Below are 55,270 nucleotides of genomic sequence, written 5' to 3'. Positions count from 1 at the left end.
CCCAACACCCCCCACCCTTGCCCTTTTCCCAAAGGGCCCATCATGCTCCACCTCCCCCTCGCCGCCATCGACCCCTACGCCCTTCCCCGCGACCGCACCCACCTCGACCCCACCCTCCTTTCCCACCTCCAGTCCGACATCGCCCAGAACGGCCTCCGCCTGCCCATCGAGGTCTGGCCCCTCTCCACCCCCCGCCCCCCTTTCACCCACGGCCTCATCTCCGGCTTCCGCCGCCTCACCGCCCTTTCAAACCTCGCCCACCTCCACCAAGACCCCAACCCCACCGCCCCCTGCCTCATCCTCGCCCCCCAGAGCCTCCCCCACGCCCTCGCCCTCATGATCGCCGAGAATGAGGTTCGCGCCCAAATCTCCCCGTGGGAGAAAGGCCGCATCCTCGCCAACACCCTTGCCGAAGCCCTTTTCCCCAACCTCGACGCCGCCATCGACGCCCTTCACCCCCTTGCCAATTCCCCCGCCCGCACCCGCCTCCGCCACCTCGCCCTTGTCGCCACCGAACTTGACGGCCTCCTTCACGACCCCCAAACCTATTCCCTCCGCCAGCTCACCCGCCTTTCCCACGCCCTCCGCCCCGATTTCCTCCCCCTGATCCTCACCGCCCTGACCGAGCATGACGACACCACCGCCGACACCCAATGGGCCCGCCTCCTGCCGATCCTCGATGAAGCCGAATCCGCCCTCCGCGACCCCACGCCGTTTCAGGCCCGCAAAGGCCGCCCCCGCCGCCTCCTCACCTGCCGCCCCAAACTGACGGTGAGACGAGAGAAAACCACGACCGGCTGGTGCCTCCACTTCACAGGGGCCGACGCCAAATCGATGCTGATGGACCGGGTGATGGACGAGATCGAGCGTTTGGTGGGGGTGTGAGGGGGGAAAAACGCGCATGCGTCTTACTGTTGCCGCAAACCTTAGATGGAATACTTCTTGCTCGCGCAACTAAGGAGAAGTGTTTTGCTGAGGCGATTGGCCACTTTATCATGTATTGTTGGCTCCTCTGCGGTTGCTGAGGTTGACACAACAAAGACTGCGATGGCGCAGTGTGCAGCAATCAAAGGTGATCTTGAACGATTGACTTGTTTTGATGGCCTTGCGTCGAACATCGGCGTTGATGGTCCGCAGCCAGTTGAAAAGTTGGTTGGTGATGTCGGAAAATGGCAAGTTGAACGCACCAAGAATCCGATTGACGATACAGAAACTGTAGTCTTGGCTTTGCCAGCATCGCAAGGGCAGAGCGGATTTGGTCAGCCGATAATGCTGCTTCTAAGATGTCAATCGAAGACATTTGAAATGTTTGTGGTTTGGAATGAATACCTCGCTTCTGATGGTGACTTTGGTGACAATTGGAAAAACATAGTTGTCCGGCATGGGGAAGGAACGGCGAGAACAGAACGCTGGTATACTAGCACCGATCAAAAAGCGACCTTTGCCCAGGATTCACTTAAGCATTTAAAGGAAATGATTAAAAATGAAAGCTTTGTAACTCAAACAACACCATATAACTCAAGCCCAATCACGGCAGTTTTTGAGACAAATGGAATCAGCGAAGCGATACTGCCCATTCTCGATGTGTGCCAGTTAAAGCTTTGACCTTAAAAATATATACCGTGAAAATTATATATAAAACGCTGGAAAAGAAAATGAAAGTAAAACTTGCCCTGATGTCGCTGCTTGCGATTGCTTCGATCGCAACATCCCTGCAAGCTTCCGATTGCGGTTCAAGCCTCTTGTCAGGCAGACTGGACCTGACACCACCAAACTCGGTTCCTAATACTGCTTTGCAGGATTTCATAAACGATGGTCCAAGTTGGGCGGAAAATGTTAAAGTGTCAGTGGAGGAAAAGGGTGCTGATCTTTGGATCGATATCACGGAATTTCCCGGAACTTCTAGCGCGGCTGTGGCACCCAGAATAGCGTTTCTGATCGGACGTGTTTCGTCAGGTAACCACAGCAATATTGTGTTTGCTGACGATTCGCGTGGGATTTTTGTGATTGATGAGGTGGTTCTCAAAAATATCGGATGTCGTTTCGTTATTGAGCAAGAGGGAGGAGAGAATCCCATCGTGCTGATGAGGGAGTTTTACAATGCACTTCTTAATTACGATGGGAGAGAACGGGTCGCACCGATTTATAATGGAAATTTACTCGGGGATACGAATATAGCTCTTAGTGTGAACAACGATGTCTTTGTGCCAGGTTGGGTTTTGAGTGCGGTGAAGTGATGGACGCATGATGTAATCGTGGACATCCGCGCAATGTCTTGATAATTTGGTTGACACTGTTTCAGTGCGAATCTTACCATGCATTATGGCACACTCATTCAATGTATATATAGATGAGTCGGGCGACGACGGCATGGCAAACTTTCGCCAAGTTGGCGTAGGTGGTGGGGCATCGCAATGGCTCGCCATTGGCGCTTGTATTGTTCGCGCAAATCGAGACTTGGATCTGGTTGCACTCAGGGATCGCATTAAGGCAGAGTGTCGCCCCAATAGTCAACGAAGAGATATCCACTTCAAGGATTTCAATCACAATCAGAAGCGGCGCGCCTGTCAGATCATTGCAGGGCAGCCACTCAGATTTTCGTGTGTTCTTGGACTCAAGAATACGCCAAACGCTGCGACGTTTGTTGAGAAAAACCAACTATACTTCTATTTGACGCGTTTCTTGATTGAGCGTGTCTCATGGTTTTGCCGCGAGATGAGGCCGACCGTGCAAGAGGGTAACGGTATGGCAAAGATAACATTCTCTCGGCGTGGTGGGCTAAGCTATGATGGTTTCAAGGGCTACCTCGAACTTCTCAGAGACAAAGTTGAAACTCAGATTCACTGGCCTGTAATCGACATTGATGCTGTCGCAGCTCAAGATCACTCCCGCTTGGCAGCATTGCAGATAGCCGACTGCGGCGTCAGCGCTATTGCCGCTGCACTGGAGCCGGATATCTACGGAAATGTTGAGCATTCCTACCTGCATGAGATAGCTGGAAACATCTATCATAAGGGTGGGAACTACCTAAGCTACGGCCTGAAAACCCTGCCACCTTTAGATCAGGCAGGGCTATCCCAATCGCAAGCTTTTGGATTTCAAAGGTTTAGGTAGGGTAGCCCCCCGGACCATGATTGCGCACTCGCCTGCGGCCTCTCGACCACTCTGGTTTAACCCGGCGCTTGACTACCCTACCTTTATATATGGTCTTTACGCTCCAACGGTCAATATTTCGTTGCTAAACTTCTTAGCGAATACACCCCCCCCGCAGGAATCCACCCAAAACACATTCAAAAAACCAAATAAATAAACCCTATCAACCCCTTAACCCCCATTTCACGCGTGAAAACCCCCGGCCTTGCGGCCGGGGGTGGGGTCTCAGGCGGCCAGCTTTGCGGTCATGGCCGTCTCTTTTTCCAAGGCCCTTTCCCGCGCCGGGCGAGCCATGCAGCGGGCCACCCAATCCTCGATCAGCGGCTCATCCGGGGTAAAATCCCGGAACCAGGCATAGGGGGAATGCAGCAGAATATCCGCCGCCGTGAATTCCTCCCCCATGATCCAAGGCCCCGTCTCCAGCCCCGCCCGCAACCGCGCGACCACCTCGTCATGCCCCCGCAGCCCGGCAAAAAGATAGGGATGTTCAATCCCGGCCGCCTTGCAAATCAGAACCGGTTCCATCACCCCCTGATACCAGTTCATCCAGGAAACGAACTTCCCCCATTCCGGCGTGCCCACCTGGGGGGCCAGCTTGCCCGGAAACAGCGTCGTCAGATGAATCATGATCGCCCCCCGCTCCGTGATCACCTGCCCTTCATGAACCAGACAAGGCACCTTCCCCTCCGGATGCGGGTTCGCGGGATCCACCTTCCCCGTCCCATCCACGCGGGGAATGGAAACCAGGCGGCGCTCCACCCGGTCCTGCACCCCCATCTCTTCGATCAGCGAAAGAATGGCGGTGGACCGGGAATTCGGGGAATGGAAAAACGTGAGCATGGGATGTTCCTTTCATCGGTTGGATGGGGCGGTTATGCTGCCCCTCTCCTGACAGAACACGGCAGCAAGCATGGCCCGCCCCGACCGACTGATGCGCCTCCTCGACACGATCCGCCGCCTGCCCCAGCCCGTCACCGCGGCAAGGCTGGCGGAGGAGATGGAGGTGTCGGAACGGACCCTCTACCGCGACATCGAAACCCTCCGCTCCGGCGGCGCCCTGATCGACGGCGCGGCGGGCGTGGGCTACACCCTGACCGAAGACCCCGCCCTGCCGCCACAGATGTTCAGCCGGATCGAGGTGGAGGCGCTGGTTCTGGGCCTGTCCGAGGTGCGCCTCGCTGGCGATCCCGAATTGGCCCGCGCGGCAGAACTCGCGCTTGCGAAAATCACCGCCACCCTCCCCGAACGGGTGCAACGGCAAGCCATCCACGCCGTGAACCACGTCTACCGCATGGAACGCCGCCCCCCCGCCCCCGCCCATATGGCCATCCTGCGCGAAGCCGCGTGGGAGGAACGGGCGGTCAATCTGACCTATCAGGATCTCGACGGCGAAAGGACCGAACGGCGGATCTGGCCGCTGGGCATCGTCTTTCTGGACCGCACCATGATGTGCCTTGCCTGGTGCTGCCTGCGTCAGGATTTCCGGCGGTTCCATTTGGGTGCAATGGAAAACGTCCGCCTGTCCGAAGAAAGCTTCCGCCCCCGCCGCGTGCCCCTATTGCGGGATTTCATCGACAAGATGCGGGCCAGAACTAATGATACTCCGTCGGTTTGACCAGCTCGGGGAAAAGGGTTGAAAGCAAGTCTTTCTGCCAGAAACGCACCGAGTTTTCGAATGGGTCAGCCGACAAGGTCTCCGCATAAACCATTTCGCGGATCATGGTTGTCCAGAGTTGATCCTGACAGCTTGATCCGGTGCGATGCGTCTGGCCAGAACCAATTGGGCACCATTGTCTGCGATCAAAGTCGGGCACCATCGCCACCCCGTGCTGCGGACAACTGATGTAGCGATGTTCAGCGGGGACCATGATATGGCCCTGCGGGTCTTTCAGCCCCCAGCGCAGATTGTAGGGGTGACCTGACCAGCGCTTGTCCGCCTCGGGGGCGTCGGACTTTTCGCTGAACAGGACGGCTGCCCCATCCTCACAGGTCAGGGGATCATCGTCATAGGCGCGTTCGTTTGATTTGATGTCATAACCAAAAACGCCATGGTTCGGCAGCAAAAAGTTAGCTGGCGTTTCCTCCGTTGGATTAAGGCTTCCATCCATTTGGATCGACATCCAATCGCCCTCCACGAAAACCAAAGGTTCCCGCTTTTTGGTCAGCCCAACATCTGCATATGTCTGGCCACCAAGCCAACGACCTCCTGCATCCAAAATGCCTTCGCCGCCGGAAGTGTTATGTCCCAACTCCCAGCCAAAATTCGAATCGTGCCCTATCCGCTCTTTTCCCTTAGCGACGAGCGCAAGGCTTTGCCCCTTACCAAAAGGGACGACATCCAAGAACTGTGGCGGCAAAATCCATGAACCGTCCGCCCGCATAAGGCCCCAATCGTACCGGTTCCAAGTTGGCCCTGGCTCGGCGATTTGGAACCAGAAACTGTCGGAACTGCCGGGGATGGGACGAAACGCGCGCATGGGGGGCGTGTCTATCCAGCCCGTTTTCAGATCAAACAGGCCGGCGCGCGAAAAGACGGGCACATCCTCATCTTCCGGCGGTCGCCAAAGGCGCGTGCGATAAAAGAAATAGCTGTCAGAACCGGGCTGAACTTGGGATTTGTCGTCCTGAATAGCCATGACCACGTTTGGCCCCACGGGAATGGCGCGGCGAAAGTCCGTTCTAATGATTTCGCGCCCCTGCCGGTCGATCAGCGCCACCTGCTTTCCGTCAAAAACCTCGGCCATGCCTTGCCGAAAGTCGGATGCCTGTTCGAAGGTAGGCGGGATGACCATTTTGCCAAACGGATCGACGTAGCCGTAAAGACCATCAACCTGCACGACGGCCAAACCCTCGCTGAAGGGTTGCGCGCGTTGGAATACCGTGTCGGTGATCGCCTGATTTGTGTTTGGGTCGATATAGCGACACATTTGCCAAGGGCCGAGCGCGCATTCTGGAACCGGCTGAGCCAAAGCAGGAGACGTGAGCAATAAAAGACAAAGCAATCGCAGCATTCGGCCCCTCCATCCGCCAGATACCACTCTGGACTGTCTTGGATCCCTACAAACACGCAAGGGATGCATCTGACAATCCGTCTTGACACTCGGATCGGAAACTTTCCTTGTCCACAAAACAGGAGCGCCCCCCATGATCCGCCACGCCGCCATCTTCCGCCTGAAACATGCCGCCGCCTCAGCCGAGGAGGCCCACTTTCTGCAAGCCCTTACTGAATTGGCCCAGATCCCCGGCGTGCAGGACTTTCAAATCGCGCGCGAGATCAGCCCCAAGAACGACTTTGCCTTTGCCGTGTCGATGTTTTTCGCGGACCAAGCCGCCTATGAGGCCTACAACATCCACCCGGCCCATGTCGGATTCGTCCAGACCCGGTGGATCCCAGAGGTCGCTGACTTCATGGAGCATGATACGGTGGCCCTGTAAACCAAAAGGCCCGCCTAAAGGCGGGCCTTAAGTCAGCGTTCGGCGCCTTTACTTCGGCGCTTTGGCAAAGCGCAGGTAGGGGAGTTTGATGTCCAGATCGCCAAAGCGTTCCTTGGCCTGATCGTTGTTCAGAGCCAAGGCAACGATCACATCCTGACCCGGCTGCCAGTTGGCGGGGGTGGCCAGTGGCACACCGTCGGTGGCTTGCACGGCATCCAGCGCCCGTAGAATTTCCGCAAAGTTGCGGCCGACCGACATGGGATAGGTCATCGTCAGGCGCACCTTCTTGTCTGGCCCGATGATATAGACCGTGCGGACGGTGGCCGTGTTGGCGGGGGTGCGGCCTTCGCTGGGCAGATAATAGTCGGCGGGCAGCATATCATAGGCTTTGGCGACGGTCAGCGAGGTGTCGTCGATGATCGGAAAATCGGCGGGGACACCGGCAAAGGCTTCGATATCGCGCTTCCATTTCTCATGGTCGGCGGCCCCATCGACCGACACGCCAATGACCTTGGTCTTGCGTTTCGTCCATTCGGCGGCCAGTTGCGCGACGGCGCCGAATTCGGTTGTGCAGACGGGGGTAAAGTCGCGCGGGTGGCTGAAGATGATGCCATAGCTGTCGCCCAGCCAGTCATGGAACTGGATTTCGCCGGCGGTCGAGGGGGCGGTGAAGTCGGGAGCGATGTCGTTAATGCGGATGGACATGAGATGGTCTTTCCTGTGGAAAACGATGTGCCCTATATAGGCATTTTGTGAAGCCTTTTCATCTCCTTCATAGTCGCAAGAGGGAAAATAGTCTGAATTTGTCGCCCACGACAATCAGCGCAGAAAATTTTTCCGTCCGGCATGAAAATGCAGAACGTTGGACTTGTCTTTGCGATTTCAGCTTCACTTTGGTCGGAAGAACTTCATCTCGATTTTGTGTAGCGCCGACAGCCACCACCGTGCGCTGACATCCTTGAAAACAAACGGACGGCGTACCTTGGGGTTTGTTGGCGTTAGCCAATCCTCAGCAATTGGCCATTGTGACAGCGGTCTCTCTTTCAAGAGCGTTGTTTTTGCTTCATCAAGATCCAAGTAGCGCTTCAAATCTGTACCAACAACTCGGGCGGCGATGCGCGCTGCCAAAGTCTTAGATCGATTGCGAAAGAACGGGACTTCTGGGCAAAAAAAGACGAACGGACTTTTCATGACGGGCATATCTTCAAATAATTCACGTGCCATCTCGCAGTTGGCCCGCTCAGATGGCGCAAAGGTCCAGTTCACGGTGCGCAACCGACCAACATTGCACAAGACGACGTCGAAATAGGCCAACCTTCTGGCAAAGTTTTTCTCTGAAATTCCTGCTGCGGTACGGTAAATATTTTCGTCAGGGTATGCATCAACCTCTCGGCGGAATCGGCGCATCCGAGCGGCCTTCATGAAGAGGACGCATAAAAAAGCACGGCGATCATTGGCGCGAAATATTCTGTCGATTTCGTAAAGATCGTCAGGCCCAACAGGTCGAACGACCTGTGTATCATCTTGCAGTAAAATAAGATAGTCATGCTCGGCCATATCAAGAGCGCGCTGCATGTTTGCGTAGAGCCCTCCATGTCGCTCTTCATCCTTCGTATCAGCACGGACGACCTCGGCATCTGTTCTTGATAGATATTCGAGCATGGCCGGATCATCGCTGTTGTCATCAAATATACGCAGTCGAGCGTCCGGCATATTTAGGCGAACTGAATCAACGCAATTTTTCAGGTATTCGACCCGATTATAAGAAAATATGGCGACTTCGATCATATTTTTTCCTTGGTCAAGGCGATATTTTCGAGGGTTTGCCTGTACGAACAAGCCAATCTAGGGCGGCCCGATCAAGCACCACATTCTCCTCAATGGCCGCCACCTTGCGCATAACGCGGCGCAGGTGATCAGCGTCGGGGGTGGTGAGGTTCGGGCCACGGGCGATTTTGGCGCGGAGTTCGGCGTCGGAACGGGTGTAGTAGTGGTTCAACTGGATGTGGTCGGCGGAGTAGAAAGCGCGATTCTCGCGCTTGGTGGTTTCGCCCCGGTCGTTCCACGATTGGGGGCTGCCGTCTGTCCAGATTTGATGCACTTTCATCGACGTGACGCGACAAGGATCGACGATCATCTTGAAATTCCGCAGGCCCTTTTGATCGCTCATCGGGTCGGGGTTGCGCTGGGTATAGTTCGCCAGAACGCCGCCCTCGGGCGGTGTCATATGGCCGGAACGTCCGAACATATGCCAAGGCAAGCTGATCTGGGGGATGTCACCCAGATGGGCGAGGGCTTGAGGCAGGGAAGCGGCCTGTTTCGGGACAAGAAATTCATCAACGTCGATAAAGGTCATCCAGCGAAAACCCGCGCCAAAGTTGGCAACAGCATGGGCATAGGCCAAAACCTGATTGTGAATCTCGCGGGGGCCATCGCGGAATTTCTGCGCCCATGGAAGGATGACGACATCGGGCGCTTCGGTGCGCAGGGCGGCGAGGGTGCCATCGGTGCAGCCGTTGTCATAGACGATGAACCGCGAAACCCCGGCCAGCCGATGAAAGCGGGCCCATTCGGCGATATGGGTTTCCTCGTTCCGCACGATCAGCACGACGGCAATCCCCGCCCTGTCGGCCTTGGGCCGGGGCGGGGTGATGTCGATGCGGGTGATCTGGCCAGCGCGGCGAAGAAACCTGAACATGGCCCCTGTTAGCAGAGGGGGCCATGTCCGCCAAGGCTAGGTTCCATACTGATCATGCAGCCGCCACCAGACATAGGGCGGCGTCTGGGGCACCCATTCGGGGGCCTCTTGCCAATCTTCTTGCCGGCCCATCGGCGTGATGTCGAGCGTGCCGAAACAGCCCACCACCGCCTCGGTCCCCCGATCATCGCAGCCATAGGAATAAAAGACCTTGCCGCCGTTCTGGATAAAGACGCTGTAGCCTGGCCCATAGTCGTGTCCGCTGAAATCGACGTTGAAGGTGCCCAGCGTCTCGACCCAGTCAAAGCCCCAGCCCATCCGCTGTTTGAAGGCGTTGATCTGGGCGAGCGGTGCGGCCGAGACCAAGACAAGCGTGGTGTCGCGGGCGTTCAGATGTTCCATCCTTGGCAGTTCATCGGCCAGCATCGAACAGCCGGGACAGGGCGAGGGGTCATCGGGGCGCAGCATATGATGATAGACGATCAACTGCCTGCGGCCCGCGAACAGGTCGATCAAACCTTTTTCGCCCTGATCCGTTACAAAGCGATAGTCTTGCGACACCGCCACCCAGGGCAGTTCCCGCCGTTTCGCCGCCAGACGATCCATCGCCCGCGTGATTTCCTTTTCCTCGGCCAAAAGCGCATCGCGCGCGGCCTGCCATTCGGCACGGCTGACCACGGGTTGCCCCGCCAGTTCCGGCATCTGTATATCTTTCATCGCCCTTCTCCCGGTTCGTTGATCGCCCACATCAGCCCAAAGGGGTCGCGCACCCGCCCATAGCGGTCGCCCCAGAATTCCTGCCGGAAAGGATGGGTCACCACGCAACCCGCCGCCACCGCCCGATCCCACCAGAAATCGCCCTTGTCGGTCACGATTTGCAGAGTCAGGCCTTTGTCTGTCGCAGGCTCTCCCTCGGCCCCGATGTTCGGCATCGTGTCCATCACCATCAGAACGCCGCCGTTGATGGCCAGTGAAGCGTTCATCAATGTACCGCTTTCATCCCGCGCCGGTTCGCCCAGCACCTCGGCCCCGAAAGCCTTGGCATAGAAATCAATCGCCTTTTGCGCACCGTCGATGGCCAGATAGGGGATTACCCCCTGCATCAACCGCGCCATGTCTTGTTCCGACATCACCTTCTCCCTGTTGTTGGTCATACATACCAAATGGTTTGTATTCTGGTCAACAGATTCGAACCTTGTGCTGTTGACTCTGCCCAAACCCCCGCTATAAGCCGCCCGTCCCGGTTTTGCCGGGGCAATTCATTGGTGTTGGTGGACCCCGCAAGGGGATGCCTGTCGGATCGCAAGATCAAAGGACAACGCCCTTCGTAACCGAATGAAGGAGATCAGCGGTGACCAAACGCACCTCTGCCAAGTATAAAATTGACCGCCGTATGGGCGAAAACATCTGGGGCCGTCCGAAATCGCCGCTGAACAAGCGCGAATACGGTCCGGGCCAGCACGGCCAGCGCCGCAAGAACAAACTGTCGGACTTTGGTACCCAGCTGCGCGCGAAGCAAAAGCTGAAGGGTTACTATGGTGACCTGACCGAAAAGCAATTCCGCAAGATCTATGGCGAAGCCGAGCGTCTGCGCGGCGACACCGGCGAGATGCTGGTGGGTCTGCTGGAGCGTCGTCTGGACGCTGTTGTCTACCGCGCGAAATTCGTGCCGACCGTGTTTGCCGCCCGTCAGTTCGTGAACCACGGCCACGTGACCGTGAACGGCCAGCGTGTGAACATCGCTTCTTACCGTGTGAAAGAAGGCGATGTCGTCGAGGTTCGTCAAAAGTCGAAGCAACTGGCACTGGTGCTGGAAGCTGTCGCTTTGACCGAGCGTGACGTGCCGGACTATGTCGAAGTCGACCACAGCAAAATGACCGCGAAATTCGTGCGCACCCCGTCGCTGGGCGATGTGCCCTATCCGGTCGTGATGGAACCGAACCTGGTCGTCGAATACTACGCGAAAAACTAACCGGGCGGTGGGTTTCACCCATCCTACGGAAACGCACAGAAGGCCGCGCAGATTGCGCGGCCTTTTTGCATTGCGCTGCGGGGTGGCGGGGGCGATGTTCAGCGCCGAAATCAGGAGGATGCGCGATGGAATATCGGCGTTTGGGCAATTCGGGCTTTATGGTGCCGGTGCTGACTTTGGGCACGGGGACGTTTGGCGGCAGCAATGACTTTTTCAAGGCTTGGGGGGCGACGGATGTGGCCGAAGCCTCGCGCCTGATCGACATCTGCCTTGAGGCGGGCCTGTCGATGTTCGACAGCGCCGATGTCTATTCGGGTGGGCAGGCCGAAGAAATTCTGGGGGCGGCGGTCAAGGGACGCCGCGACAAGGTGCTGATATCGACCAAGGCGACCTTTTCGATGGGCGAGGGGCCGAATGAACGGGGTTCCAGCCGCCATTGGCTGACCAAAGCGATTGACGGATCACTAAAACGGCTGGGGACAGACTACATCGACCTGTTCCAACTGCACGGCTTTGACGCGCTGACCCCGCAGGAAGAGGTGCTTTCGACGCTGGACGCGATGGTGACGGCGGGCAAAATCCGCTACATCGGTTGCTCCAACTTCTCGGGCTGGCATTTGATGAAATCGCTCGCCACCGCCGACCGCATTGGGACTGTCCGCCATGTCGCCCATCAGGCCTATTACTCGCTGATTGGCCGCGAATATGAATGGGAGCTGATGCCCCTTGGCGCGGATCAGGGCGTGGGCGCTGTGGTCTGGAGCCCCTTGGGCTGGGGCCGTCTGGGCGGAAAATATCGCCGTAGCAATCCGATTGGGCCGGATGCGCGGGCCACGCAGAACGGCAATTCCGCACCGCAGGTGAGCGATGAGCGGTTCTATGCGGTGATGGATGTGCTGGACGAACTGGCCGCGGAAACCGGCAAGACGGTGGCGCAGATTGCGCTGAACTGGGTGGTGAACCGGCCCACGGTTTCCACCGTGATCATCGGGGCGCGGAACGAACAACAGTTGCGCGACAATCTGGGGGCGGTGGGCTGGAAACTGACGGCGGATCAGGTGGCGCGGCTGGATGCGGTCAGCGATCCGGGGCTGGCCTATCCCTATTGGCACCAGTCGGGTTTCCGCGACCGCAATCCGGTGCTGGTCGGGAAATAGACCCTGAACCCTTGCAATCTGGCCCGCAATCGGTTGTTTGCGGGCCAGTGCTATTCATGGGGTCCGCTGATGAAACCGACAATCGAGAACCAGTTTGAACGCGGGTTGTTCGCAAGCCGCTGGCTGATGGCGCCGATGTATCTGGGGCTGGTCGTGTCCTTGGGGATGCTGACCATCATCTTCTGCCGCGAATTGTTCTATTATGCGCCGCAGGTGTTCGAGATGCGGGTGGAGGAAGGCATTCTGGTCGTCCTGTCGCTGATTGACCTGACGCTGGCCGCCAATCTGCTGCTGATCGTGCTGTTCTCTGGCTACGAGAATTTCGTCTCGAAATTCGACTTTGACACTGGCGATGACCGGCCGGAATGGATGGGCAAGGTCGATTTCGGCGGGCTGAAGATGAAACTCATCGCCTCGATCGTTGCCATTTCCGGCATCCATCTGCTGAAACGCTTCATGGAGATCGGCGATACGGCAGCGGATGCGAAATATGGTGACAAGGAACTGATGTGGTTCGTCATTATCCATCTGACCTTTGTCGTCTCGGGCGTGTTGATGGCGCTGATGGATTGGCTTCAGGCGAAGGCCTACAAGAAATAAGGGGGCAAGATGTCCTATATCCAACACGCGCGGGTCGATGGGCCCTTGGTGATGATCGGCTTTGGTTCGATTGGCCGGGGCACCCTGCCGCTGATCCTGCGGCATATCGGCTTTGAACCGGGGCAATTCACGGTGATTGAACCATCCGGCGGCTATGCCGGGCTGATGGCAGAGCATGGCGTTAAGCACCTGCAAAGGGCGCTGACGCCCGACAATCTGCGCGAAACGCTGGTGGGGCTGTTCCCCGATGGCAAGGGGCTGATCGTCAACCTGTCGGTCGATGTCGATTCCATCGAGGTGATGGAATTGGCGCAGGAACTGAACGTTCTATACTTGGATACGGTGGTCGAACCCTGGCCGGGCTTCTATTTCGGCTCGCCCCTGCCCAATGCCGAACGGACGAATTATCCGCTGCGCGAAAAGGTGCGGGAACTGGGGCGGAAGTATCAGGGCGGGCCGACCAGCATTTCCTGCTGTGGGGCCAATCCGGGGATGGTGTCCTGGCTTTTGAAAGAGGCGCTGCTGGAACTGGCCAAGGATACGGGCATCGCCGCTGCGCCAAAATCGCGCGAAGATTGGGCCGATCTTTCGATGCGGCTGGGCGTCAAGGGTGTGCACATTGCCGAACGCGATACGCAGGTTTCGGCACGCCCCAAACCCGCCGGGGTTTTCGTCAATTCCTGGTCGGTGGATGGCTTGTTGTCCGAGGGCTATCAGCCTGCCGAACTGGGTTGGGGCACGCATGAGAAAAAGCTGCCGCCCCTAGGGCATCGCTTTGACTTTGGCGCGGGTTATGCGATCTGGATCGACAAGCCCGGCGTTGATACCCGTGTGCGCAGCTGGTGCCCGGATGTCGGGCCGCAGTTCGGGCTGGTGGTGACGCACAATGAAAGCCTGTCGATCCCGGATTATTATACCGTCTGGCAAGGCGATCAGGCGGTCTATCGCCCGACCTGCCATTACGCCTATCACCCCTGCAATGATGCGGTTCTGTCGCTGTATGAGGCGAATGGGGCCGGCGTCTTGCAGGCGGAAAAGCATATCCTGACGGAAGCGGAAATCACGGGCGGTGGTGATGATCTGGGCGTCTTCCTCTACGGCCATGCCAAGGGGGCCATGTGGTACGGCAGCCGGTTGACCATCGAAGAAACGCGGGCCTTGGCGCCCTATCAGAATGCGACGGGGATGCAGGTCACCTCGGCGGTGCTGGCGGCGATGGTTTGGGCGATTGAAAACCCGACGGCGGGCTTTGTCGAGGCGGATGAGATGGACCACACCCGCTGCCTGTTCGTCCAGCGACCCTATCTGGGGCGGGTGGAAAAGCACTACACCGACTGGACGCCGCTGAAAAACCGCATCAACCGCTTTGCGGAAGACCGGGATGATGAGGATCCTTGGCAGTTCACCAATTTTCTGGTGGCCTGAGCCATACCAAAGCAAAAACCCCGGCGTCAGCGCCGGGGTTTTTATTTGAGGGCATAACGGATCAGATGCTGTTCAGATCGCCGATCAGCGCGTCGATGTCACCGCCGCGCTTGTCGAGCATCGCACCAATCTCGGTGCGCTCGGAGGCCAGCATGTTCACGCCTTCGATGATGATGTTGAAGAACAGGTCACGCCCCGACTTGTTCGACACATGCCAGCGCAGATCAAAGGGCGATTCACCTTGCAAGTGAGCCACCGAGATCACCTCAAAATAGGTCTTTACCGGGCGAGCATCGGTCACTTCGATCTTGCCACCGATAAATTCGCGGAAGCGGCGGCCATACTTGCGGCTGATATAGCCTTGGAAAGCCTTGGTGTAGGCTTTCATCTGGCCATCCGACGCCTGCCGCGCAGCCACGCCAAGGGCGGACCGGGCGATCACGGGCACATCGGCGTATTTGACAAAGATCTTTTCGAAATCGCCGAACATGGCCGCCTCGGCCTTGCCCGAGTTGATGACGTTGTTCACGTCGCCGATGGCCTTGTCAATCAGCGCGCGGGCGCTGTCGACGTCGAGCGCGCGGGCCGCACCGGGCACAAGGGCCATGGCGGCACCACCAACAAGGGTGGCACCAAAGATACGCCGGGTCAGAACGGCGCGCGCAAAGGGATCATTCTGCATAGGGATCATCCTCGTAGGGATCAAGGAAGGTTTCGTCATTGGCGGCGGCCGCGTCGGCCCCTGCCCCTTGGCCCAGTTCAAAGCGACGGTTTTGCAGATACAAAAGCCGCGCCTGGGCATAGCTGTCGGCGCTGTCATAGAGGACAGAATCAACGGTGTCTTTGAAACGGTTGCGATCACCCAATTTGGAGCCAACCTTTGCCGCGCTGGCGTAATAGCTTTCGGGCGACGGCAGAACGGCACTGACCGGGTTCAGGAAGACATCGACAATGGTGCCCGCCGTATCGCGTTCGGTCGAAGGGCCCAGCAGCGGCAGCTCTTGGTACGCGCCTTCGCCGACACCCCAGACGTGCAGGGTTTCGCCAAAGTCGGTCTTGCGGGCCGGAACACCAATGGCGCTGGCAAAATCGAACAGGCCCAAAATGCCAAAAGTGCTGTTCAGACCAAAGCGAAGCATATTCTGGCCGACCGCATCGGGACGACCTTGCAGGGCCCCGTTGACGATGTCGCTGGGGGTATCCAGATTGTTGGCAAAATTAGCGATGCCGCGTTCCACCGGATCGGGGAGTATCGTGCCATAGGCGGTCGAGGTGGGACGCACCAAGGCCTTGTCGACGGCAACGTTGAAGCCGTGAAACGACCTGTTCACGTTTTCGTAAGGATCGTTCACGCCTGAGGCGGGCGGGGCGGCACAAGCCGAAAGAGACAGCGCCAAAGCGGGGGCCAGAACCGGAACCGACCGGATCCCCTGTGCGCGAATAGAGAAAAACACGTTGCTCACCTGCCGTTTCGGCTATTTCCGAACATGACGCGACCCGAAATGGCCCGCGACAAAGCTTGACAAGAAATAGAAGTCCTTTAGGCCCAGCACAACCGGCAAAAGCCAGCCCTGCGCAAACCCTGCGCAAACAATGGCCAGTTTCCGCCGGGCACGGAATGGTTTATGACATGATGCAACCGGGGCAAGACCTGGAAAAAGCGCATTGGACGGGAGTGGGCTATGAAGCCTGAGAATATGGCCGGTCTGGCCGAGTTGCGCGCAGCACGAAAAGAATCCGGAGGGCTGATCCTTTCGGCATTCTTGTTCTCGATCTTTGTGAACATGCTGCAACTGACAGGTTCATTGTATATGTTGCAGGTCTATGACCGCGTTCTGGGCAGCCGATCTGAGGCGACGTTGGTGGCACTATCGGTGCTGGTGGTGTTCCTGTTCATCATGATGGGCATTCTGGACCACGTCCGGGGCCGTGTGATGGCGCGGATCGGAGCCAAGTTTCAGCACAATCTGGACCGGCGGGTGTTTGAAGCCTCGGTCAAGCGGATGGCCTATGCGCCGGGTGATCCTGCGGCACAAGCCGCTCAGCGCGATCTGGAATCGGTGCAGCGACTGTGGTCTTCGCCGGTTTTGCTGGCCGTGTTCGATATTCCTTGGACGCCCATTTTCATCGGGGCGATCTTTGTCTTCCATTCCTATCTGGGCTGGATGGCGATTGGCGGTGGGATCGTTCTGGTGATCCTGACGATGCTAAACCAATGGGGCACGAAAGGGCCGATGAATTCGGCCAATATGGCGACGCTTCAGGCCGAACGGATCGCCGAAAACCTGAAAGCGGAATCCGAGGTGGTGCAGGCTTTGGGCATGACCGAAGCCGGCTTTGACCGCTGGCAGAAAGCGCGGGGCAAGGCGCTGGAGGAAACGCTTCAGGCCGCCGATGTGGGTGGGGCCTATTCGACCCTGACCAAAACCTTCCGCGTCTTTCTGCAATCGGCGATCTTGGGCATGGGGGCCTGGCTTGCGCTGCGCGGGGAACTGAGCCCCGGTGCCATGATCGCGGGTTCGATCCTGATGGGCCGAGCTTTGGCCCCGATTGAAATCGCGGTGGGCCAATGGGCCGTGGTGCAGCGGGCGCAAGAGGGATGGAATCGTCTGTCCGCCCTGCTGTCGCGCGTGCCGTCCGAAGAAAAGCGCACTGCCCTGCCGCGCCCTAAGGCGCTGCTGGAGGCGCAGAACCTGACGGTGGTGCCGCCGGGTGAACATGCCGCGACGCTGCGCATGGTGAACTTCAAACTGGAACCGGGGCAGGCGCTTGGCGTGATCGGACCTTCGGGTTCGGGCAAATCGACGCTGGCACGGGCCCTGATCGGTGCTTGGAAGCCGGCGGGCGGCAAGGTGCGGCTGGATGGGGCGACCTTGGATCAATACGATCCCGACACCTTCGGCAGCTATGTCGGCTATCTGCCGCAGAGGGTAATGCTGTTTGAAGGCACGATTGCCGAAAACATAGCCCGTCTGCAAGCCAACCCCGATGGGGAAAAGGTGGTGGCGGCTGCCAAAAAGGCGGCGGCGCATGACATGATCGTGGCGCTGCCCGATGGTTATGACACCCGTGTGTCGGCCTTGGGTGGGCGTTTGTCGGGCGGGCAAATACAACGCATCGGTCTGGCACGGGCGATGTATGGTGATCCGATCATGCTGATTTTGGACGAGCCGAACTCTAACCTCGACAACGAGGGGTCGATGGCCCTGAACATCGCCATTCGTTCGATGAAAGATGAGGGCAAGGTTGTGCTGATCATGGCGCACCGTCCCGCAGCGATTCAGGAATGTGATCTGCTGATGGTGATCGAAGATGGAACACGGCGAGCCTTTGGCCCACGTGATCAGGTTCTGCGGGATATGGTGAAGAACCACACCGAAATTGTGAAAAGCGCAGGGCCAGGGGGCGTGTCGTGAGCAACGGAAGCAAGGGTCGGTCGGCCCGTCGGCATATCATTCTGGGCTATCTGGCGCTTTTTGTGCTGGTGGGCGGCTTTGGCGGCTGGGCGGTGTTCAGCAATATCGCGGGGGCTGTCGTCACCTCGGGCAAGTTGGAGGTGGAGCGCAACCGTCAGGTGGTGCAGCATCCTGATGGCGGGGTGGTGGCCGAGATTGCGGTGAAGGAAGGCGATACGGTCAAGGCGGGCGATGTGCTGCTGCGGCTGGATGGCACGATGCTGCGGTCGGAACTGGCGATTGTCGAAGGGCAATTGTTCGAACTGATGGCCCGCCGGGCGCGTTTGACGGCGGAACGGGACGATGCCGAAGCGCCAGTGTTCAATGAAGAGTTGTTGAAGATGGTGGCCGAACGTCCGGATGTGGCCGAGCAGGTGGACGGGCAACAGCGGCTGTTCGTGGCGCGACGCGACACTTTGGCGCAGCAGACAAAGCAGTTGGCGGAACAGAAAAAGCAGATTGAAAGCCAGATCAAGGGCATCGACGCGCAGATCACGGCGACAAAAGATCAGGTCGTGTTGATCGAACAGGAACTGGTGGATAAACAGGGTCTGCTGGAAAAAGGGCTGGCGCAAGCCAGTCAGGTTCTGGCCTTGCAGCGGGAAAAGGCGCGGCTGGATGGGCTAATCGGCGAATTGACCGCCAATCTGGGCCAAAGCGCCGAACGGATCACCGAAATCGAGATTCAAAGTCTGGGTCTGGCCGCGGCGCAGCGCGAAGAAGCCAGCACGCAGCTGCGCGACATCGGGTCGCAGGAGTTGGAATTGGCCGAACGCCGCCGGGCGCTGACCGAACAGATTGGGCGACTGGACGTGACCGCCCCGGTTTCGGGCATTGTGCTGGGAATGCAGGTAAATACGGTGAAATCGGTGGCGCGGCCGGCGGATCCGTTGCTGTATATTATCCCGCAAGACTTGCCCTTGGTGATCACCTCGCAAGTGCCGAACCACCACATTGATCAGGTGCATCCGGGGCAAGAGGTGGAGTTGGTCTTCTCGGCTTTCTCGACCCGCACCACGCCGCATCTGAAAGGGCATGTAAAGGTTGTCTCGGCGGATGCTTTCACCGACCAGAATTCGGGTGCATCCTTCTATCGCGCCGAAATCGAACTGGATCCGGGCGAGCAGGAAAAGCTGGAGGGGCTGGTTCTGGTGCCGGGGATGCCAGTCGAGGCTTTCATCAAGACAGATGACCGTTCGCCGATGGCCTATCTGGTGAAACCCTTCGCCGATTATTTCAACCACGCCTTCCGCGAAAGCTGATCCGATGCATGCGATTGACGCGAAACTGGCCGAACTGGGGATCAACCTGCCCGAGGCTCCACCACCCGCGGCCAACTATGTGCCTTGGGTGATTGCAGGCGGGCTGATCCATGTGTCGGGCCAGATCAGCCAGTATGAGGGCAACCTGATCAAGGGCCGTCTGGGGGCGGATTTCGACGTGGTCGAAGGCGCGCAGGCGGCGCGGTGCTGCGCGATCAGCATTCTGGCGCAAGCCAAGGCGGCGGTCGGGGGCGATTGGTCAAAGGTCAAGCGGTTGGTGCGGCTGGGTGGTTTTGTCTGCTCGACCGAAGATTTCACCGATCAGCCCAAGGTGATCAACGGCGCTTCGGACCTGATGGTCGAGGTTTTGGGCGAGGCGGGGCGTCATGCCCGCGCCGCCGTTTCGGTGCCCAGCCTGCCCTTGGGCGTGGCCGTTGAAATCGACGCGGTGTTTGAGCTGGTCTGATGATACCCAAACTTCCTGCGGCTTTCCTAAGTCGGCCCCTCGCCCATCGTGCGCTGCATGACCGGGCGGCGGGGCGGATCGAGAATTCGCTTTCGGCGGTGCAGGCGGCTGTCTTGGCGGGCTATGGCATTGAAATCGACGTGCAGTTGTCGCGCGACGGGCAGGCGATGGTGTTTCACGATGAAACCTTGGACCGGCTGACCGATGCAAAAGGCGCAGTCGCGGCGCGAGATGCGGCAGAACTGGGCCAGATTGCCTTGCGTGATGGCTTGGGCGATACGATCCCGACCTTGGCGCAGGTCTTGGCGGCGGTGGCCGGGCGTGTGCCCTTGCTGATCGAAATCAAAGACCAAAGCCTGACCCTGACCGAAACCGATGGGCGGTTGGAGACGGCGACGGTGGCCGCGCTGCAAGGCTATGCCGGTGATGTGGCGCTGATGTCCTTTAATCCACATGCCGTGGCGCATGTCGCGCGGTTGGCTCCGCATCTGCCGCGCGGGCTGACCACGGATGCTTTCGATGCCGATGAATGGCAGGGCGTGGCGGCGGAAACCTGTGCCCGGCTGCGCGCGATTCCCGACTATAATGCGGTAGGGGCCAGCTTTCTGTCGCATGACTGGCATGATCTGACCCGGCCCCGCGTGACCGAACTGGCACAGCAAGGCGCGGAGATTCTTTGCTGGACGGTGAAATCGCCCGAGGCCGAGGCGGTGGCGCGGCAGACTGCGCGGAACATCACCTTTGAAGGTTACGCCGCCCCCTTCCCGGCTTGACCTTTCCCGGCCCAGCGCCAAGTCTGGGTCAGGGAAACCCGCCCCAAAGGTGCCAAAATCGCCGAACTGACCCTGCAAGTCCACGACAGCCTGACCGCTATTTCGGCCCAGGATTGGGACGCGTTGGCCGCGCCCGGCACTGGCCGTCCGGTGAACCCGTTCCTGACCCATCGCTTTCTTTTGGCGCTGGAACAGTCGGGCTCCGTGGGCAGGGGCACGGGTTGGCAAAGCCTGCCCTTGACGGTGCATGACGGCGAAACCCTGATCGCCGCCGCACCCATGTATGCCAAAAGCCATTCCCAAGGCGAATATGTCTTTGACCACGGCTGGGCCGAGGCCTTTGAGCGCGCCGGTGGGCGCTATTACCCGAAACTGCAAATCGCCGTGCCTTTTACCCCCGTTCCCGGCCCAAGGCTTTTGACCCTTCCGGGCTATGAAGCGACGGGACGCGCGGCGCTGATCGAAGGCGCGACGCGGCTCGCGCGGCAGAACGGGCTTTCGTCGCTGCATGTCACCTTTTGCACAGACGATGAAACGCAGACCGATCTTCGCCTGATGCCACGAACAGGCCAACAATTTCATTGGCACAATGCGGGCTATGGCAGTTACGACGATTTTCTGGCCACCCTCGCCAGCCGCAAGCGGAAAACGCTGCGCAAGGAAAGGGCCGTGGCGCAAGGCTTTGGCGGCACGATCCGCAGCTTAACGGGGGATGATATCCGTCCCGAACATTGGGATGCCTTCTGGCATTTCTATCAGGACACTGGCAGCCGCAAATGGGGGCAGCCCTATCTGACGCGGGAATTCTTTGACCAAATTCATCAGACCATGCGCAACGACATGCTGCTGGTTCTGGCGGAACGAGACGGGCGGGCCATCGCCGGGGCTCTGAACTTTATCGGGTCCGAGGCGCTTTATGGCCGCTATTGGGGCTGCATCGAAGATCACCCCTGCCTGCATTTTGAACTGTGCTATCATCAGGCCATCGACTGGGCGATCGCCCATGACCTAAAGCGGGTGGAGGCGGGGGCGCAGGGCGAACACAAGCTGGCGCGGGGCTATCTGCCTGTGGCCACCCATTCACTGCATTGGATCGCCGATCCCGGCTTTGCCAAAGCGGTGGAACGATACCTAGTCGAAGAACGCGCGGCGGTGGACGAAGAGATCGAGGTGCTGACCGCCTATGGCCCCTTCCGCAGGGGCGCCTTGCAGCAGGAAAGGGAACAGGATGGTTGAGAAACTGACCGAGGCTGAACGCAAAGACGCCCTGCCCGGTTTGGGCGAAAAGGGTTGGCAGGCCGTCGATGAGCGTGATGCCATCCGCAAGGTCTGGAAATTTCGCAATTTCAGCGAGGCTTGGGGCTTCATGGCCCGCGCTGCACTGGAGGCGGAAAAGCTGAACCATCACCCGGAATGGAAGAACGCCTTCAATGTGGTCGATGTGACCCTGACCACACATTCCTGCAAGGGCCTGTCCAGCCTTGACCTGAAACTGGCCGCGAAGATGGACGCTTTCGCTGGGGCCGCCGAGGTTCATTCCGACCACGGCCAGCCCATTCAATGCCTTTGCGAGTTGCGCCCGCATCAATAGACGAAAAAGCTGTCCACCCAGATGTCGGGATCAGGCGTCAGGGTAAAGACCAAGACCTGCTTTTGCTTGCCCGACCCGTCCGCATCATACCAGACGCGGCCGGTCGCTTCGTCAAAGATGATCCGGTCCTTGGCATCCAGCGCCTTGGTGCCGCCGCAAAAGCGGTTGGCCTGCAAGCGCCCTTCTGGCCCCAGCCCTTGGAAAACATTGCCGTTCAACAGGATCGTATCCTGCTCATCGACAAAATCCACGATCACGTCCGCCTGCCCGCGCAGGGGTTTGGCCGAGAACACGAATTGATCTTCGCCACCGTTCCCGGTCAGGGAATCTTTGCCCAGACCGCCCGACAAAAGGTCATCCCCTTCGCCACCCAGCAGCGTGTCGTTGCCCTTGCCGCCATAAAGCTGGTCATTCTGAATGTCCCCGTTCAGAAAGTCCTGCCCATTGCCGCCAAACAACTCGTCATGGCCAAACTCGCCATACAGCTGATCGCTTCCACCCTTGCCCAGCAGCCTGTCGCTGCCCGTCCCGCCGGTCAGCGCATCGGCCTGTTTGCAGCCAGTGATCACGTCATTGCCGGTCATCAGCGCCATCCGGATGCCCGGCGCGAAGTCGCCTGCAAAGGCCCCCCAGAAGGTTTGCGCCCCGGCAGAAAGATCCCCGGCTTTCACCAGCACCTTACCGCCAACTTTCAACTCGATTCCCGTGATGGTGCCGGACTCCACATCCAGCGCTTCGCCGTTGCGAACATAGGTCAGGTCTTTGCCCGTGATCCGCAGTTCAGTGTTGCCCAGCTTTAGGACAAGGCCTTTCGCCGTATGGCTGACCATTTCCAGCCCGACCATCCGGGCAAAGATGGCATCCATGCTTTGCGGCCCAAGGCGCGGATTTTCAAAGATTGTCCAGTTCGGCATGATCTGCGGCTCCTGCGTTGCGATGGGCGGAACCTGCCGAAACGAGAGCGGGCGCGAAAGTCAGGGATACCCGACCTTCGCGCCCGATCAATGTCTTACAGCGGACTTAGATCGCGTCCAGCATAGCCTCGCCACCCGAAATGTCGCAGACGCCGGGGCTTTCTTCCAGGTTCAGAACCTTGACCACGCCATTGTCGGCCATCAAGGCGTAGCGCTTTGACCGACCAATCAGGCCCGCTGGCGGCGCATCAAAGTTCAGGCCGATTGCCTTGGTGAACGACCCATCCGCATCGCCCAGCATCGAAATGCCGGCCGCCGTCGCGCCCGTTGATTCGCCCCAGGCCTTCATCACAAAGGGATCGTTGACCGAAACGCAGATCACCTCATCGACGCCCTTGGCGGCCAGTTTGTCCTTGTTGCGCATGAAACTCGGCACATGCGCCGTCGTGCAGGTGCCGGTATAGGCCCCCGGCAGACCAAAGATCACGACCTTCTTGCCGGCCAGACGGTCGGCCAAAGCCACCGCCTCTGGCCCATTTTCGCCCATGCGCAGAAGGTTCGCGCCCGGCAGTTTGTCGCCCACGGAAATCGTCATTTTTCGGCCTCGTTGCGTTGCGTTGTGTTGGGGCCAGTTATAGTTTGCCGGGAACAAAGGGCCAGCAGAAAGGGCATTCGATGACGCATATCGTGGCAATCGGGGCCGGGCAGGCCGGGGCGGCCTTGGTCGCGCGCCTGCGTTCGCAGGGCTTTGACGGTCAGATCACCCTGATCGGCGAGGAACCCGTTGCCCCCTATCAGCGCCCCCCCCTGTCGAAAGGCTATCTGCTGGGCGAGATGGGCTTGGATCGTCTGATGCTGCGCAGCGATGAATGGTATGTCGAAAACAACATCACGCTGCGCTTGGGTCAGCCGGTGGAAAGCATCAACACCGACAGCCGCACGATCTGGTTTTCCGACAATGAGTCGCTGCACTATAACGAGTTGGTGCTGACCACCGGCTCCATCCCACGCCGCCTGCCTGCGGCCGTGGGTGGCGATCTGGCGGGGGTATACACGGTGCGGACCTTGGCCGACGTCGATGCGATGCGCGCGGAATTTCAGGCGGGCAAGCGGCTTTTGATCGTCGGCGGCGGCTATATCGGGCTTGAGGCCGCAGCGGTGGCGGCAAAACTGGGCGTCGATGTGACGCTGGTTGAAATGTCGCGGCGGATCCTTTCGCGCGTGGCGGCGGCGGAAACTTCGGACTATTTCCGCAATCTGCATATGTCGCAGGGCGTGATGATCCTAGAGGGCGTCGGTCTGGAAACCCTGCTGGGCGAGGGCCGGGTGAGCGGGGCGAAACTGTCCTCGGGCAAGGAAATCCCGGTCGATTTCGTCATCGCCGGGGTCGGCATCCTGCCCACGACGCGACTGGCCGAAGTGGCCGGGATCGAGATCGACAATGGCATCAAGACCGATGCCCAAGGGCGCTGTTCGGCGGACCATGTCTGGGCGGCAGGCGATTGTGCGTCCTTCCCGATGGGTGAGGGGCGGATGCGGCTGGAATCGGTGGGCAATGCCATTGATCAGGCCGAACTGGTGGCCGACAACCTGCTGGGAGCGGGTAAGGATTATGTGCCAGCGCCTTGGTTCTGGTCGGACCAGTATGACACGAAGTTGCAGATTGCGGGCCTCTCGACCGGGTATGACCATATCGTGACGCGCGGTCCTGCGGGGGATGCTGTGTCCTTCTGGTATTATCAGGGCGACAAGCTGATTGCCGTCGATGCGATGAACGATTCCCGCGCCTATATGGTCGGCAAGCGGCTGATTGAATCGGGCAAGACGGCGGATGCGGCCAAGGTCTCGGACCTGTCGGTCGAATTGAAAAGCCTGCTGAAATAATGCGGATCATCGGTGGGGCGCGGCGGGGGCTGCATCTGGCGGACGTAGGGGCAGGCGATCCCGCCGCCCATCTGCGCCCGACATCCGACCGGGTGCGCGAGGCGATGTTCAACCTGATCCAGAACGGCAAAGCCGCCGCCAAATCCGATCCGGTGCGGGGCAAACGGGTGCTGGACCTGTTCGCGGGCACGGGTGCGTTGGGATTGGAGGCGCTGTCGCGCGGCGCGTCGGATGTGACTTTTGTCGATGACGGCAAGGTCGCGCTGGCGCTTCTGAAGGCAAATATCGAAAAGATGCAGGCGCAAGAGACGACCGAGGTTCTGCGGCGGGATGCGACGAAACCGGCCACGAACACCGGGGCCGCGTTCGATTTGATCTTTCTGGACCCACCCTATGGGAAAGGGCTGGGGGAACTCGCACTGGCGGCGGCGCAGATTGGCGGTTGGATCGCAGCGAAGGCCTTGATCGTCTGGGAAGAAGGCAGCGAACCCACCCTTCCCGCCGGTTTCACCCTGATCGACCAGCGCCGCTATGGCGAAACTGTGGTCACCCTGCTGCGCGCGGCAGCCTAAGGTCGCAGTCGCGCCACTTGCTTCTGGCCTTGGCGCAAGCCCCCCGCTAGAACGCCCATGACTTCAGCCAAGGGAATCCCATGTCCGACATCCGCCCTCAGCCCGGCATCCTTGACATCGCCCTGTATCAGGGTGGCAAGGCCCATGTGGCGGGCGTGTCGAACATTGTGAAATTGTCGTCGAACGAAAACCCCTTTGGCCCTTCCGACAAGGCGCGTGAGGCTTTTTCGCGGGCGGTCCACAATCTGCACCGTTATCCGAACACCGACCACGCAAGCCTCCGCCAAGCCATCGGCGAAGTGCATGGGCTGGACCCCGCCCGCATTATCTGTGGGGTGGGTTCGGATGAGGTGATCACCTTCCTCTGCCAGGCCTATGCCGGGCCGGGGGATGAGGTGATTTATACTGAACACGGGTTCCTGATGTACCGCATCAGCGCCCTCGCTGTCGGGGCGACCCCTGTTGAGGTTGCCGAACGCGATCGCGTGGTCGATGTCGATGCCATTCTGGCGGCCTGTTCCCCCTTTACGAAGCTGGTGTTTCTGGCCAATCCGGCCAACCCGACCGGAACGATGATTTCGCTGGCCGAACTGGAGCGGCTGGCGAAAGGCCTGCCGCGTCAGGCGATGCTGGTGATCGATGGGGCCTATGCCGAATTCGTCGAAGGCTATGATGGCGGCGCGGAACTGGCGACGCGCCTGCCGAACGCGTTCATGACGCGGACCTTTTCCAAGATCTATGGTCTGGGCGGGCTGCGCATTGGCTGGGGCTATGGGGCGCAAGCCGTCATTGATGTGCTGAACCGCATTCGCGGGCCGTTCAACCTGTCCGCCGCCCAGCAAGAGGCCGCAGAGGCCGCCGTGCGCGACCGCGGCTTTGTCGATCATTGCCGCAGTGAAAACGCCCGCCTGCGGGTCTGGCTGGCCGAGGCTTTGGCCGAGATGGGCGTGCAATCCGATGTCTCGATGGCGAATTTCGTGCTGGCCCGCTTTGCTAGCGCCGAAGAAGCCACCGCTTGCGATGAATTCCTGCAATCGCAGGGCCTGATCGTGCGGCAGGTCTCGTCCTATAAGCTGCCGCACTGCCTGCGCATCACCGTGGGGGATGAGGCCGCCTGCCGCCGTGTGGCCCATGCCATTGGCCAATTCAAAGGGGCGCGCTGATGGCGGTCATTTACAACCGTGTCGCGTTGATCGGGCTGGGGCTGATTGCCTCGTCCATGGCCCATGCCCTGCGAGCAGGCGGTTTTGCGGGTGAAATCGTAGGCTATGCCAAAACCGCCGAGACGCGGGCGACGGCGCTTGAAATCGGTCTTTGCGACCGGGTTTTCGATACGGCGGCCAAGGCTGTGCAGGGCGCCGATCTGGTGGTTCTGGCGGTGCCCATTGGGGCAATGGGCGCACTGGCCCAAGAAATCGCGCCGCATCTGGCGGTGGGGGCTACGGTCACCGATGTTGGTTCAGTCAAGCAGGCGGTTATTGATGCTGTTGCCCCGCATATTCCGACTGGCGTTCACTTCATTCCCGGCCACCCCATGGCCGGCACCGAATATTCCGGGCCCCGTTCCGGCTTTGCCACCCTATTCCAGAACCGCTGGTGGTTGCTGACCCCCTTGCCCGAAACCGACGCCGCCGCCTTGGCCCGCTTTCGTGGCCTTTTGGAAAGCATCGGCGCCAAGGTCGATACGATGGACGCCCCTCACCACGATTTGGTCGTGGCCGTTGTCAGCCATACGCCTCATCTGATCGCCTATACCATGGTTGGCGTCGCCGATGACCTGCGCCGCGTCTCAAACTCCGAAGTCATCCAGTATTCGGCGGCGGGTTTCCGCGACTTTACGCGGATTGCCGCCAGTGACCCCACCATGTGGCGCGATGTGTTCTTGACGAACAAGGACGCAACGTTGGATATTCTCGGCCGGTTCACCGAGGAACTCTTCGCGCTGCAACGGGCGATCCGCCTGGGCGATGGGGACCACCTTCATGCGTATTTCACGCGGACAAGGGCCATTCGGCGGGGGATCATCGAAGCCGGACAGGATACCGCTGCCCCCGACTTTGGGCGCACGCCGAAAACCTGAAACGGCCCCAAGGGGGACGGACGATGCTGAAACAAACGGCGCTGGCGCTGCTCTGCGGGTCTTTGGCTTGGCCTGCGATGGCTGATCTGCGGCCCCTGCAACGTCCCCTTTCGGTCGAGGAAAAGGCCGATCCGTCCTTTGCCCCCGTTAACGATATCCAGCCCATCCCCCGCCCCTTGATCCGGCGTGAGGAATTTGCGGCAACCATCGCTCCGAACCAGAAGCCCCTACCCCGTCCCGGCAATCAGGATCTGTCGGACCCGCTGATGATGGTCGCCCGCGACGGCACCCCAGCACCGCAATGGCCCGCCCCCCGCCTCTTCGGCAAACCGCCCTTTGCATTGTCCGACATCGCCCCTCTGCCCGCCTCGCCCATTGCTGTGACGATGGCCCCGGAACTTCCCTCCTCACCCTTGGCGGTCAGCGTTTCGCCGGCCGCCGCGACCGCGCCTGAGATTTTGACCACTGCCTCCACCGCTGGTGCGGCAGCTTTGCCCGCGATGCGCCCATTGGCCCGTTCCCTGCCGCAGACGGTCGCCGCCATGCGGCCGAAATCCCGGCCCGAAGGGCTGGATCAGGCCGTGGTGGTAAAACCAGTCGTGGTGGCCACAGGACTTCAGGAATCCATTCGCCCCGAAGCGCGTCCCGTGCAAAAAAAGCGCAAAGTGAAACTGCAACCCGAGGCCGAGGTCATTCAGGCCGCCGTCGTGACGCCCGCCAAACCCGGCAAGACAGGCGTCGTGGGCAAGAAAGGTTCGGTCTGTGGCGATCCGGCGATCAAAGGCCAGACCTTGGCCCCGATCACATCCAAGGTCAGCGGTTGTGGGATTGCCGATCCTGTCCGCGTAACATCGGTGGCGGGGGTCAAACTGTCGCAACCCGCCGATCTGGATTGTGATACGGCGATTGCGTTGAAATCCTGGGTCGAGAATGGTCTGCAACCGCAGTTCGGCAAGAACGAGGTGGTGCAGTTGCAGGTGGCAGGGCACTACGTCTGCCGTCCGCGCAACAATGTGCGGGGCAATAAGATCAGCGAACACGGACGCGGCAACGCTATCGACATTTCTGGTCTGGTTCTGGCCGATGGGCAATTGCTGACCGTGCAAGGCGATTTCGGCCATAAGGGGCTGGGGGCGGCGATGAAGGCCGCACACAAAGCCGCCTGCGGGGTCTTTAACACGACGCTCGGGCCGGGTTCCGATGGCTATCACGAAGACCACATGCACTTTGACGTGGCCTCCGGTCGCGGTCCCTATTGCCGCTGATAATCCCGCGCGCCGAACAAGGCGCTGCCAACACGGATATGCGTGGCCCCACAGGCGATGGCCTGTTCGAAATCGCTGCTCATCCCCATGGAAAGCTGGCTCAGGCCGTTGTCTTGGGCCATCTTGGCCAGTTGCTGGAAATGCGGGATGGAATCTTCGCCTTCTGGCGGGATGCACATCAGACCCTTGGGATGCAGATCCATTGCAGCCAGCGTTTTCAGAAATGATTCAGTCTCGTCGGGCAGAATGCCTGCCTTTTGCGGCTCGGCCCCAGTATTGACCTGCACGAACAGTTCCGGGCAGCGCCCTTGGGCTTGCACCAGTCGCGCGATCTTTTCGGCAAGGGAAATACGGTCGACCGTCTGGATGGCATCGAACAGATCAAAAGCCTGTTTCGCCTTGTTGGTCTGCAAGGGGCCGATCAAGTGGACTTGCGTGCCGGGATAGCGCGCCCGCAGGTCGGGCCATTTGCCTGCGGCTTCCTGAACGTAGTTTTCGCCAAACACCCGCTGGCCTGCGTCCAGCGCGACAACGACCCGTTCCAATGGCTGCACCTTGGAAACCGCGATCAAGGTCACCGAATGGGGCGAACGCCCCGCCGCCAGTTCTGCCGCCCACACCCGCGCCAAAATATCTGCCAGCGCCATGCCCGCCTCCGAATCGCCTTGCCACAAATGGAAAGGGCGAGCCGAAGCCCGCCCCCCATCTTGTCTGATCCCTAAGGATTAGAACGTCATCGCGACGCCGAGGTCGAACGCGGTGTCGCCCAGATCGGTGTCAACGATACCGCCTTTAACCGAAGCGCCACCGCCCAGGTCATAGGCTGCACCGATGCCGAAACCGTCGTCCGTGCCGTGATCGGCGTAGAAAGCGGTGAAGGTCGTAGCACCAGCAACATAGTCGATCGAAACAGCAGCGCGGGTGTCAGCAGCGCTGTCTTGATCAGCAACGCGCACTTTTGCAGTGACGGCGCCAAACGTTGCATCAGCACCCAGCGTCAGCTGGTCGTCGCCGTCTGCATCTTCGTAACCCAGAGCAACCGAGAAGGTCTCTGCTGCGTATTTCACAGCGATCGAGACCGTCGCGTCAACGCCGTCATACTGCTGGCCAACCGACAGAGCGCCGGTGAATGCACCCGAGGTGTATTCATACTTGGCAGCAGTTTTATCGTTGCCCAGGTAACCCAGTTCGTTGTAGTCGCCCAGACCGGTCAAGCCAACGCCCGACACGTTGCCAACGATGTTGTCAGCAGCGGTGCCCACGTCGCCCATCGACAGCTTGCCGAAAGCGCCCGAAATGTAGACAACCGAATCACCATTGGTGGTGCCGGTGGTGCCGTTGTTGATCGTGGTGATCACTTCGGTAACGTTGCCGTCGCCGTCGATGTCGTTGGTGTCGACGATATCGATGGTGCCGCCGTTGCCGCTCGATTGGTCGTTACGGACTTCAGCGCCAAAAGCCAGACCGCCGTCGGTTTCGCCTTCCATGACGAATTTGACGCGAACGCGCGAGGTGAACTGTGCGCCGTTTACGCCGCCATCATCGATGATACCCATGCGGGCTTCACCGGTCACGGTCACTTCAGCGGCAGCAGCGCCTGCAAAGCCAGCGAGCATCGTCGTGGCAAGAAGAATCTTTTTCATGTTTTCCCTCTTTCTCAAGGTGCGGCCCGACCCAGGGGAATCCGGGGCGGGTATGGATGCCTTTATTCCATTCCAGCGCGGGGGATTGCAACCGCGACAGACCGACCAGGGGGAAGAACGTGGCCAATGGTGCAGCAATGTCACAGTCCGGTTTTCCCCACCCAAAGCCTAGGTCAGGTGGGGTAAGTGGGCTTTACCACTAGGGAATGTGGGCAATGGCCCACCTTCGCGCCAAAGGTCCGGGGGCATGGGAAAGTTCTTGTCGCCCCCCGGCCCACAGGCTAGACAACGGGAACCTTTCCGCCTTGGGGATCGAACATGCCTGTTGCCCGTTTCTTACTGCTTGGCACTGCTTTGCTGACGCTTTCGGCTTGCGGGGGCGGAATCGGATCAGGCAATCTGTTTGGTGGCAACCGCACGGGTATTCCCTCGGCTGAACAAGATGCCCGCAAGGCCGCGGCCGATGAACAACGTCGCAATCTGGCGCGGAACTTGGGCGAGGATGAGGACAAATCCACGATCTGGGACCTGTTCGGCAACCGCGATGACCCCAACACCACGGTCGAGGTCAACAAATACCTCTGGAACGCCTCGCTGGACGTGCTGAACTTCTTGCCGATCCAGTCCGTTGATCCCTTTACCGGCGTTATCGTGACGGGCTATGGCACCCCGCCCGGCGGAGGGCGCGCCTATCGCGCGACAATTTATGTGCAGGATCCGGCGCTGGATGCCCGCTCGTTGAAGGTCTCGCTGCAAGGCTCTGGCGGCCAAGCTGTTGCCCCCGCCGTAGCCCAAGCCGTCGAAGACGCCATTCTGACCCGTGCACGGGAACTGCGCGTGCAGGACAGCAAGCTGTAAGCCCCGACTGGACCTTTCCCGCGCCAAGGTTATAACCGCCCGGAACTGAATTTTCCGGATAGCCCCCTCATGTCGCGCTACAGCCCTGCCGAAATCGAACCGAAATGGCAAAAAGCCTGGGATCAGGCCGAAACCTTTAAAGCCAAGCGCGATCCGCAGAAGCCGAAGTATTACGTTTTGGAGATGTTCCCATACCCATCTGGCCGTATCCATATGGGCCATGTGCGCAACTATACGATGGGCGATGTCGTCGCGCGGACCAAGGCGGCGCAGGGGTTTTCGGTGCTGCACCCCATGGGCTGGGACGCTTTCGGGATGCCTGCCGAAAACGCGGCGATGGAGCGGGGGGGGCATCCGAAGGACTGGACCTATGGTAATATCGCCGACATGCGGGGGCAAATGAAGCCCTTGGGCCTGTCCATCGACTGGTCCCGCGAATTTGCCACCTGCGACCCGGAGTACTACGGCCAGCAGCAGGCCATGTTCATCGACATGATGGAAAAGGGGCTGGTCTATCGCAAGAACGCCGTGGTGAACTGGGATCCGGTCGATATGACGGTTCTGGCGAATGAACAGGTGATCGACGGACGCGGCTGGCGATCGAACGCCTTGGTCGAACGGCGGGAACTGACGCAGTGGTTCTTCAAGATCAGCGATTATTCGGCGGAATTGCTGTCGGCCCTGGACGGGTTGAAGGATTGGCCGGAAAAGGTGCGCCTGATGCAGGCGAACTGGATCGGCCAGTCGCGCGGCTTGCAATTTGCCTTTGCGACCAAGGGCGCACCGGCGGGTTTTGAGAAGATCGAGGTCTATACAACCCGGCCCGATACGTTGATGGGGGCATCATTCGCGGCGATCAGCCCGGACCATCCTTTGGCGAAAACCTTGGAGACGACGGACGCGAAAATTGCCGAATTCGTTGCGGAATGCCGTCGGGTGGGCACCAGTGCCGAGGCGCTGGAAACGGCCGAGAAAAAGGGCATGGATACGGGGATTCGCGTGGTGCATCCGCTGGACCCCGCATGGGAACTGCCGGTCTATATCGCGAACTTCATCCTGATGGACTACGGCACCGGCGCAATTTTCGGCTGCCCCGCACATGACGCGCGCGATTTTGAATTTGCGACGAAGTATGGGCTGGCGATTCCCCCTGTCTTTGTGGCCGAGGGCGCCGAAGAAGATGCGTTGACAGAACCGTTCGTGCCGATGAAATCGGAAAAGGTCCGATATATTCGCGGTTTCGCGGGGGAAGCCGTGCAAACCGGCGAGGCGGCCATCGCCGCCGCCATCACCCATGCCGAGGCGAATGGCTATGGCAAGGGCATGACCAACTATCGCCTGCGCGACTGGGGCATTTCCCGCCAGCGCTATTGGGGCTGTCCGATTCCCGTGGTCCATTGCCCGGAATGCGGCATTGTCCCCGAGAAGAAGGAAAACCTGCCCGTCCGACTGCCGGATGATGTGTCCTTTGACCAGCCCGGCAACCCCTTGGACCGCCACCCCACCTGGCGCGACACCCGTTGCCCGGCCTGCGGCATCCATGCGAAGCGCGAAACCGATACGATGGACACTTTTGTCGATTCGTCCTGGTATTACGCGCGTTTCACGTCCCCACATGCGGGCACGCCGACTGTGATGGAAGACGCCGATTACTGGATGAACGTTGACCAGTATATCGGCGGCATCGAGCATGCGATCCTGCACCTGCTGTATTCCCGCTTTTTCGCCCGTGCGATGTTCAAGACGGGCCATTTGCCCGGCAAAGCGATCGAGCCGTTCAATGCTCTGTTCACCCAAGGCATGGTGACGCATGAGATTTACATGACGCGGGATGCCAATGGCCGCCCCGTCTATCACCTGCCCGAGGATGTGACCGAAGGCAAATTGGCTGATGGGACGGCGGTCGAGGTTGTGCCTTCCGCCAAAATGTCCAAGTCCAAAAAGAACGTCGTCGACCCGATGAACATCATCGCGGCCTTTGGCGCTGACACCGCCCGCTGGTTCGTGCTGTCCGACAGCCCGCCGGAACGCGATGTGGAATGGACGGCCAGCGGCGCGGAAGCCTCCGCCAAACATCTGGGCCGCGTCTGGACCTTGGCGCATCGGGTTTCGGAAATGCCCGAAACCCACAAAGGCGCCGCCGATGACGACCTGCGCCGCGCGACGGCGCGGGCGGTGGCGGATGTGACGGCAGGGATCGAAGGCTTTGCCTTCAACAAATCCATCGCGAAACTGTATGAATTTACGGGCGTTCTGTCGCGCGCCGATGCCTCGCGCGATGTCTTGGCCGAATCGCTGCGCACACTCGCCCAACTGATGTCACCGATGACGCCCCACTTGGCGGAAGAGGTCTGGGCGATGCTGGGCGGCGTGGGGCTGGTCGCGAATGCGCCTTGGCCGAAACCCGATCCGGCGTTGTTGGTCGATGACAATGTAACCCTGCCGATCCAGATCAACGGCAAGCGGCGGGCGGAAATCAGCGTGCCGAAAGATATGCCTGCAGATCAGATTGAAAAGATCGCTCTGGCACAGGAAGATGTGGTGAAATTCCTGGCCGGGCAGCCGGTCAAGAAACTCATCGTCGTGCCGGGGCGGATCATCAATGTCGTCGTCTGACCAAGACCCTGTTCAAAAGCGCCGCACCTTGAAGGACGCGCCCCCCTCCCCCCCCGTGGGGGAGGGATGGGGTGGGGGGGGAACCCGCCGCGCTTTTTTAACCGCACTGCTGGCCCTGCCCGCCTGCACCTTTACCCCCGCCTATGCCCCCGGCGGCCCGGCGCAAAGCCTGCAAGGCTCCATCCGCGTCGATGATCCATCCGACAAGAACGGCTTTGACCTTGTCGAACGGCTGGAAGAACGCCTTGGCCGCCCCAACACCCCGCGCTATCGGCTGGCCTATAGCATCACCACCAAACCCGTTGGCGTCGGCATCACCCCCGATGCCGCCACCACCCGCTATAACCTGACCGGTCAGATCGACTGGTCCCTGACCGACCTGTCCGGCACCCGTGTCGCAGGCGGCACCGTCACGAACTTCACCTCTTATTCCGCCACAGGCAGCACCGTCGCAGGCCTTGCCGCCGAAGAAGACGCTGCCCTCCGCCTGATGCGCATTCTGGCCGATCAGATCGTCATGCGGCTGATCGCGGTTTCCGGAACCCTGCCGTGAAACTGGCCGGGGCCGAGGCTGTCCGCTATTTCAGCAAGCCCGACCCGGCCAAAGCGGGTATTCTGATCTTTGGCTCCGACGCCATGCGCGTCGCCTTGCGTCGCCAAGAGGTAATCGCCGCCCTTCTGGGCCCGAATGGCGAAGCCGAGATGCGGATGACCCGGATGTCGGGTGCTGATCTGCGCAAGAACGAGGGGCTGGCCTTGGACGCGATGCGCGAACAGGGGTTTTTCCCCGGCCAGCGGGTGGTTTTCGTCGAGGAAGCCACCGACACCGCCGCGCCCGGCCTGACCCATGCGCTGAAAGCCTGGCGTCCGGGCGATGCGCATATCGTGGTGACGGGGGGGGAGTTAAAGGGCAAGTCGGCGCTGAAATCGCTGTTTGAAGCCAATCCACTGACCTATGCCGTGGGGCTTTACGACGATCCGCCCAGCCGTGAGGAAATTGAATCCCTTTTGTCCCGCGCGGGCTTGCGGTCGATTGATCCACAAGCAATGACCGACCTGGTCGCCCTATCCCGTGCCATTGATCCGGGTGATTTTCGCCAGACCCTGGAAAAGATCAGCCTGTACAAACATGGCGATGCAACGCCCCTGACCGCCAGCGAAGTCGACTTGATGGCCCCGGCCACCATTGAGGCGGGGGTCGATGAAGTGCTGATGGCCGCCGCCGATGGCCGCGACGCCGATGTCGCCCGCCTGATGCGGCGGCTGGAAGGGCAGGGGGTAAACGCCGTGACGCTCTGCATCGGCGCTTTGCGGCATTTCCGCGTGCTGCACGGCGCGGCGGTCAGCCCCGACAGCCTACAAAAGGCCTGGGGCGTGCCGTTCAAGGCGAAAGAGGCGATGGGTCGGCAGGCTTCGCGTTGGGGCGAACGGCGGCTTGAGGATGCCCTGCGGCAGTTGATCGAGACGGATATGACTTTGAGGTCTTCGTCGAAAGCGCCGACCTTGGCGGTGATGGAGCGGACGTTGTTGCGGCTGGCGAAGATGGTTTGACGCGCCCTTGATTTGTGGACACAAATTGTGTATGTGTTCTGCGTGATCCAAAGGTAAACCACCATGGATTTCGAATTCGACGAAGAAAAGCGTCGTCAGAATTTAGAGAAGCATGGCGTTGATCTTTTGATCGGGGCGCTGATTTTTGAGGGCACAACGGTTGAGAGGCCTGACTTACGCCGTGACTACGGTGAAAACCGGATCGTCGCAGTGGGCTTTGTGGATGGCGAGTGCTTTGTAACCGTTTACGTGAAGCGGGGCGATGTGATCCGCCTTGTTTCGACCTGAAAAGGAGGTCGACGTGACCGTAGAAGCTATGAAAAAGCTGTCGCTCGCTGAGATCCGCGCCCAAAAGGATGCGGGCAAATTGCATGTTGCCCCGGATGCGCCGACAACGGACCTGCCCGACGAATTCTGGGCCCATGCTCAGGTCGTGGAACGCGAAAACAAGAAGTCCGTGCATCTGCGTTTAGAGCCAGAGGTCTTCCGCTATTTTCAGGAAACCGGGCAAGGCAAGGGCCATATCAAGCGGATGCAGGATGTTCTAGCCGCCTATGTGCGCGCCCAGCAGAAAGCCTCAACCCGCTAGATACGCAACCACCCGTCACCCCATTCCACCCCATTCACCCCCACAAACCGCCCCATCCGCTCCAACTCCGCCTCCAGCTTTTGCTGCCGGCCCTTCCCCCATTTCACCCCCGCCTCGGGCCAGAAGGCCCGCACCCGCAGAACGTCCGCATCCCGCGCCGCCTTCATGTCGATCCGCCCGATCAGATTTGCCCCCTCCAGCACCGGAAAGACGTAATAGCCGTATTGGCGCTTCGCCTCGGGCACGAAAATCTCGATCCGATAGTAAAAGCCGAACAGCCGTTCGGCGCGTCTGCGGTCGCGCAGGGCGGGGTCAAAGGGCGACAGGATCCGCAATCGGCTGGGCGGTTCGGGCGGCACCTCGTGCAGCGTTTCAGGGAAGCACAGCGATTTGCGCAAAGCTCTGTCATGGCCTTCGACCATCACCTCGACCACCTCTCCCCGCGCCAAGGCCGCCAAGGCCCAGCCCTTGGCCTGTTCCGGCGTGATCGCGCCCCAATAGGCGGCCAACTCGCCGCTAGTAGCAAAGCCCAGATGGCCCAAAGCGGAACGGCAGGCCCAATCGATGGTTTCATCCTCGCTCACCTGATGCACGCGCGCGGCCAAGGGAATGACCCGTTCCGTCAGGTCATAGACCTTTTGAAACCCATCCCGCCGGGTGATCGACAATTCCCCTACCCGCCACAGGTATTCCAGCGCCGCTTTTGACGGATGCCAATCCCACCAACCGCTGCTGCCGTTGTGTCCTTCGTCCAGAACGTCGGACGATGTCACCGGCCCCTCATCCGCCACCCGCTTCAGCACCTCGTCGAAGCGATCCGCAAAACCATCCCGCTGCCAGCCCGCCCAACGTTCCACCAGCCTTTCCCGTGCCCGATCAAACCGATGCTTCCAATGCGGAAAAACGGCCATCGGCAGGATCGAGGCATCATGCGTCCAATGTTCCCAAAGTCCCCGGTCCTTTTCCAGCAGGCGCTTCAGGGCGGGCGGGCGATAGGATTGCCGACGCGAAAACAGGATCATGTGATGCGCCCGTTCCACGGTGTTCACACTGTCCACCTGCACGAAACCGATGCGGCTAATCAGGTCATGCAAGGCTTGCCCCGTGGCCGCCCCTTCGGGCGCTTCGGCCAAGGCGTGGCGATGCAGGAACAGGCGGCGGGCCAAGGGATTGGGAAGAATGGGCAAGGACATATGCCAAGGGCTAACATGCAGCGGGCCCATATGCCTAGCCTGTTACAGGTCTGTAGGAACAACTGCCAAATCGTGATCAGCAGAGGTCTGTTTCGCAGTTGCGGTCGGGCGATGGACGCTTAGGTTCGAAACGGGTCTTTGGCCCCGATTTCCCAACATCCTATCTGCAAGGGCCACGATGCCGCACCATACTCCGCTGATTGCAACCATCGTTGCGGGCCTTGGTTTGGCCTTTCTGATGGGGCTGATCGCCCAGCGCCTGCGGCTGCCGGTTCTGGCCGGTTATCTGCTGGCGGGTGTTGTGATCGGCCCCTTCACGCCGGGCTATGTCGCCGATCAGGAACTGGCGACCCAGCTGGCCGAACTGGGGGTGATCCTGCTGATGTTCGGCGTCGGCCTGCATTTTTCGCTGCGCGAACTGCTGGCGGTGAAATGGATCGCTTTGCCCGGTGCCGTGGCGCAAATCGCGGTGGCAACGACGGTCGGCACAATGCTGGGCTGGGCCTTGGGGTGGAGCTTGGGTGCAGGGCTGATCTTTGGTCTGTCGCTGTCGGTTGCGTCGACCGTGGTGCTGTTGCGTGCCTTGCAAGACCGGGGGCTGGTCAGCAGCGGCAAGGGCAGGATCGCCGTCGGCTGGCTGATCGTCGAGGATCTGGCGATGGTGGTGGCGCTGGTGATGATCCCGCCGCTGTCGGGCGTTCTGGGCGGGCAAGCCCTGCCGATCGATGAGGGGGCTGCCGAAGTGGCCCGCATCGGTCTGGGCCCGGTGGCGGCGACATTGCTGATCACGGCAGTCAAGGTCGGGGCCTTCGTGGCCCTGATGCTGATCGTGGGGCGCAGGGTCATCCCTTGGCTCTTGGAATATGTCGCCAGTCTGGGAAATCGGGAACTGTTCCGTCTGGGCGTTCTGGCGATTGCCTTGGGCGTCGCCTTTGGCTCGTCGGTGATTTTTGGCGTGTCTTTCGCGCTGGGGGCCTTCTTTGCCGGGATGGTGATGGCAGGATCGACGCTGTCGGCGCAGGCGATGAAGGAAACCCTGCCGCTGCGCGATGCCTTTGCCGTGCTGTTCTTTGTCTCGGTCGGGATGCTGTTCGACCCTTGGGTCATTCTGGAACATCCCTTGCCGCTGATCACCACGGTTCTGGTGATTGTGGTGGTCAAATCGGCCGCAGCCTATGGCATCATGCGGGCCTTTGGTCATGGCCGGGAAACCGCGCTGACGATTGCAGCCAGTCTGGCGCAGATTGGTGAGTTTTCCTTTATCCTGATCGTGATGGGCGTGTCGCTGGACATCGTGCCGGTCGAAGGGCGCGATCTGGTGGTGGCGGGGGCGATGATTTCGATCCTGCTGAACCCGCTGATGTTCTGGGCGGTGGACCGCTGGGGGCTGGTGCGGGTCGGGCCGGTGATCAAAGGGCCATCGCTGGCAGAAACAGATAATGCATCTGACAAGGCCACACCGATGACCCCAAAATCCTAGAACCTGTATCTAACGAAAATCATTGATAATATTGCCGTATCGAATCTTGGTTTCTGCAATTTTTGGATGTATTTATCAAGATATTGGCGCGCTTTAGGAGAATGTGATGCGTTACTTTGCTGTTAGTCTGGCCACCCTGATCGCGTTGTCCGTGTCGGCACCGATCACTTTTGCGCAAGACTCGCCGACTGCGGTTGATCCCGCTGCCGATGCCGCCGCCTTGGAAGCAAAGTGGAAAGCCGTGCCCGAGCTTGATGGCTATTTTAACCGGATGAAAGAAATCGCCCGCGAGCGCAACGCAGATCATTTCCGCGCGATCATGCTTTCCGAATTGGGCATGGACAGCGATGCCAACAGCGACTTGAGCATTGATCTGGATATTCTGCCGCTGATCCAACCCGCCGCGGCGCGCGCGCGGGCTATCGGTGAACTGCTGGCGGCCGATCTGGACGGCGATTGGCAAATCTCAAAACAGGAGCTGCGCAGCGTGCTCAAGATCGGCAGCAATCCGGCGGCGGCTGAGGCCTTCTTTAACTATGATCTGAACGAAAACGACACCCTAGAGCAGGAAGAAATCAAGGCGGCAGCTGCGCGCCGCTCCGACAAATACGGCGGTCGGCGGTCGGATCGTCAAATCCTGCTGTTGGAAGCCTTTGATTTCGATGGCGATCGAGTCGTGACAAGCGCCGAAATCGAACGCGCCGCCAAGGCACTGCAACTTTAATCATGTGGCGCGGGGCGTTAGACCCCCGCCTCGACCGCCACCGCCGCGCGGTTTTTTCGGGCGCGTTCGGTGGCTGATTTCAGCTGCCCGCAGGCCGCCATGATATCCTCGCCCCGCGGCGTCCGCACGGGCGAGGCATAGCCGGCCTTGTAGACGATATCGGCAAAAGCCTCGATCCGGTCTTGATCGGAACGCTGATAAGGTGCCCCCGGCCATTCGTTGAAGGGGATCAGGTTGATCTTCGCCGGAATACCCGCGATCAGCTTCACCAGACGCCGCGCATCGGCATCGCTGTCGTTCACGCCTTTCAGCATCACATATTCAAAGGTGATACGTTCCGAATTCGACAGGCGAGGGTATTCGCGCAGCGTATCCAGCAGCGTCTTGATGTTCCATTTCTTGTTGATCGGCACCAGAACGTCGCGGACGGCATCGGTCGTCGCATGGAAGCTGACCGCCAGCATACAACCGATTTCCGTCGCCGCCCGCGCGATTTCGGGCACGACACCGCTGGTCGACAGCGTGATGCGGCGGCGCGAGAGGGTCAGGCCTTCGTTGTCCATGACCACAGCCATGGCATCGCGCACCGAGTCGAAGTTGTACAGCGGCTCGCCCATGCCCATCAGGACCAGATTCGACACCAAACGCGTTTCATCCTTGGGTGCCCCCGGAACCGGCCATTCGCCCAGATCATCCCGCGTCAGCATCAACTGGCCGACAATTTCCCCTGCCGTCAGGTTCCTGACCAACCTCTGGGTGCCCGTGTGGCAGAAGGAACAGGTCAACGTGCAGCCTACCTGAGAGGAGACGCAAAGCGTCCCCCGCCCCTCTTCGGGGATATAAACCGTCTCAACCTCATGCCCGCCCGCGATCCGCACCAGATACTTGCGCGTTCCGTCGGCGCTGATCTGGCGGCTCACCACTTCCGGCAATTCGATCTTGAAATGCGTCTCCAGCAGCGCGCGGTAATCCTTGGCCAGGTTCGTCATCCCGGCAAAGTCGCGCACGCCCCAGTGATAGATCCATTGCCAGACCTGCCCCAGCCGCATCTTGACCTGCTTTTCCGGCGTCCCGGCGGCAATCAGCGCCGCGCGCAGCTGGTCACGCGTCAGGCCCACAAGGTTCACCTTTTCCCCTTCAACCGGCTTGCGCGGCAGGGTCAGCACGTCTTGCGTGATCGGGGCGGTCGGTTCGATGTTCATCTGGGGCCTCATGGATTCCGGCCAATATAGGCCATCCGCCGGAAAAACGAAACGCCCCGGCTGGAACCGGGGCGCATAACTGCGATGCAGGCGCGGCTTACTTGCAGCGCGTACTGGCTTCTTCCAGCGCGGCGGTGAAGCCCCGCAGGCTGAACGTGTCTTCGGTTTGGGTGCCACGGCCCGAACGCCCGGTAAATTTCGCCGTCGTGCCTTTTTTCATCGCCTCAAGCAATGCCGCATCATCAGCAGCGCTGCCCGGCCAAGCCCATTCGCCTTCGGTGAACAGGTCAAACGCATTACCCTCAATCTCGACCTTCACGGTCGAATCGCCTGCAAAATTGTATCCGCCGGTAAAGCTGATTTCCGGCCCAGCCCCGCCCGGACGATAGGTCACGAACAGCCGGATTTCGCTGCGCTGCACCTGAACGGGCGCACCATCGCGGGTGTTCACCGTTTCGCGCGGGGCGGAAACCCCCCAGCATTCCTTGGGGTTTTCTTCGGTAAAAACGCTCCAATCGGTCTTGACGGCGACCTGATTGGAACTGTCCTGTGCAAAGGCCGGGGCATTCAGCCCAAGGCCCACGAAAGCCGCCAAGGCGATGCCCTGCGCAGTGGTCTGAAAGAACTGGGTCATATTGTCCTGCCGCTGTTGCCTCTGGCCCGCCCGCCCCATCCCCGTCTATGCTGGGCAGAGGCAAGGGGGCCGTGAACCCGATCATGGGCTTCATACCGCAACAAGCCCAAGGCGCGAAAGCCCCCTGGGCGGGAAATCGCGCATTTGTAAGGGGATTTGGGAATGAATGCAGTGCCAGTGGCCGAACTTTGGCGTGGAGGGCGGCTGGAAAGCGCGCATCTGGGCCATGCGGTGATCGTGGATGGGGCGGGGCAGGTAGTGCAGGCCTGGGGGGATCCGGGGCTGACAATCTATCCGCGTTCCGCCTGCAAGATGATTCAGGCACTACCTTTGGTGGAAAGCGGGGCGGCAGATCGGGCGGGGCTGACTAGCAGCCAATTGGCGCTGTCCTGCGCCAGCCATCAGGGGGCGGCGCTTCACCGGCAGGCGGTGGGGAATTGGTTGGAAGGTCTGGGCTTGGGCGAAAGCGATCTGCGCTGCGGCGCGCATGAACCCTATGATTTGGCGGAACGGAACCGGCTGATCAAGACGGATGAAAGCCCCTGCCAATATCACAACAATTGTTCAGGCAAACATGCGGGCTTTGTGACGCTGAATCAGCATTTGGGTGGGGGTTCGGAATATGTCGAACCGGATCATCCGGTGCAAAAGGCGGTGCGCGAGGCGTTTGAGGATGTGACGGGTGAGGTCAGCCCCGGCTTTGGCATCGACGGCTGTTCCGCGCCGAACTTCGCCACTTCACTGGTGGGATTGGCCCGGTCGATGGCCTATTTCGCCAAGGCGCGGGAAGATGGCCCTTCCGCGCGGGAAAAGGCGGCTTACAGGCTGACGCGGGCGATGGCGGCGCATCCGATGATGGTGGCGGGCGAAGGGCGGGCCTGCACCGAGTTGATGCAGGCCATGGCGGGCAAGGTTTCGATCAAGACCGGGGCCGAGGGGGTGTTCACCGCCATTCTGCCGGAGCAGGGTCTGGGCATCGCGTTGAAGGTGGTGGATGGGGCCAGCCGCGCCTCAGAAGCCGCGATTGCAGGACTTTTGGTCAAGCTTGGCGTGCTGGAGGCAGGCCATCCGGCGGCCCAAAAGCGGCTGAATGCCGTGCAAAGGAACTGCCGGGGGATTGAAGCAGCCTTTGTCCGGCCAGCGGCGGATTTTCCGGGCTAGGCTGCGTCACAAACTTGATTCATACCGGAAAGCCGCTAGACTTTCCGGTATGGAGACGCCGGTTCCTTTCCCGCTGCATGATCGCCTGACCGAACAGGTCAGTTTCGACCGCAAGGAATTGGGCGTTATCTTGGGGGTCTATGGCCGCATGGTCGCCAACGGGGAATGGCGCGACTATGGTCTGTCGTTTCTGCCCGAACTGGCGGTGTTTTCAATCTTTCGCCGCACTGCCGAACATCCGATCTATCGTGTCGAGAAACGGCCCAAGCTGCGGCAGCGTCAGGGGATGTATGCCGTTGTGGCGCAGAACGGCCAGATCCTGCGGCGGGGGCATGATCTGGCCGCTGTGTTGAAGGTGCTGGAGAAAAAGACCATCCGCCTTTTGGACTGACGGTCTTTGGGATGGATGGTCAGTCGCGGACCTTGACCACCACCGGGGCCATCACATCGCCCCAGCCGCCCTTGCCGCAATGATACCGCGAGGCGCGTTCCAGTTGGACGGAAACCCCGGCCTCCACCGCCTCGCGTATGGCGGTATTCAGGCTTTCCATCCGGGCCTGCACCATGCCCAAGGCGTGGATCTGTTCGATGTTCATCTGTTGTGAAGCGGTCATGGTCTTCTCCTTTCCGGGCGCTTAGGCCACTTTGTGAAATTGTGCGGTTTCGGTGGATTCTTTCATGGCTGTCGTCGCCGACTGGCCCGAGCTGATCGTCATCGCCACCTGATCGAAATAGCCCGTCCCCACCTCGCGCTGGTGTCGCACGGCGGTAAAGCCACGTTCCTGCGCCGCGAATTCCTGCTGCTGCATTTCGGAATAGGCCGCCATGCCCCGGTCGCGGTAACCATCCGCCAGATTGAACATGGACAGGTTCAGCGCATGGAAGCCCGCCAGCGTCACGAACTGGAACTTGTAGCCCATCGCCCCCAATTCGCGCTGGAACTTGGCAATCGTCGCTTCGTCCAGCTTGGCCCGCCAGTTGAACGACGGGGAACAGTTATAGGCCAAAAGCTTGCCCGGATGTTGCTTATGCACCGCTTCAGCAAAGCGGCGTGCGTCGTCCAGATCGGGGTGCGAGGTTTCCCACCATAGCACATCCGCAATATCCGCGTATGCCAACCCTCGCGCGATGCAATGGTCCAGCCCGGTGCCGGGTTTCAGGCGGTAGAACCCTTCGGCGGTGCGGCTGTCCAGGTCGATAAAGGGCCGGTCGCGTTCATCGACTTCGCTGGTGATCAGCTGCGCCGATTCGGCATCGGTGCGCGCCACCGTCAGCGTCGGCACGCCCAGCACATCGGCGGCCAGACGGGCGGCCACCAGATTGCGTTCATGCGCCGCTGTCGGGATCAACACCTTGCCGCCCAGATGACCGCATTTCTTTTCGCTGGCCAGCTGGTCTTCAAAATGCACTCCCGCCGCGCCAGCTTCGATGAACGCTTTCATGATTTCAAAGCTGTTCAGCGGCCCGCCAAAGCCCGCCTCGGCATCGGCGACGATGGGCAGATACCAATCGCGCGACACTTTGCCCTCGGCGGCCTCAATCTCATCCGCGCGGCGCAGGGTGCGGTTGATACGGCGGCACAGGTCGGGGGCGGCATTGGCCGGGTAAAGCGACTGGTCAGGATACATCGCCCCCGCGGTGTTGGCATCAGCAGCGACCTGCCAGCCTGACAGATAGATTGCCTTAAGCCCCGCGCGGGCCATCTGCATCGCCTGATTGCCCGTCATCGCGCCCAAGGCGTTGACGAACGGTTCGTCGTGCAGCATCTGCCAAAGACGGTTTGCGCCGCGTTCGGCCAGCGTCTGCGTGACGGTGATGGAGCCACGCAGTTTTTGCACGTCTTCGGGCGAATAGGGGCGATTGATGCCGTCAAAGCGGCCTTTGGGCGCGCTGGGGACGAGAGATTCAAAGCTGGTCATGGGCGCATTCCTTGCGTTGCGGATGCAGCAAGCCTGCGCCGCGATGCGGCATCTGGCTAGACAGACAAGCGGCAGGAAAGGAGCATTTGTAAAATAGTGACTGATGTAGTATTGTAAATTATTGACAAAACGACAGGCCCAGCGATGGATGAACGACGCAAGGTCATGGGTGGGGCGCAGCTGCGCAAACTGCGGGCCGATCTGGGGCTTTCGCAGGCCGCGATGGCGGATGAGTTGGGCGTTTCCGTCAGCTACGTGAACCTTGTGGAGCGGAATCAGCGGCCCCTGACCGCGCAACTGCTGATCCGGCTGGCAGAGGCCTATGGCATTGATCCACGAGATTTTTCCGGGGCTGAGGATGGGGCGGCACTGGCGGCGGTGGATGAGGTTTTGGCCGATCCACTGCTTGCTGGGCTCAAGGTGCCGAAGTCGGAGGTGAAGGCGGCGCTGGAATCAGCACCGACGCTTTTGGCAGCGTTGCGGCGTCTGCATGGGGCCTATGCGGGCCTGTCCGAGGCGCAAAGTGACGGGCCGCGTGATTCGCTGGGGCAGGCGGGCGAGGCGGTTGAGGAAGTGCGGGGTGTGATTGAGGCCGCGCACAATCATTTTCCGGGGCTGGATGAGGCGGGCGAAAGCATTGGTGAGGCTTTGCGAGAAAATGCGCTGGGGCCGGATTTGTTGACCGCTTTGGCGGAAAGGTTGAAAGCCGCGCATGGGGTGCGGGTGGTGATCTTGCCCGAGGTCGAGATGGGGGTAACCCTGCGGCACTATGACCGGCACCGGCGGCGGCTGATGCTGTCGGAGCGGCTTTCCCCACAGGCTTGGGCCTTTCAGGCGGCGGTGCAATTGGTGCTGTTTGATCTGCCGGGGGCTTTGGACAGCGCGGCGCATTTCAGCGCGGGCGCAGAAAAATTGGGGCGGATCGCGCTGGCGAACTATACGGCGGCGGCGGTCTTGATGCCCTATGCGCGCTATCTACGGGCAGCGCAAGATCTACGCTATGACGTGGATCGGTTGGCGGCGCGTTTCGGGGTCAGTTGGGAACAGGCAGCGCATCGGCTGACAACGCTGTCCCGGCCGCAGGCGCGCGGCGTGCCGTTCTTCCTGCTGCGTGTGGATCAGGCGGGGAATATCTCGAAACGCTTTTCGGCGGGCGCCTTCCCCTTTGCACGCCAAGGCGGCACTTGCCCGCGCTGGAACCTGCATGGGGCGTTTCTTCAGCCCGATAAAACGCTGCCGCAAATCATCGAACTGCCCGATGGCAAACGCTGGCTGTCCATGTCGCGTCAGGTGCGACGGCTGGTTCCGGGCCTTGGGGACATAGAGACCAGCCATTCCATCGCCTTGGGCTGCGAAATGCGTTTCGCAGGGCAAATCGCCCATGGTGACGGTCTGCAAAAAGCCACGCCCATCGGTATCACCTGCCGCCTCTGCCCGCGCCCCGCCTGCGCCAGCCGGTCCAGCCCGCCGCTGACCGGGCCGCTGGAGATCAGTGAGCAGACAAGGGGCCTTTCACCGTTCGGGATGTGATCAGGGGCGGATTTCCACCACCGTCCCGCCCGCCGTATGGGCCCAGATTTCATCCATCTCGGCGTTGGTCACGGCGATGCAGCCCAGCGTCCAGTCGCCCTTCATCACCCGCCCCGCAGGCAATTGGTTCGGCTGCGCATGGATCATGATGTCGCCACCGGGGTCGTATCCCCCTTTGCGGGCCTTGGCGACATGGCGGGCTTGCGGATAGTCGATGCCGAGCGACAGGTAGAACTGGCTTTTGTCGTTCCGGCTGTTCACCTTGAAAACGCCCTCGGGCGTCTTTGCATCGCCCTGCTTTACCTTATCGCCCTTGGGCGTCTTGCCCAAGGCGACGTGATAGACCCGCACCACCCAGCCGCGATGGCGCAGCTCCATCTTGCGTTCTGACTTGTCCACCACGATGCGGTCAATGGCACCGGGGATGGGGATCAGTTGCGGGCTGATGTCGGAAACCGTCGGTGCGTCTGGCCCTTGTGGCGCCAGTGGCGGTGCGATGCTGCCGGATAGGGATGCCAGTTCCACCACAGCAAATTCGGGTGCCGCCTCCAGCCTTTCCCGCTTTTTCCGTTCGGCACGGCTTTCTTTGACGGGGGCTGTCCAAGCTGGAGCATCCCCCATCGCGTCAGGCTGGCCCGGTTCTATCGCCATCGCGGAACCCGCGAAGGCGATCAGAAACAGACATGCCAGCCATTGCTTCATTGCAGATCCTTGAATGCCTCTTGCAGCCGTTCGACCGCTTGCAACACCATAGCCCTTGGGGCGGCAATGTTGAATCGCAAAAACGTCTCGCCGCCCAGACCAAAGCTGTCGCCGTGGTTTGCTGCGATTTTGGCCGCCTTTTCCACCCGCGACTTGAATTCGGCGGGGGCCATGCCGGTGCCACTGAAATCGACCCAAGCCAGATAGGTCGCCTCAAGCCCCATCGAGCGCACGCCGGGAATGGCGGCCAGCCCCTGATCAAAAATTGCCGCATTGCCCGCCAGATAGGCCATAAGCTGATCGACCCATGCGGCCCCTTCGGGCGAATAGGCGGCCGTCGCCATATGCATGCCAAAGGCATTCGGGGAAATGCCCAGTGCGTTGATCTTTTGCGCGAATTTGGCCCGCAAGGTTTCGTTCGGGATGATCACATTGCCAATATGGCTGCCCGCAATGTTGAAGGTTTTCGTCGTCGCCGTCATCATCACCAGCCGGTCCCGCACCTCGGGCGCGGCCAGGGGCATCGGGATGTGCTTTTGGCCCGGCATCACCAAATCATGGTGAATCTCGTCGGAAATCAGGATCAGGTCGTGCTTTTGGCAGAAGGCGGCCACTTGCTGCAATTCGGCAAGGCTCCAGACACGCCCCCCCGGATTGTGCGGCGAACACAGGATCAACATCCGCTCTTTCCCGGTCAGGCGGGTTTCCCAAGCGTCAAAATCCATCTTGTAACGCCCATCGACAAAGGCCAGCGGACATTCGGTGACCGTGCGCCCCGCCGCGCGGATCACCCGTGCAAAGGCGTGATAGACGGGGGTCATCAAGACCACCGCATCGCCCGGATTGGTGAAAGCATCGACGCAAAGCCCGGTGCCATTGACCAGTCCATGCGTGGTAAAGATCGCCTCACGCGGCACATCCCAGCCGTGCCGCGTTTTCATCCACCACTGGATCGCATCCAGATAGGCCCGGTCATCGCCGAAATAGCCATAGACCCCATGCGCGGCCATCTTTTCCACCGCGCGCTGCACCACAGCGGGCGGGGGGAATTCCATATCGGCCACCCACATGGCCAGCCCGTCCTGGGCCGAGACGCCAAACAGGCTCTCCATCATGTCCCATTTCACGCAATGGGTGTTGCGGCGGTCAATCTGTTGGTCAAACGTCATGGAATCCTCGGCTCTGTCGCGCAGCCTTGGGTTTAGGCGGCTGCGGTGGATGTGTCAAATTGATCCGATATTTTGGTATATCTTGGAAAGATATGCCACAGTATTCCACAAATTCGGAATAGTTATCTTGTATGGATGACAATTTTGGCAAACCTTCCCTCTCATTCTAGCGTTGCAGCAGGCTTGCGCGAAACTGCCACCTGCCCTAAATCAGCGGCATGATCCGCGAAATCCTGATCCACCCCGACCCCCGGCTGAAAAGGCCCTGCCCCCCGGTTGCCGAGATTACTCCGGAACTGGTGAAAATTGCGCAGGACATGCTGGAAACCATGTATGCTGCCCCCGGTGTTGGCCTTGCCGCGCCGCAGATTGGCGTCATGAAACGGCTGTTCGTCATGGATTGCGTGAAAGACCCTGAGGCAGCACCCCGCCCGCTGATCCTGTTCAACCCGGAAATCCTGTGGTCGTCAGAAGATCGTTTTCAGTATGAGGAAGGCTGCCTGTCGATCCCCGACGTCTATTACAATGTCGAACGTCCGGCGAAGGTGCGGGTGAAATGGACAGACGAAAAGGGCGAGCTACAGGAAGAGATGTTCGAAGACCTTTGGGCGACCTGCGCGCAGCACGAGATTGACCATCTGGATGGCAAGCTGTTCATCGACTACATCGGCCCGCTGAAGCGGCAGATGGTGACGCGCAAGATGGAAAAGCTGAAACGGGAACGGGCGCGGGAATAGGCGATGGCCATCCGCCCCTGCCTGCCATGGCCGCATAAATCCTTGCGCAGTCCGGCCGTTGCGGTCGAGGCCGTGACTGAGGACATCCGCGCGATCTGGGACGATATGATCGACACAATGGTCGCCATGCCGGGCGTCGGTCTTGCCGCGCCGCAGATTGGCTTGGGTCTGGCCTTGGCGATTGTCAGCGAAACGGGCACGCGGGAAGGGGCCATTCGTTTGGCCAATCCGGTGCTTTTGCGGGCGAGCGACGAGCTGCGCGAACACGATGAGGCCAGCCCGAACCTGCCCGGCGTCTGGGCAAGGCTGAAACGCCCGGCACAGGTCTGGGTGCGTTATCAGGATGAAACCGGGGCTTGGGTGGAAGGCGAATTCAACGGGTTGGCCTCGACCAGCGTTCAGCATCAGTTGGACCATCTGGCGGGGCGGATGTATTTCGACAATCTGTCGGCCCTGAAACGCAAGATGCTGCTGGCGAAAGCAGAAAAGCGGGGGCGGGAATAGATGCGCGTGATTTTCATGGGGACGCCCGACTTCTCGGTCCCCGCCTTGCAGGCGATTGCCGCCGTTCATGATGTCGTCGCCATCTATTCGCAACCACCACGCCCTGCCGGGCGCGGTCAGGCGGAACGCCCCGGCCCCGTGCATCAGGCAGCTTTGGCCTTGGGCCTGCCGGTCTTTCATCCCAAAAGCCTGAAATCCGCCGAAGCCCAAGCCGAATTCGCCGCCCATCAGGCCGATGTGGCCGTCGTCGTCGCCTATGGTCTGATCCTGCCGAAAGCGATCCTTGATGCCCCGAAACACGGTTGCGTCAACATCCACGCCTCGCTTTTGCCGCGCTGGCGGGGGGCGGCGCCGATCCATCGGGCAATCATGGCGGGGGATGCGGAAACCGGTGTCTGTATCATGCAGATGGAGGCGGGGTTGGACACGGGGCCGGTTCTGCTGCGCGAAAGGCTGGCGATTGGAGCGGGCGATACGACCGGCGATCTGCATGACCGGCTTTCGGATCTGGGCGCAAAGATGATCGTGCAGGCGTTGGGCGCATTGGGTTCCTGGGTGCCGGAGGTGCAGCCCGAAGAAGGCGTGACCTATGCCCACAAGATCGACAAGGCCGAGGCGCGGGTGGATTGGTCGTTGCCCGCCGAACAGGTGGATCGTCTGATCCGGGGCCTGTCGCCCTTTCCGGGGGCTTGGTGCATGGCGGGGGCGGAACGTCTAAAGCTGTTGCGCAGTGGTTTGGCCGAAGGGGCGGGGGAGCCGGGGCAAGTCCTGCCTGGCGCGGGCCTGCGCATCGCCTGCGGGCTGGGCGCGGTGGAGATCGTGATGGCGCAGCGCGAGGGGAAAAAACCCGCACAGACCGCAGACCTCCTGCGCGGCTTTGCGCTGCCCGCGCGGCTGGACTAGACGATTGTAAGGATCACAATACTTGAATTGACGATGTCCTGCCTTGGGCGCAGGTTCCCAGTCCAAGCCGAGGGAATGCGCCGATGCAAAAATCAAGCCTGTTCACGCCCGTTCTGATTTCGGGCTGCGTTATCCTGATGCTGTCTTTCGCGATCCGCGCCAGTTTCGGGGTTTTCCAGATCCCTGTGGCCAATGAATTCGGCTGGCCAAGGGCGGAGTTTTCGTTGGCCATTGCCATTCAGAACCTGGCTTGGGGCTTCGGGCAGCCGATTTTTGGCGCTTTGGCCGAACGTTTCGGCGACCGCCGGGCGATCATTCTGGGGGCCTTGGCCTATGCGGCGGGGCTGATCTTGTCGTCGATGGCCGTCACGCCGATTGCACATCAGACCTTGGCCATTCTGGTGGGTTTCGGCATTGCGGGCACCGGCTTTGGCGTGGTTCTGGCGGTGGTCGGGCGGGCCTCCAGCCCCGAAAACCGCAGCCTGACCTTGGGGATTGCCACGGCTGCGGGTTCGGCAGGGCAGGTCTTTGGTGCGCCCTTGGCAGAATTCCTGCTGCAATCCTATAGTTGGCAGATGGTTTTTGTGATCTTTGCCGGGATCATTCTGGCCTCGCTGTTCGCCCTGCCCTTCATGCGTTCGCCGCAACTGGCCAGCCGGGCCGAGCTGGAGGAAAGCCTTGGCACCGTGCTGAACCGCGCCTTCCGCGATCCGTCCTTTACGCTGATCTTCCTTGGGTTCTTTTCCTGTGGCTATCAACTGGCCTTTATCACGGCCCACTTCCCGGCCTTTGTGACCGAGCTTTGCGGGCCGATTGATCCGGGCGGGATGCTGGCGGGCATGGGCATCACCACGACAAGCGCCTTGGGGGCAGTGTCGATTTCGCTGATTGGGGTGTTCAACATCGTGGGCACGATCACGGCGGGTTGGCTGGGGAAAACCTATAGCAAGAAATACCTGCTGGCGGGAATCTATACGGCGCGGACGATTGCGGCGGCGTTGTTCATCATGAACCCGATCACGCCGGAATCGGTGCTGCTGTTTTCCGCCGTCATGGGCGCGCTGTGGTTGGCGACGGTGCCGCTGACCAGCGGTCTGGTCGCGCATATCTACGGTCTGCGCTATATGGGAACGCTCTATGGGTTGGTGTTCCTTTCGCACCAGATCGGTGGCTTCCTCGGCGTTTGGTTGGGCGGCAAGATGTATGACATCACTGGGGGCTATACCTTGGTCTGGTGGATTGGCGTGGGTGTTGGGGCTTTTTCAGCCATCGTCCATCTGCCCGTTCGGGAACGCCCGCTGATGGCGCAGGCGGCATGAGCGCGGGTGTCTGGGCGCTGATCGCGGCCTATGTGCTGTCGCAATTCACCCGCGCCTGTCTGGCGGTGCTGGCCCCCCTGTTGAAGACCGACCTTGGGGCGACGGCGGGGGATCTGGCCGATGCCTCGGGCCTGTGGTTCCTGACCTTTGCCGCGATGCAACTGCCGGTGGGCTGGGCCTTGGACCGTTTCGGGCCAAGGCGTGTGGCATCGGTTCTGATGGCCTTGGGCGGCGGGGGCGGCGCGGCGCTGTTCGCCTTGGCCGCGGGGCCGGGGCAGATCAAGCTGGCGATGGGATTGATTGGCGTCGGTTTCTCGCCTGTGCTGATGAGTTCGTATTTCATCTTTGCCCGCACCCAATCGCCCGCACGGTTCGGCACCTTGGCGGGCATCGTGGTGGGCATCGGCACCTTGGGCAATCTGGCGAGCGCCACGCCCTTGGCTTGGGCCGCCGAAACCTTGGGCTGGCGGGCCGCGATGGGCGGTATCGGGGCGGTCAGTCTGGTGCTGGCCGCTTTGGTCTTTGCCTTGGTGCGCGACCCGGAACGCAGCGCGGCGGGGGGGCAGGGTTCGCTGCTGACCCTGTTCAAGATGCCTGCACTTTGGCCGATTCTGGCGATGATGGCCGTTTGCTATACGCCCATAGCGGCGCTGCGAGGTTTCTGGATCGGCCCCTATTACGCCGATGTCTTTGGCTGGGGGACAGATCAGATCGGCACTGTGACGTTGATCGTAGGGGCCGCCATGGTCGCGGGCACCTTTGCCTTTGGCCCGTTGGAACGCGCCTTGGGCACAAGGAAGGGTCTGATCCTGCCGACGAACCTGATCGTCATGGCCTGCCTGTTTGCCCTTTGGGCCCTGCCTGCAACCCCGGGCACCACGACGCTGGTCCTGTTCGCCGCTATTGGCCTGTTTGGGGCCTCCTTTCCCATGGTCATCGCCCATGGCCGCGCCTTTATTCCCGCGCATCTGACGGGGCGAGGGGTGACACTGCTGAACCTGTTCGGCATCGCCCCCGTCGGCATCGCCCAATTCCTGACGGGCCGCTTGCATGGCGCGATTGCGCCGGTGCCGCCCGAGGCCCCTTTCAAGGCGGTGTTTCTAGCCCTGGCCATTCTGGTGGCTTTGGGCTGCCTAGCCTATGCCTTTTCCAAGGACAGGACCGACTGACCTATTGCCGAGGAATCGGCTGCATCAACAAAATCTCCAGATCGCGGTCTGGCGTGAAATTCGTCTGTTCCCAGACGAAGGTGGTCGGGCCGGTTTTCTTGATCCCGTCGGCACAAAGGGAAACGACATTTTCGGGCGCGGCCTTGTCCACGGTCAGCCTGAACTTCCCAATCGGCCCCGCCCAAGAATTGGCGGTGCGCAGGACGTAAGACATCATATAGGCGCTGCCCATCGAATAGCTGTTGCCATCGCTGTCGGTATAGGCCGTCGCCTTGGACATGGCCCGCGAGGTGCCCGCATCCACACAATAACGGTCTTCGTATTCCGCCATATAGTCGGGCAAGGGGTCTTCCCAACCCAGCAAGCCGCCTGAGGGCAGGTTGTCATAGTCATGCGCGATGGTCAGCTTTTGCCCCGCAGGAAAGGTCTGGGTCCAGTGATAGCGCATGACCACCGACCAGACTGGCACGATCTGTTCCGGGCTGTCACCTTCGGCCGGATAATATTCCAGCAGGCCCTTGGCCGTCAGCGCCTGAATGGTCGCTTGGCCCCCCGCCTGAATTGCCGCCGTCACCTCGTCCAGATCGACCGAAAGCGGGATGCTCAGCCCCGCCAGCTCTACCGTCACATCGCGCCCCGGCGTGTCATACTGTTCCGACGAGGGGCGGTTTTCCTCCCACGGCGGTTCGATCACGGCGATGCGGTCCAGCGTCACTGGAACCTCGACCCCATCGACCACCGCGTGAAAGTTCAGGAAATTCGCCCGCCGCACGTCTTCGGGCAGATTGAAGGGCGAATAATAGAGCCCCGCCAGACCGATGGGCGGCAGAGGAAAGATCACTTCGCCCGTCACATCTTGTGCGGTCTGGTTTTCAAAGACATAGGAAACCTTGACCTTGGTCGGGCTGATGAACAGGTCTTCCTCGACCATCGCCACCGCCTCGGTCTGGCCAAAGGTCAGGCCGGTGGCGGAAAGCCCGCCGAAACCGTCATTTGCCAAGGCCGGGCTGGCCAAAGCCAGCGAAAGCAACAGATTGCGCCACATGATTTGCCCCCAAGGGTGAATAGACCCCATCCTTAGCGGGTTTTCCGATCTGGGGAAGGGGGTTATGGTCAGCGTCGAAAGGAATGCCGATGATCGCCTATCCCGCCGAACGCAATGCCCGCAAGCGGGCGGTCTTTGCCGCGCTGGCCCAGGTGGCGGGCGGGGCGCGGGCTTTTCCCATCGGGCCGCTGTCATGGCGCGACTTTCCCGAAACGGCGGGTCGGGTAGATCAGGCGCTGTCGCGCGCGAAGCGGCCCCATAAGGGGTTGATGCGGCGGCTGAAACGCCTGTTGATCCGGCTGAAATACAACGGCGCGCGCCGCTGGTTTATGGGGAACCCCCATGTGGTGGCGGTGGCCTGGAACGGGCTTGGCGGCGCAAGGCAAGCGTTTCTGATGGGGGCAAAGGATGCCGGGGCGGCGGTTCTTTATGCCGAACTGGCCCCCCTGCCGGGAAAGATCACGCTTGACCCGCTCGGGGTGAATGCCGAAAGCGGCGTGCCACAAGAACCGGCCTATTATCAGGAATGGGCTCGGGATCACGATACCGCCGACTGGCGCCGTGCAGGCCAAGGCCTGACGGCCCGTCCCAGCCGCCGTGCGGATGTCGGGCAGTCGACGGGTGATTTGCCGGATACCCCCTTCCTGTTCTGTCCGCTACAAGTGCCGGGTGACAGTCAGGTGCAGCTTTTTGCCGGATGGGTTGGTGGGATGCAGGGCTATCTGGCAGCCCTTGACCAAGCCGCCCGCGCGCTTCCCGATGGCTGGCATCTGCGGATCAAGGAACACCCGTCCGCGCGCAAACCCCTGAGTCCGCAGATCGAGGCCTTAAAGAACCCTCGCCTGATCGTAGACAACGACAGCGACAGCTTTGCCCAGATCGCGGCCTCCAAGGCAGTTGTCACCCTCAACTCCTCAATGGGGTTGCAGGCGTTTTTCTATGACAAACCCGTGGTGGCGTTGGGTCGCGCCTTTTGGGCGTTGCCCGGTTTGGTTGAGGCCCCGCAAGACCAAGCCAGCCTAAACGCCCGTTTTGCCAGCGCGGCGGAATTGTCGTTTGATTCTGCCCTGCGCGCGGCCTTTATCCATTGGCTTGACCGCGCCTACTACCCTGATTTCGCCGCCGATCCCTTGCAATATGATCACGCCGCCTTTGCCGCGAAAATCGCACAGGCCAAAGCCCTTTCCCCTGCCCCCCCGTTGCGCTAGAAGGCCGCGTCTTTGACGTGAAGGAACCGGACATGGGATACAAAGTCGTTGTCGCCGGGGCCACCGGAAACGTGGGTCGCGAAATGCTGAACATCCTTGCCGAACGGGAATTCCCGGTCGACGAGATTGCTGCGCTGGCCAGCCGCCGGTCGCTGGGCACGGAAGTGTCGTTCGGTGACAAGACGTTGAAGACGAAAGATCTGGACACGTTCGATTTCACCGGCTGGGACATCGCCCTATTCGCCGTAGGTTCCGAAGCGACCAAGATCTATGCGCCCAAGGCCGCTGCGGCAGGCTGTGTCGTGATCGATAACTCGTCGCTTTACCGCTACGATCCCGACGTGCCGCTGATCGTGCCCGAAGTGAACGCCGATGCGGTGGTGGGCTATACCAAGAAGAACATCATCGCCAACCCGAACTGTTCGACCGCCCAAATGGTGGTTGCCCTGAAACCGTTGCATGACCGGGCGAAAATTACCCGTGTCGTGGTCAGCACCTATCAGTCAGTCTCGGGCGCTGGCAAGGAAGGCATGGACGAGCTGTGGAACCAGACCAAGGCCGTCTACAACCCGACCGACGACGTGCCGCCTGCAAAATTCTCCAAGCAGATCGCCTTCAACGTGATCCCGCATATCGATGTCTTCCTGGACGATGGTTACACCAAGGAAGAATGGAAGATGGTGGCGGAAACGAAAAAGATCCTGGATCCGAA

Annotated in this window: 60 protein-coding genes (1 of these 60 only partly in view); 39 read left to right on the top strand and 21 right to left on the bottom strand. The window is 60.4% G+C overall.

Annotated elements, in window-relative coordinates; translation table 11 throughout:
* Positions 1-42: 42 nt before the first annotated feature.
* From IE095_RS09270 to IE095_RS09255, 4 genes are all read left to right on the top strand, one after another.
* Positions 43-885, top strand: a complete 843-nt coding sequence (locus tag IE095_RS09270; protein WP_189411372.1) for a ParB/RepB/Spo0J family partition protein — start codon at positions 43-45, stop codon at positions 883-885.
* A 45-nt stretch (positions 886-930) separates the two neighbouring features.
* Positions 931-1,605, top strand: coding sequence for a type VI secretion system-associated protein TagO (locus IE095_RS09265; RefSeq protein WP_189411371.1), 675 nt, complete (start codon positions 931-933; stop codon positions 1,603-1,605).
* 17 nt (positions 1,606-1,622) lie between these two features.
* Positions 1,623-2,237: a hypothetical protein gene (locus IE095_RS09260; protein ID WP_189411370.1), complete on the top strand. Its 615-nt coding sequence runs from the start codon at positions 1,623-1,625 to the stop codon at positions 2,235-2,237.
* An 85-nt stretch (positions 2,238-2,322) separates the two neighbouring features.
* Positions 2,323-3,114, top strand: a complete 792-nt coding sequence (locus IE095_RS09255) for a DUF3800 domain-containing protein (protein ID WP_189411369.1) — start codon at positions 2,323-2,325, stop codon at positions 3,112-3,114.
* A gap of 264 nt (positions 3,115-3,378) precedes the next feature.
* Here the strand turns inward: IE095_RS09255 and IE095_RS09250 are convergent, their stop codons facing one another.
* On the bottom strand, positions 3,379-3,993 hold the full coding sequence (locus IE095_RS09250) for a glutathione S-transferase family protein (protein ID WP_189411368.1): 615 nt from the start codon (positions 3,991-3,993) through the stop codon (positions 3,379-3,381).
* A 70-nt stretch (positions 3,994-4,063) separates the two neighbouring features.
* On the opposite strand from IE095_RS09250, the gene IE095_RS09245 reads away from it, so the two are divergent.
* A complete protein-coding gene (locus tag IE095_RS09245) occupies positions 4,064-4,768 on the top strand; it encodes a helix-turn-helix transcriptional regulator (protein ID WP_189411367.1) in 705 nt (234 codons plus the stop codon).
* Here the strand turns inward: IE095_RS09245 and IE095_RS09240 are convergent.
* Complete coding sequence (locus IE095_RS09240; RefSeq protein ID WP_189411366.1) at positions 4,746-6,164, bottom strand: WG repeat-containing protein; 1,419 nt, start codon at positions 6,162-6,164, stop codon at positions 4,746-4,748. The two genes, IE095_RS09245 and IE095_RS09240, sit on opposite strands and share 23 nt — an antisense overlap.
* A gap of 133 nt (positions 6,165-6,297) precedes the next feature.
* Here IE095_RS09240 and IE095_RS09235 point away from each other — a divergent pair, with 133 nt between their 5' ends.
* Positions 6,298-6,588, top strand: a complete 291-nt coding sequence (locus IE095_RS09235; protein WP_189411365.1) for a Dabb family protein — start codon at positions 6,298-6,300, stop codon at positions 6,586-6,588.
* A 48-nt stretch (positions 6,589-6,636) separates the two neighbouring features.
* Here the strand turns inward: IE095_RS09235 and IE095_RS09230 are convergent, their stop codons facing one another.
* The 5 genes from IE095_RS09230 to IE095_RS09210 all read right to left on the bottom strand — a co-directional run bounded on the left by IE095_RS09230 (position 6,637) and on the right by IE095_RS09210 (position 10,416).
* Complete coding sequence (locus IE095_RS09230; RefSeq protein WP_189411364.1) at positions 6,637-7,293, bottom strand: peroxiredoxin; 657 nt, start codon at positions 7,291-7,293, stop codon at positions 6,637-6,639.
* A gap of 183 nt (positions 7,294-7,476) precedes the next feature.
* On the bottom strand, positions 7,477-8,376 hold the full coding sequence (locus IE095_RS09225; RefSeq protein WP_189411363.1) for a glycosyltransferase: 900 nt from the start codon (positions 8,374-8,376) through the stop codon (positions 7,477-7,479).
* A 13-nt stretch (positions 8,377-8,389) separates the two neighbouring features.
* The gene (locus IE095_RS09220) at positions 8,390-9,286 is read right to left on the bottom strand and encodes a glycosyltransferase family 92 protein (protein ID WP_189411362.1); all 897 of its coding nucleotides are present in this window, start codon (positions 9,284-9,286) and stop codon (positions 8,390-8,392) included.
* Positions 9,287-9,322: 36 nt separating this feature from the next.
* Positions 9,323-10,003, bottom strand: coding sequence for a DUF899 domain-containing protein (locus tag IE095_RS09215; protein WP_189411361.1), 681 nt, complete (start codon positions 10,001-10,003; stop codon positions 9,323-9,325).
* Positions 10,000-10,416 carry a VOC family protein gene (locus IE095_RS09210; RefSeq protein WP_189411360.1) on the bottom strand — a complete coding sequence of 139 codons (417 nt, stop codon included), beginning with the start codon at positions 10,414-10,416 and terminating at the stop codon, positions 10,000-10,002. The genes IE095_RS09215 and IE095_RS09210 overlap by 4 nt, the downstream gene beginning before the upstream one ends.
* Positions 10,417-10,637: 221 nt before the next feature.
* On the opposite strand from IE095_RS09210, the gene rpsD reads away from it, so the two are divergent.
* The 4 genes from rpsD to IE095_RS09190 all read left to right on the top strand — a co-directional run bounded on the left by rpsD (position 10,638) and on the right by IE095_RS09190 (position 14,440).
* Positions 10,638-11,258: a 30S ribosomal protein S4 gene (rpsD, locus tag IE095_RS09205; protein WP_189411359.1), complete on the top strand. Its 621-nt coding sequence runs from the start codon at positions 10,638-10,640 to the stop codon at positions 11,256-11,258.
* 125 nt (positions 11,259-11,383) lie between these two features.
* Positions 11,384-12,415: an aldo/keto reductase gene (locus tag IE095_RS09200; RefSeq protein WP_189411358.1), complete on the top strand. Its 1,032-nt coding sequence runs from the start codon at positions 11,384-11,386 to the stop codon at positions 12,413-12,415.
* A gap of 69 nt (positions 12,416-12,484) precedes the next feature.
* Entirely contained in the window at positions 12,485-13,015 is a 531-nt protein-coding gene (locus IE095_RS09195) for a TIGR00645 family protein (protein ID WP_189411357.1), read from the top strand.
* Between the two features lie 9 nt (positions 13,016-13,024).
* Positions 13,025-14,440 (top strand): homospermidine synthase, encoded by a 1,416-nt coding sequence (locus tag IE095_RS09190; protein WP_189411356.1) that lies wholly within the window; start codon positions 13,025-13,027, stop codon positions 14,438-14,440.
* Positions 14,441-14,501: 61 nt separating this feature from the next.
* Here the strand turns inward: IE095_RS09190 and IE095_RS09185 are convergent, their stop codons facing one another.
* Positions 14,502-15,122, bottom strand: coding sequence for an MlaC/ttg2D family ABC transporter substrate-binding protein (locus IE095_RS09185; RefSeq protein WP_189411355.1), 621 nt, complete (start codon positions 15,120-15,122; stop codon positions 14,502-14,504).
* Positions 15,112-15,894, bottom strand: coding sequence for an MlaA family lipoprotein (locus IE095_RS09180; RefSeq protein ID WP_373295409.1), 783 nt, complete (start codon positions 15,892-15,894; stop codon positions 15,112-15,114). Before IE095_RS09180 ends, IE095_RS09185 begins: the two co-directional genes overlap by 11 nt.
* A gap of 228 nt (positions 15,895-16,122) precedes the next feature.
* Between IE095_RS09180 and IE095_RS09175 the strand changes: the two genes are divergently transcribed.
* From IE095_RS09175 to IE095_RS09150, 6 genes are read left to right on the top strand one after another with little or no spacing between them, the layout of a single operon-like run.
* Positions 16,123-17,856, top strand: coding sequence for a type I secretion system permease/ATPase (locus tag IE095_RS09175; protein ID WP_189411353.1), 1,734 nt, complete (start codon positions 16,123-16,125; stop codon positions 17,854-17,856).
* On the top strand, positions 17,853-19,157 hold the full coding sequence (locus IE095_RS09170) for an HlyD family type I secretion periplasmic adaptor subunit (RefSeq protein WP_189411352.1): 1,305 nt from the start codon (positions 17,853-17,855) through the stop codon (positions 19,155-19,157). The genes IE095_RS09175 and IE095_RS09170 overlap by 4 nt, the downstream gene beginning before the upstream one ends.
* A 4-nt stretch (positions 19,158-19,161) precedes the next feature.
* A complete protein-coding gene (locus IE095_RS09165; RefSeq protein ID WP_189411351.1) occupies positions 19,162-19,623 on the top strand; it encodes a RidA family protein in 462 nt (153 codons plus the stop codon).
* Positions 19,623-20,396 (top strand): glycerophosphodiester phosphodiesterase family protein, encoded by a 774-nt coding sequence (locus IE095_RS09160; RefSeq protein WP_189411350.1) that lies wholly within the window; start codon positions 19,623-19,625, stop codon positions 20,394-20,396. Before IE095_RS09165 ends, IE095_RS09160 begins: the two co-directional genes overlap by 1 nt.
* A gap of 57 nt (positions 20,397-20,453) precedes the next feature.
* On the top strand, positions 20,454-21,632 hold the full coding sequence (locus tag IE095_RS09155) for a GNAT family N-acetyltransferase (protein ID WP_189411586.1): 1,179 nt from the start codon (positions 20,454-20,456) through the stop codon (positions 21,630-21,632).
* The gene (locus tag IE095_RS09150) at positions 21,625-21,987 is read left to right on the top strand and encodes a 4a-hydroxytetrahydrobiopterin dehydratase (protein WP_189411349.1); all 363 of its coding nucleotides are present in this window, start codon (positions 21,625-21,627) and stop codon (positions 21,985-21,987) included. Before IE095_RS09155 ends, IE095_RS09150 begins: the two co-directional genes overlap by 8 nt.
* Here IE095_RS09150 and IE095_RS09145 read toward each other — a convergent pair.
* A complete protein-coding gene (locus IE095_RS09145) occupies positions 21,981-22,901 on the bottom strand; it encodes a calcium-binding protein (RefSeq protein WP_189411348.1) in 921 nt (306 codons plus the stop codon). The two genes, IE095_RS09150 and IE095_RS09145, sit on opposite strands and share 7 nt — an antisense overlap.
* Before the next feature lie 106 nt (positions 22,902-23,007).
* Positions 23,008-23,496: a peroxiredoxin gene (locus IE095_RS09140; protein ID WP_189411347.1), complete on the bottom strand. Its 489-nt coding sequence runs from the start codon at positions 23,494-23,496 to the stop codon at positions 23,008-23,010.
* A gap of 80 nt (positions 23,497-23,576) precedes the next feature.
* Here IE095_RS09140 and IE095_RS09135 point away from each other — a divergent pair, with 80 nt between their 5' ends.
* The 5 genes from IE095_RS09135 to IE095_RS18320 all read left to right on the top strand — a co-directional run bounded on the left by IE095_RS09135 (position 23,577) and on the right by IE095_RS18320 (position 28,702).
* Entirely contained in the window at positions 23,577-24,785 is a 1,209-nt protein-coding gene (locus tag IE095_RS09135) for an NAD(P)/FAD-dependent oxidoreductase (RefSeq protein WP_189411346.1), read from the top strand.
* Positions 24,785-25,357 carry a 16S rRNA (guanine(966)-N(2))-methyltransferase RsmD gene (rsmD, locus tag IE095_RS09130; RefSeq protein WP_189411345.1) on the top strand — a complete coding sequence of 191 codons (573 nt, stop codon included), beginning with the start codon at positions 24,785-24,787 and terminating at the stop codon, positions 25,355-25,357. The genes IE095_RS09135 and rsmD overlap by 1 nt, the downstream gene beginning before the upstream one ends.
* Positions 25,358-25,437: 80 nt before the next feature.
* A complete protein-coding gene (gene hisC, locus IE095_RS09125) occupies positions 25,438-26,520 on the top strand; it encodes a histidinol-phosphate transaminase (protein WP_189411344.1) in 1,083 nt (360 codons plus the stop codon).
* Positions 26,520-27,437 carry a prephenate/arogenate dehydrogenase family protein gene (locus IE095_RS09120; protein WP_189411343.1) on the top strand — a complete coding sequence of 306 codons (918 nt, stop codon included), beginning with the start codon at positions 26,520-26,522 and terminating at the stop codon, positions 27,435-27,437. Before hisC ends, IE095_RS09120 begins: the two co-directional genes overlap by 1 nt.
* Before the next feature lie 23 nt (positions 27,438-27,460).
* Positions 27,461-28,702: an extensin-like domain-containing protein gene (locus IE095_RS18320; protein ID WP_229804668.1), complete on the top strand. Its 1,242-nt coding sequence runs from the start codon at positions 27,461-27,463 to the stop codon at positions 28,700-28,702.
* Here the strand turns inward: IE095_RS18320 and IE095_RS09110 are convergent.
* The gene (locus IE095_RS09110) at positions 28,690-29,349 is read right to left on the bottom strand and encodes a YggS family pyridoxal phosphate-dependent enzyme (RefSeq protein WP_189411342.1); all 660 of its coding nucleotides are present in this window, start codon (positions 29,347-29,349) and stop codon (positions 28,690-28,692) included. The genes IE095_RS18320 and IE095_RS09110 overlap by 13 nt on opposite strands.
* 78 nt (positions 29,350-29,427) lie before the next feature.
* Positions 29,428-30,345: a porin gene (locus tag IE095_RS09105; protein ID WP_189411341.1), complete on the bottom strand. Its 918-nt coding sequence runs from the start codon at positions 30,343-30,345 to the stop codon at positions 29,428-29,430.
* Between the two features lie 318 nt (positions 30,346-30,663).
* On the opposite strand from IE095_RS09105, the gene IE095_RS09100 reads away from it, so the two are divergent.
* From IE095_RS09100 to IE095_RS09075, 6 genes are all read left to right on the top strand, one after another.
* Positions 30,664-31,203, top strand: a complete 540-nt coding sequence (locus IE095_RS09100; protein ID WP_189411340.1) for a DUF3576 domain-containing protein — start codon at positions 30,664-30,666, stop codon at positions 31,201-31,203.
* Between the two features lie 69 nt (positions 31,204-31,272).
* Positions 31,273-33,819, top strand: coding sequence for a leucine--tRNA ligase (leuS, locus tag IE095_RS09095; RefSeq protein ID WP_189411339.1), 2,547 nt, complete (start codon positions 31,273-31,275; stop codon positions 33,817-33,819).
* Between the two features lie 55 nt (positions 33,820-33,874).
* Positions 33,875-34,372 (top strand): LPS assembly lipoprotein LptE, encoded by a 498-nt coding sequence (gene lptE, locus IE095_RS09090; RefSeq protein WP_229804665.1) that lies wholly within the window; start codon positions 33,875-33,877, stop codon positions 34,370-34,372.
* On the top strand, positions 34,369-35,370 hold the full coding sequence (holA, locus tag IE095_RS09085) for a DNA polymerase III subunit delta (RefSeq protein WP_189411337.1): 1,002 nt from the start codon (positions 34,369-34,371) through the stop codon (positions 35,368-35,370). Before lptE ends, holA begins: the two co-directional genes overlap by 4 nt.
* A 63-nt stretch (positions 35,371-35,433) precedes the next feature.
* Complete coding sequence (locus IE095_RS09080; RefSeq protein ID WP_189411336.1) at positions 35,434-35,658, top strand: BrnT family toxin; 225 nt, start codon at positions 35,434-35,436, stop codon at positions 35,656-35,658.
* A 13-nt stretch (positions 35,659-35,671) separates the two neighbouring features.
* Entirely contained in the window at positions 35,672-35,959 is a 288-nt protein-coding gene (locus IE095_RS09075) for a hypothetical protein (RefSeq protein ID WP_229804664.1), read from the top strand.
* Here IE095_RS09075 and IE095_RS09070 read toward each other — a convergent pair.
* Complete coding sequence (locus IE095_RS09070; protein WP_189411335.1) at positions 35,956-37,152, bottom strand: winged helix-turn-helix domain-containing protein; 1,197 nt, start codon at positions 37,150-37,152, stop codon at positions 35,956-35,958. The genes IE095_RS09075 and IE095_RS09070 overlap by 4 nt on opposite strands.
* A 178-nt stretch (positions 37,153-37,330) precedes the next feature.
* Here IE095_RS09070 and IE095_RS09065 point away from each other — a divergent pair, with 178 nt between their 5' ends.
* Positions 37,331-38,632, top strand: a complete 1,302-nt coding sequence (locus IE095_RS09065) for a cation:proton antiporter domain-containing protein (RefSeq protein WP_189411334.1) — start codon at positions 37,331-37,333, stop codon at positions 38,630-38,632.
* Positions 38,633-38,738: 106 nt separating this feature from the next.
* Entirely contained in the window at positions 38,739-39,356 is a 618-nt protein-coding gene (locus IE095_RS09060) for an EF-hand domain-containing protein (protein ID WP_189411333.1), read from the top strand.
* A 17-nt stretch (positions 39,357-39,373) separates the two neighbouring features.
* Here the strand turns inward: IE095_RS09060 and rlmN are convergent, their stop codons facing one another.
* Both rlmN and IE095_RS09050 read right to left on the bottom strand, forming a co-directional pair.
* Positions 39,374-40,552 carry a dual-specificity RNA methyltransferase RlmN gene (gene rlmN, locus IE095_RS09055; RefSeq protein WP_189411583.1) on the bottom strand — a complete coding sequence of 393 codons (1,179 nt, stop codon included), beginning with the start codon at positions 40,550-40,552 and terminating at the stop codon, positions 39,374-39,376.
* Between the two features lie 103 nt (positions 40,553-40,655).
* Entirely contained in the window at positions 40,656-41,192 is a 537-nt protein-coding gene (locus IE095_RS09050) for an invasion associated locus B family protein (protein ID WP_229804663.1), read from the bottom strand.
* Between the two features lie 162 nt (positions 41,193-41,354).
* On the opposite strand from IE095_RS09050, the gene IE095_RS09045 reads away from it, so the two are divergent.
* Positions 41,355-42,353, top strand: a complete 999-nt coding sequence (locus tag IE095_RS09045) for an asparaginase (RefSeq protein WP_189411332.1) — start codon at positions 41,355-41,357, stop codon at positions 42,351-42,353.
* Positions 42,354-42,402: 49 nt separating this feature from the next.
* Positions 42,403-42,744, top strand: a complete 342-nt coding sequence (locus tag IE095_RS09040; RefSeq protein ID WP_189411331.1) for a DUF2794 domain-containing protein — start codon at positions 42,403-42,405, stop codon at positions 42,742-42,744.
* Between the two features lie 19 nt (positions 42,745-42,763).
* Here IE095_RS09040 and IE095_RS09035 read toward each other — a convergent pair whose 3' ends face one another.
* Positions 42,764-42,967 (bottom strand): hypothetical protein, encoded by a 204-nt coding sequence (locus tag IE095_RS09035; protein WP_189411330.1) that lies wholly within the window; start codon positions 42,965-42,967, stop codon positions 42,764-42,766.
* A 21-nt stretch (positions 42,968-42,988) separates the two neighbouring features.
* The gene (gene aceA / locus IE095_RS09030; protein ID WP_189411329.1) at positions 42,989-44,272 is read right to left on the bottom strand and encodes an isocitrate lyase; all 1,284 of its coding nucleotides are present in this window, start codon (positions 44,270-44,272) and stop codon (positions 42,989-42,991) included.
* A gap of 144 nt (positions 44,273-44,416) precedes the next feature.
* Between aceA and IE095_RS09025 the strand changes: the two genes are divergently transcribed.
* Positions 44,417-45,802 carry a helix-turn-helix domain-containing protein gene (locus tag IE095_RS09025; protein ID WP_189411328.1) on the top strand — a complete coding sequence of 462 codons (1,386 nt, stop codon included), beginning with the start codon at positions 44,417-44,419 and terminating at the stop codon, positions 45,800-45,802.
* Here IE095_RS09025 and IE095_RS09020 read toward each other — a convergent pair whose 3' ends face one another.
* Together IE095_RS09020 and IE095_RS09015 are read right to left on the bottom strand one after the other, a co-directional pair.
* Positions 45,803-46,504, bottom strand: coding sequence for a L,D-transpeptidase family protein (locus IE095_RS09020; RefSeq protein WP_229804662.1), 702 nt, complete (start codon positions 46,502-46,504; stop codon positions 45,803-45,805). It abuts the gene before it with no gap.
* Positions 46,501-47,673 (bottom strand): MalY/PatB family protein, encoded by a 1,173-nt coding sequence (locus tag IE095_RS09015; protein ID WP_189411327.1) that lies wholly within the window; start codon positions 47,671-47,673, stop codon positions 46,501-46,503. Before IE095_RS09015 ends, IE095_RS09020 begins: the two co-directional genes overlap by 4 nt.
* 218 nt (positions 47,674-47,891) lie before the next feature.
* Between IE095_RS09015 and def (IE095_RS09010) the strand changes: the two genes are divergently transcribed.
* The 5 genes from def (IE095_RS09010) to IE095_RS08990 all read left to right on the top strand — a co-directional run bounded on the left by def (IE095_RS09010) (position 47,892) and on the right by IE095_RS08990 (position 52,305).
* Positions 47,892-48,410: a peptide deformylase gene (def, locus tag IE095_RS09010; protein WP_189411326.1), complete on the top strand. Its 519-nt coding sequence runs from the start codon at positions 47,892-47,894 to the stop codon at positions 48,408-48,410.
* A gap of 3 nt (positions 48,411-48,413) precedes the next feature.
* Positions 48,414-48,914 (top strand): peptide deformylase, encoded by a 501-nt coding sequence (def, locus tag IE095_RS09005; protein WP_189411325.1) that lies wholly within the window; start codon positions 48,414-48,416, stop codon positions 48,912-48,914.
* Positions 48,915-49,817: a methionyl-tRNA formyltransferase gene (gene fmt, locus IE095_RS09000; RefSeq protein ID WP_189411324.1), complete on the top strand. Its 903-nt coding sequence runs from the start codon at positions 48,915-48,917 to the stop codon at positions 49,815-49,817.
* An 83-nt stretch (positions 49,818-49,900) separates the two neighbouring features.
* Positions 49,901-51,136 (top strand): MFS transporter, encoded by a 1,236-nt coding sequence (locus IE095_RS08995; RefSeq protein ID WP_189411323.1) that lies wholly within the window; start codon positions 49,901-49,903, stop codon positions 51,134-51,136.
* On the top strand, positions 51,133-52,305 hold the full coding sequence (locus tag IE095_RS08990; RefSeq protein WP_189411322.1) for an MFS transporter: 1,173 nt from the start codon (positions 51,133-51,135) through the stop codon (positions 52,303-52,305). The genes IE095_RS08995 and IE095_RS08990 overlap by 4 nt, the downstream gene beginning before the upstream one ends.
* A gap of 1 nt (position 52,306) precedes the next feature.
* On the opposite strand, the gene IE095_RS08985 is transcribed toward IE095_RS08990, so the two are convergent.
* A complete protein-coding gene (locus tag IE095_RS08985) occupies positions 52,307-53,350 on the bottom strand; it encodes a DUF4424 family protein (protein WP_189411321.1) in 1,044 nt (347 codons plus the stop codon).
* 89 nt (positions 53,351-53,439) lie between these two features.
* Between IE095_RS08985 and IE095_RS08980 the strand changes: the two genes are divergently transcribed.
* Both IE095_RS08980 and IE095_RS08975 read left to right on the top strand, forming a co-directional pair.
* Positions 53,440-54,558, top strand: a complete 1,119-nt coding sequence (locus tag IE095_RS08980) for a capsular polysaccharide export protein, LipB/KpsS family (RefSeq protein WP_189411320.1) — start codon at positions 53,440-53,442, stop codon at positions 54,556-54,558.
* 32 nt (positions 54,559-54,590) lie between these two features.
* Positions 54,591-55,270, top strand: partial view of an aspartate-semialdehyde dehydrogenase gene (locus tag IE095_RS08975; RefSeq protein WP_189411319.1) — the 5' portion only. The gene runs 343 nt beyond the window's last position; 680 of the gene's 1,023 nt are visible here — the first part of the coding sequence; it begins with the start codon at positions 54,591-54,593; its stop codon lies beyond the right edge, outside the window.

This window comes from Neogemmobacter tilapiae (assembly GCF_014652215.1).
In the GTDB taxonomy this organism is placed as follows: domain Bacteria; phylum Pseudomonadota; class Alphaproteobacteria; order Rhodobacterales; family Rhodobacteraceae; genus Neogemmobacter; species Neogemmobacter tilapiae.
This window is presented reverse-complemented; position numbering and strand designations above follow the sequence as displayed.

Bases quoted from the DNA above. Each gene is read 5' to 3' on its own strand.
- IE095_RS09270 (WP_189411372.1), top strand. From the start codon at position 43: ATGCTCCACCTCCCCCTCGCCGCCATCGACCCCTACGCCCTTCCCCGC.
- IE095_RS09265 (WP_189411371.1), top strand. From the start codon at position 931: ATGGAATACTTCTTGCTCGCGCAACTAAGGAGAAGTGTTTTGCTGAGG.
- IE095_RS09255 (WP_189411369.1), top strand. From the start codon at position 2,323: ATGGCACACTCATTCAATGTATATATAGATGAGTCGGGCGACGACGGC.
- IE095_RS09250 (WP_189411368.1), bottom strand. From the start codon at position 3,993: ATGCTCACGTTTTTCCATTCCCCGAATTCCCGGTCCACCGCCATTCTT.
- IE095_RS09245 (WP_189411367.1), top strand. From the start codon at position 4,064: ATGGCCCGCCCCGACCGACTGATGCGCCTCCTCGACACGATCCGCCGC.
- IE095_RS09240 (WP_189411366.1), bottom strand. From the start codon at position 6,164: ATGCTGCGATTGCTTTGTCTTTTATTGCTCACGTCTCCTGCTTTGGCT.
- IE095_RS09235 (WP_189411365.1), top strand. From the start codon at position 6,298: ATGATCCGCCACGCCGCCATCTTCCGCCTGAAACATGCCGCCGCCTCA.
- IE095_RS09230 (WP_189411364.1), bottom strand. From the start codon at position 7,293: ATGTCCATCCGCATTAACGACATCGCTCCCGACTTCACCGCCCCCTCG.
- IE095_RS09225 (WP_189411363.1), bottom strand. From the start codon at position 8,376: ATGATCGAAGTCGCCATATTTTCTTATAATCGGGTCGAATACCTGAAA.
- IE095_RS09220 (WP_189411362.1), bottom strand. From the start codon at position 9,286: ATGTTCAGGTTTCTTCGCCGCGCTGGCCAGATCACCCGCATCGACATC.
- IE095_RS09215 (WP_189411361.1), bottom strand. From the start codon at position 10,003: ATGAAAGATATACAGATGCCGGAACTGGCGGGGCAACCCGTGGTCAGC.
- IE095_RS09210 (WP_189411360.1), bottom strand. From the start codon at position 10,416: ATGTCGGAACAAGACATGGCGCGGTTGATGCAGGGGGTAATCCCCTAT.
- IE095_RS09200 (WP_189411358.1), top strand. From the start codon at position 11,384: ATGGAATATCGGCGTTTGGGCAATTCGGGCTTTATGGTGCCGGTGCTG.
- IE095_RS09195 (WP_189411357.1), top strand. From the start codon at position 12,485: ATGAAACCGACAATCGAGAACCAGTTTGAACGCGGGTTGTTCGCAAGC.
- IE095_RS09190 (WP_189411356.1), top strand. From the start codon at position 13,025: ATGTCCTATATCCAACACGCGCGGGTCGATGGGCCCTTGGTGATGATC.
- IE095_RS09185 (WP_189411355.1), bottom strand. From the start codon at position 15,122: ATGCAGAATGATCCCTTTGCGCGCGCCGTTCTGACCCGGCGTATCTTT.
- IE095_RS09175 (WP_189411353.1), top strand. From the start codon at position 16,123: ATGAAGCCTGAGAATATGGCCGGTCTGGCCGAGTTGCGCGCAGCACGA.
- IE095_RS09165 (WP_189411351.1), top strand. From the start codon at position 19,162: ATGCATGCGATTGACGCGAAACTGGCCGAACTGGGGATCAACCTGCCC.
- IE095_RS09160 (WP_189411350.1), top strand. From the start codon at position 19,623: ATGATACCCAAACTTCCTGCGGCTTTCCTAAGTCGGCCCCTCGCCCAT.
- IE095_RS09150 (WP_189411349.1), top strand. From the start codon at position 21,625: ATGGTTGAGAAACTGACCGAGGCTGAACGCAAAGACGCCCTGCCCGGT.
- IE095_RS09145 (WP_189411348.1), bottom strand. From the start codon at position 22,901: ATGCCGAACTGGACAATCTTTGAAAATCCGCGCCTTGGGCCGCAAAGC.
- IE095_RS09140 (WP_189411347.1), bottom strand. From the start codon at position 23,496: ATGACGATTTCCGTGGGCGACAAACTGCCGGGCGCGAACCTTCTGCGC.
- IE095_RS09135 (WP_189411346.1), top strand. From the start codon at position 23,577: ATGACGCATATCGTGGCAATCGGGGCCGGGCAGGCCGGGGCGGCCTTG.
- rsmD (WP_189411345.1), top strand. From the start codon at position 24,785: ATGCGGATCATCGGTGGGGCGCGGCGGGGGCTGCATCTGGCGGACGTA.
- hisC (WP_189411344.1), top strand. From the start codon at position 25,438: ATGTCCGACATCCGCCCTCAGCCCGGCATCCTTGACATCGCCCTGTAT.
- IE095_RS09120 (WP_189411343.1), top strand. From the start codon at position 26,520: ATGGCGGTCATTTACAACCGTGTCGCGTTGATCGGGCTGGGGCTGATT.
- IE095_RS18320 (WP_229804668.1), top strand. From the start codon at position 27,461: ATGCTGAAACAAACGGCGCTGGCGCTGCTCTGCGGGTCTTTGGCTTGG.
- IE095_RS09110 (WP_189411342.1), bottom strand. From the start codon at position 29,349: ATGGCGCTGGCAGATATTTTGGCGCGGGTGTGGGCGGCAGAACTGGCG.
- IE095_RS09105 (WP_189411341.1), bottom strand. From the start codon at position 30,345: ATGAAAAAGATTCTTCTTGCCACGACGATGCTCGCTGGCTTTGCAGGC.
- IE095_RS09100 (WP_189411340.1), top strand. From the start codon at position 30,664: ATGCCTGTTGCCCGTTTCTTACTGCTTGGCACTGCTTTGCTGACGCTT.
- leuS (WP_189411339.1), top strand. From the start codon at position 31,273: ATGTCGCGCTACAGCCCTGCCGAAATCGAACCGAAATGGCAAAAAGCC.
- IE095_RS09080 (WP_189411336.1), top strand. From the start codon at position 35,434: ATGGATTTCGAATTCGACGAAGAAAAGCGTCGTCAGAATTTAGAGAAG.
- IE095_RS09070 (WP_189411335.1), bottom strand. From the start codon at position 37,152: ATGTCCTTGCCCATTCTTCCCAATCCCTTGGCCCGCCGCCTGTTCCTG.
- IE095_RS09065 (WP_189411334.1), top strand. From the start codon at position 37,331: ATGCCGCACCATACTCCGCTGATTGCAACCATCGTTGCGGGCCTTGGT.
- IE095_RS09060 (WP_189411333.1), top strand. From the start codon at position 38,739: ATGCGTTACTTTGCTGTTAGTCTGGCCACCCTGATCGCGTTGTCCGTG.
- IE095_RS09050 (WP_229804663.1), bottom strand. From the start codon at position 41,192: ATGACCCAGTTCTTTCAGACCACTGCGCAGGGCATCGCCTTGGCGGCT.
- IE095_RS09045 (WP_189411332.1), top strand. From the start codon at position 41,355: ATGAATGCAGTGCCAGTGGCCGAACTTTGGCGTGGAGGGCGGCTGGAA.
- IE095_RS09040 (WP_189411331.1), top strand. From the start codon at position 42,403: ATGGAGACGCCGGTTCCTTTCCCGCTGCATGATCGCCTGACCGAACAG.
- IE095_RS09035 (WP_189411330.1), bottom strand. From the start codon at position 42,967: ATGACCGCTTCACAACAGATGAACATCGAACAGATCCACGCCTTGGGC.
- aceA (WP_189411329.1), bottom strand. From the start codon at position 44,272: ATGACCAGCTTTGAATCTCTCGTCCCCAGCGCGCCCAAAGGCCGCTTT.
- IE095_RS09025 (WP_189411328.1), top strand. From the start codon at position 44,417: ATGGATGAACGACGCAAGGTCATGGGTGGGGCGCAGCTGCGCAAACTG.
- IE095_RS09020 (WP_229804662.1), bottom strand. From the start codon at position 46,504: ATGAAGCAATGGCTGGCATGTCTGTTTCTGATCGCCTTCGCGGGTTCC.
- IE095_RS09015 (WP_189411327.1), bottom strand. From the start codon at position 47,673: ATGACGTTTGACCAACAGATTGACCGCCGCAACACCCATTGCGTGAAA.
- def (WP_189411326.1), top strand. From the start codon at position 47,892: ATGATCCGCGAAATCCTGATCCACCCCGACCCCCGGCTGAAAAGGCCC.
- def (WP_189411325.1), top strand. From the start codon at position 48,414: ATGGCCATCCGCCCCTGCCTGCCATGGCCGCATAAATCCTTGCGCAGT.
- fmt (WP_189411324.1), top strand. From the start codon at position 48,915: ATGCGCGTGATTTTCATGGGGACGCCCGACTTCTCGGTCCCCGCCTTG.
- IE095_RS08995 (WP_189411323.1), top strand. From the start codon at position 49,901: ATGCAAAAATCAAGCCTGTTCACGCCCGTTCTGATTTCGGGCTGCGTT.
- IE095_RS08990 (WP_189411322.1), top strand. From the start codon at position 51,133: ATGAGCGCGGGTGTCTGGGCGCTGATCGCGGCCTATGTGCTGTCGCAA.
- IE095_RS08985 (WP_189411321.1), bottom strand. From the start codon at position 53,350: ATGTGGCGCAATCTGTTGCTTTCGCTGGCTTTGGCCAGCCCGGCCTTG.
- IE095_RS08980 (WP_189411320.1), top strand. From the start codon at position 53,440: ATGATCGCCTATCCCGCCGAACGCAATGCCCGCAAGCGGGCGGTCTTT.